Raw genomic sequence first — 57,671 nt, forward strand, 5'->3', positions numbered from 1 at the left:
GGCTACGGCCACCATTCCGCCGCATCACTGACAGCAATGATCTATCTCAACCTCGGCGGAATCGAGGTCAAGCTACCCACACAAAAGTAAGGAGGGGCATAGATGTTCGATTACACTTGGGGCATGGGAATGCAGGGGGGCACGACCAGAGAGGTTCGCGCAGCTGCCGATGCAGCTGCGGCGACGGCGCTGTCCTCGCTTGCAGATGCCCGCCGGGCCGAGAACAGGTGCGCTGCCGCGGTGGTCCGTTCGGTACACGACTTGACCGAACTCAGATTCGCAACGGAGATGGACGTACATCACTTAGGAGAGGACGAAGCCGACATCGCGTTGGCCAGGCGCACGGTCGAATGCGAGGCCGCCGTCGCATTGTCCCTCTCCCGCATGATGACGCGTGACCTGTTGACCGTCGGTGCGCAACTCGCGTGGCGCCTACCTCGGGTCTCCGCAGCCTTCGACGAGGGCGACTTGGACTACCCACGCGCCCGGGCAATCGCACTCACCTTGGAGAAGGCACGCGACACCACGGTCGCGGCGTTGGAGGAGTCCATACTGTCGGCCGCGCTGCGCATGAACACCAGAGCACTCAAGGAGAACATCTGGCGAGCCTGGTTCGAGCACGACGCCGCCGAAGCCTCCGCCGCTCAGAAAGCAACCGAATCCGAGGAGCGCTGCGCCGAGGTGAAGCGAGGCGATGACGGTACGGCCACCCTCATTGCCAAGATGTCCACTCTCGAAGGCGCGGAATGCAACTCAGTTCTGGAAGAATTGATCGGGACAGTGTGCTCCCGTGATCCGCGGACCAAGAAGCAGCTCCGAGGATTCGCACTGCTGGCTCTCTTCCACCGCGAGGACTACATCCTCTGCACCTGCGGTCGAGCAGAGTGCCCTGTCCGCAGCACCGAGCGAGTCCACAAGGATCGTCGCCCCCACCTGCTCCAGATCATGATCGACATCAAGACACTGCTGGGGCTGACCAACGAACCCGCGACCCTCGGAGACGGAACCGTTCTCGACCCTGAAATCGCACGACACATTGCCGGCAGTGCCGAGTGGCAGATCCTACTGACCGAACTTCTCGACGCCGCGCACCACGCGACCACTGCAACCGATCGCACCGCCGAAGCCCGGGTCGAGTCCGACGATGCCTCGCCGCAACACAACACCGACGGCAACGACGGCAACGACGGCAACGACGGGGACCGCGATACCGACGGCCCCGGTGACTCAGGTGGCCCTGGTGTTCCGTCCGACCCTGATGTTCCGTCCGGTCCTGTACCGCGGGTAACTTCGGGCGGCGGCGCGTCGGAAGGTCCGCGCGCTGTGCGGCTGCTGCGCCGTGGCAAGATCCGGTCGGCAGCTCCGCTGCCTTCACGGGAATCCGCTTCCGCCAACAGAACAACGTCGTCGAAGGGCCGACACCGCGACATCGATCTGTCGAAGTGCATACAGGACTTCCTGTCCGCGTCGGCGCAAAATTCATCGTTGACCCGCGGAGTACACCCCGACGGCCATGGCGGTTTCCTCGAGCCGCCACCTGGCGCGCTGACGTACAGGCCGTCGGCCGAGCTTGTCGCACTCACGCGAGCTACGCACTGCACGTGCACATTTCCTGGGTGCAGTGTGCCGTCCGAACGGTGCGAGATCGACCACGTCGTACCGTTCGACCACAACGATCCCATCGCAGGCGGATGGACCGTTCGATCCAACCTGCAGCCTCTGTGCAAATACCACCATCAAGCGAAGACACTGAAGCTGTGGAACGCTGCGGTATTGGCCGGCGACGCGATCTACTGGGTGTCGACGTCGGGCTTGCGCCACATCACACCGTCGACCTTCGGGACAGTCGTGGTGCCCGCGACGTTCCGACATACATCGAAACACCGCATGCGGCCTGAATCGTGGATATGGAACTCGGACCGAGAGAACGGCATGGGCTACGTCGTCGACCCATGCGATCTGGACGACTCGGCGCACCCCATGTCCGCCGACAGAGCAGACGCTGCTGCGGCGCTGGAGCGGGTGCCCTCCGACGCACTGTACGAGCCGACATGGTGGGAGATGCACATCTCCGACACCGATTCGACGTGGTCGAAGGTCGCCAACATGAATTCTCCGATGGCCGACGGCACCATTCGCATACCCTCGCTCGGCGATATCGCGCGGATGACCGACACCCAGGACCGGGAGGATGCCACGTTCATTCGGCGCATGTTCGTCGAGCATCGAACCGTCATCGCAGCCCGAGAAACACGAAACTACCGGGCGCCCTTCTGAATGCTCTGCGCTCGGGACGCTAGATGATCGTGCCGACGTCCTCGGTGACCAATCGGTCGAGGGCGCGTTCTGCGATGGCTGCGATGGTCATCGACGGATTGCAGGCGGCCGCATTGCCGGGGAGAAGCGCCCCGTCGAGAACGTACAGTCCACGCTGCCCGAGGACACGACCTTCGAGATCGCACACCGAACCCATGTTGGCGCCGCCGAGTGGATGCCACGTGGTCGGCACGAGGGCGTTGGTGTCGGTGAGTACACCCGACGGACCGGCCAACCGGTGTGCAGCCGGCCCGATCTTCGACAACTGAATACCCGAGTCACCCTCCCACGGCCACCGCAGTACCGCATCGTCGACGGCACTGTCGTACACGAATCTTCCGCGTCCCTCGCTCACGCCGTACCCGACCATCGTCGTACTTCGGCCGTCCAGTCCGAGCGGCGGGAACGACGCCTGGATGATCGTGAAGGCAGCATTCGGATCGTCCCACTGCAAGCTCCCGTAGACGACGGGTCCTCCCTGCTGCGGTCCGAACCCGTTCACGATGTCGGTCCACACGTAGATGCGGTCTGCGTTGGTACCCCATCCTTCGCCGAGAGCATCCGGCATGTCGGGGATACGCCCCGACGCGGACGCCCGCAGCAGCAACTTGGTGGTGTTGGTGCTTCCCGCGGCCATGACCAGCGTGTCGGTCGTCAGAATCTTGTTCTCGAGCACCACACCCGACAGGTCCGTTCGGTCGACGTAGAGGGTCCACCTGCCGTCGGGCGCCCTCTCCACGTCCCTGACCTCGTGCAGGACTTCCACGGTGACGAGTCCCGTCGCCTCGGCCGCGGCGATGTAGGTGACGTCGACCGAGTTCTTGCCACCGTTGTTCACCCCGAGAGCGCCGTCGCCGTTGGTGTAGGACGGTGCCATTTCTCCGCGCAGTTCTGCGAGGGCGTAGTTCCAGTCGATCGGCATCGGAATCTTCGATACCGGAAATCCCTCACGCTCCGCGTTCCGGGCGAACACTCGCGCTGCCTGGTAGTTGGGACTGTCGATCAGTTCGTCCGGTGCGGTGGCCAGCCCGAGCATGCGTGCCACGCGCGGGTAGTGCACGCGGTCGAGGGTCCTCCAGTCGAGGCCGTCCGGGAAATTGGCGTCGAAGACGTGTTCCGCGGGTTGCAGTGTCATTCCCTGGTAGACGAGTGACCCGCCTCCGACGCCGGCCGCACACAGCGCCGTCATGTTGTCTCCGACGACGGCCTCGAGGAGACCGGCGTACGGATCGAAGGCGACCGGTCTCCCGAAGAACTGCGGGTTGGACCTGTGCCACAGAATGCGTTTGTCCGGGTTGGCCGCGTGCGGGAACGTCTCGGCGTTCGGGCCCGTCGGCCAGCGCATTCCACGCTCGAGGACCGTCACCGGCACACCGGCCTCCGCCAATCGAAGCGAGGCGACGCCGCCGCCGAATCCGGACCCCACGACGACGACGCGGTGGTCCTCTCGAACGAGAGGCACCCGGTTCACCCTCGAGCGGGCACCGGCCCGGCTACCTCCCAGTGCGGCGCCCGCAACAGCGACCCCCGCCCCGGTCAAGAACGTTCTGCGACTCACAGTCGGCAACGAGCCCACCCCCACCCCGTCGGAAACGACAGCCCCTTCGGACCGCGTCGACCCAAAACTAGACACCCCGGCGAAGAAGTGTCAAGGTTTTCTCGGACGCGGTGTCAGGCCAGTCGGTCGAGCGCGGGTTCGAGCCACCTGCCGAGGAACTCACGAAGGGACTCGTCCGTACGCACTGCATCGCTGTCGAAGACGATCACCGACAGGCCGAGGCGCACGGTGATCTCGACGATCTCGTCCAGGTGCCGCTCGTCGACCATGCCGCGATCGACGAGCGAGTCGAAGAACTGCCGCGCAACAGGTTTGGCGCGCGCGATCATCCCGTAGTCGAAGACAGGGTTTCCCTGCTCCGCCACCAGAAGCGCCGCGAGCACGGGATTGGAGCGAAACGCGTCACGTCCCGACACGATCATCTCGGTCGCGAACTCCGCCACGGAGCCGGTGGATTCGAGCCTCGCACGAATGCCGCCCAGAATCTCCAGCACCAGACTGGCCACCGCCTGAGACACGACCTCTTCGCGAGACCCGAAGATGCTGTAGACGGTTTGCCGCGAGACCCCCGCGGCACCGGCGACCGCGGCAACGTTGACCCCCTCGAATCCACCGTCCTCGATCAACCGCAGAGTTGCGTTGAGGACCTTCTGGCGCGACCGCATTCGTCCATTATCTACGTCGTCAGCAGTTTCACGCGGACAGGCGCGGCGGCAGGTGTTCGCGAAGATGATCGACGGCCGCGCGCACCCGTCGTGGAACCTGCGGAGCCGCCGAGTAGACGGCATGAATGTCCGCGTCGGGGGTAGCGATGTCCGGAAGAACCTGCACCAACGAGCCGTCGCGCAGCATCGGACCGACGTGCCACAGCGATCGCATCAGCAGACCGCGTCCCTCCACACACCACGCGGTGGTGACGTCCCCGTCGTTGCTCGTCATGTTCCCGGAGACCCGCAGCGCCGTCTCGTCGGCGCCGACGCCGAATCGCCACAGCACGAAGTCACCCGCGTCCTGCCGCAGCACGATGCAGTTGTGCCGGCGGATCTCCTCGATGGTGCGAGGCGATCCGTGTTCGGCGACGTACCCGGGCGAGGCGACCACGATCCGACGGCTGCGCGCGAGCCGCTTGGCGGTGGACCTCGAATCCTGCAGCGCACCAACCCGGATGGAGAGGTCGTACGGCGTCATCGATGCCGCCGGAGGTGTCGCGGAGAGTTCCACGTCCACCTCGAGTCTCGGGTGCAACGCCACGAACTCCGCCATCAGTGGCGCGATGTGCGCCCGCCCCAACCCGACCGACGAGTGAACCCGAAGTCGACCCCGCAGCTCCGCGTAGTGGCCGCTGATCGATTCCTCCAGCTCGGCCACGTCGGCCGAAATGGCCGCGGCACCGCGTGCGTACCGCTCACCTTCCGGCGTCAACGTGAGCCTGCGGGTACTGCGATGGACCAGGCGGACCGCCAACCTGGATTCGAGCTGAGCGAGTCGTTTGCTGACCGAGGAGACGGACACCCCCAGCTCGCGCCCCACAGCGGTGAGGCTCGCCGATCTGGCCACCACCTCGAAGAATCCGAGATCGTCCTTCTGCATTCGACGCCTTTCTTTCCTACAAGGAAAGAATACTTTGCCAGATGCCCCCTTTCTCCGCGGCTTCTTGCGAATTACTGTCGAACCGAACGGTCACCTACAGACCGACGCCTATAGACCGATACCTACAGACCGACACCAGGAGGACCGCTCGATGGGTTCCACGCACAGAATCGCTGTCATCGCCGGAGACGGAATCGGCAAGGAAGTGGTTCCCGAGGGTCTCGCGGTTCTGCAGGCGGCCGCGTCGACGTTCGACTTCACGCTCGATATCGAGGAGTTCGACTACGCGAGTGCGGAGTACTACACCGCCCACGGAAAGATGCTGCCCGACGGCTGGTTCGATCAACTGAATCGCTTCGACGCCATCTTCTTCGGCGCGGTCGGGTGGCCGGATGTGGTGCCGGATCACGTGTCGTTGTGGGGCAGCCTCCTGCAGTTTCGTCGCACGTTCGATCAGTACGTCAACCTCCGGCCGGTCAAGTCGATGCCGGGCGTGACAAGCCCTCTGGCCGGACGCGAGCCGGGCGAGATCGACTTCTATGTCGTTCGCGAGAACACCGAGGGTGAGTACTCGAGCATCGGCGGCACGATGTTCGAGGGCACGGACCGGGAGACCGTCATCCAGGAAACCGTGATGACCAGGACGGGAGTCGATCGAATCCTGAAGTACGCCTTCGATCTCGCCCAGCAGCGACCTGCGCGCCACCTGACCTCGGCCACGAAGAGCAACGGGATTTCCATCACCATGCCGTACTGGGACGAACGCGTCGAGAAGATGGCCGCCGGGTACGACGACGTCCGAGTGGACAAGTACCACATCGACATTCTGACCGCGAACTTCGTGATGCATCCGGATTGGTTCGACGTGGTCGTCGCCAGCAACCTGTTCGGCGACATCCTGTCCGATCTCGGCCCGGCCTGCACCGGGACGATCGGGATCGCACCCAGCGCGAACATCAACCCGGAGAGGATGTTCCCGAGCCTGTTCGAGCCGGTACACGGTTCCGCACCCGACATCGCCGGGCAGGGCGTCGCCAATCCGATCGGGCAGATCTGGAGCGCGTCGCTGATGCTCGAGCACCTCGGCGAGCCCGAGGCAGGCGCCGCGGTTCTGCGTGCCGTCGAGTCCGTTCTGGCCGACGGCTCCTACGCCACACCGGATCTGGGTGGCACGGGTACCACCGCCGGCCTCGGCGCCGCGGTGAAGGATGCTCTGCTCGCGTCGGACGTCAGCGGCCACTGAGCATGGCACGGATTCTGATCACCACCGACTATCTCGAACCGGGTGACGACGTCGACCGGCTTCTTCGCGGCCGTGGGCACACCACCGTCCACAGCCCGGCACGCGGTGCGCGCCCTCCGGGTGAGATGGCCTCGCTGCTCTCCGTCGCCGACGCCGCCCTCGTGGCGGGAGAACCGATCACGGCCGAGATGATCGATGCAGCACCCGATCTCACCGTCATTGCGCGCAGCGGGGTGGGTTACGACACCATCGACGTGGACGCGGCCTCGCGGCGTGGGGTCGCCGTGTGCAACACACCGGGGGCCAACAGCAACGCCGTCGCCGAGATGGCGTTCATGCTGGTCTCGATGTGCGCTCGACGCGTCGGCGAGACGCTCGCCGGGGTGGCGAGCGGAGGTTGGCCGCGGCACGACACCGTCGAACTACGCGGGTCGACGCTGGGGATCATCGGATTCGGGCCGAGCGGGTCACGTCTGGCCGAGCTCGCCGCGTGTTTCGGAATGAGAGTACTGGTCCACACGTCGTACCCCGACCCCGCGAGGCGGGTGCAGTACTGCGGTCTCGACGAGGTGCTTGCCGAGTCCGATTTCGTGTCGCTGCACGTGCGGCCGACGGCCCGGAACAAGCGCATGATCGGCGTTCGCGAACTGTCGATCATGAAAAGCACTGCTTCGCTGATCAATACGGCCCGAGGTTCCCTGGTCGACGAGGACGCCGTGGCGGACGCGGTGCGCTCGGGCGGTATCGCAGGGGCCGGGCTCGACGTGGTGGACGTCGAGCCGTTGCCGACCGCCAGTGCGCTGCGCGAGCTTCCGAGCGTCGTGGTCACTTCTCACCTCGCCGGCCAGACCGCGCAGGCACGCGCGAGCGCGAGTCGCTCGGCAGCGGAAGACATTCTGCGAGTCCTGGACGGGGGCGAGCCGCTCGGTCGGGTGAACCTGACCTGACTCTGCCTGGCCTGAGACTGCCGGCCCTGACAGTTCAGTGCGAGGTGTAGACCTTCAGCAACACGATGACGGCGGCCAGAGCCGCGGTCACCAGGCCGGCGACGAACACCTTGAACGTGAGGGGTTCGCCGCGTAGTCGCTGAGCGACGATCTGCAGTGTCGCGATGCGAAACACCACGACCCCACCGGCGATGAGCTGCGCCCAGAACGTCGGCAGGATCCACAGCCAGGCGAGGGCGAGGATCGCCGCCGGAACGGTGCCGGACGACGCGATGGGGACGGCGTCTCGGATCTCGTCGATCACCGTCTGCTTCTTCTGGGTGTCGGTCGATCCGTGCACCGACTCGGGAATGTTGCTGCGCGCGACGATCTCGGCGAACACGTGGGCAACGAACGTCGTCGATGCGGTGGCCAGCACGAGGAGGAACGCGTCGCCGTCGTCGATGCTCGCGGGCGACGCCGCGACCACCGCGGTCAGCACGAGGATGTTTCCGTAGACGTACGCCGACAGCCTGGCGGCAGCGCGAGTGGGGGTCAGCGGTCCGCTCGCCCGAGTGGACAGGCGCCGGTACGCAGCCGTCCGAACGATGCGGCTCCGCAGTGTGGCAATCATGTGGAGAAGACTATTGCTGCCCGATCACCTGTCGCAGTTCACCGCGCGTAGTTCGATAGATTTCCGCGAGATCGGCGTCCTCGCCTGCATCGACGCGTGTGGCCCACTCGTCGAACGCGATCCGAAGGGTCATTCCCGCGCTCTCGACCATCAGCCGTGCGAACGTGCGTGATCGCGTGCCGTTCAGGGCGCTCGTCAGCGCGTCGGACAAGCGGCACAGCGCGGTTGCATCCATCGCGATCGCAGTGGCTCGCAACTGCGCGTCTCCGTTGATGAGTCGACGCGCACGCAGCACGCGGCTCGTGGTTTCCTCCGAGGCTCCGACGAGCCGAAGAGCGGCGCGTTCGTAGATCGCTTCCATCCCGGCGAGGTCGATGTCGCGCGCGTCGGTGTGCTCGAGCCACTGCTCGATCTCGGCGTCCAGATCGAGATCCACCGACAGGATCGACTCTTCCTTCGTCTTGAACTGACGAAAGAACGTACTGGGCGACACGCCTGCCGCTTTGGCGATCTCGTCGACGGTCGTCGCGGCCACTCCCCGCTGCTCGAACAAGTCGAGCGCAGCCAGGTTGATGTCCAGCCGGGTCTCGCGCCGCCGTCGTTCCCTTAGATCGAGCACCGGCGGCGCATGATCGGACTGCGCATGATCGGACTGCGCATGATCGGACTGCGCGTGATCGGACTGCGCTGGCGCCCCACCCGCATTGTTCATCTCCGCGTCACCCTTTCTGTTGGCCTCAACATACCAGTCCATTCCAAGTTGACAGTCACTGTCAGTTCGCCGCACACTGTCAACAAGAACGTCGGCCACACTTCGAGGAATCACTGAACATGCAGACAGACGCGATGGATACTTCGCCGAGCAAGAACGAGGCCTCACAGCTGCCGCCGGGCGGGAAGCTGCTCATCGGCGTCCTGGTGGTCGCGGCATTCGTCATGATCCTCAACGAGACGATCATGAGTGTCGCGCTGCCGCGGTTGATGGTGGACCTGAGCATCACCGCAACGACCGCACAATGGCTGACCACCGGCTTCATGCTCACCATGGCCGTCGTCATCCCGACGACCGGATACCTGTTCCAGCGCTTCACGTTGCGTCAGGTGTTCGTCGCCGCGATGACGTTGTTCACCGTCGGCACCCTGCTGGCGGCGTCGGCTCCCGGGTTCGAACTGTTGCTCGCGGGCCGCATCGTCCAGGCCAGCGGCACCGCCCTCATGCTGCCGTTGCTGATGAACACCGTCCTCAACCTCGTTCCGGCCCACGAGCGAGGAAAGATGATGGGCGTCATCTCCATCGTGATCGCCGTGGCTCCTGCCGTCGGCCCGACGATCTCCGGCATCATCCTCGACGCACTCGACTGGCGCTGGATGTTCTGGCTCGTGCTGCCGATCGCGTTGATCGCCTTCGGCATCGGCGTCGGACTGGTCAAGAACGTGACGCCGACCAGCAGGCCATCCTTCGATGGGTTGTCGGTCGTACTGTCCGCGCTGGCATTCGGTGGACTCGTCTACGGGCTGAGCAGCATCGGCCACTCCGCCGAGGGATCGTCGATCCCCGTGTGGATTCCGTTGACCGTCGGAGTGGTTGCGCTGGCGATCTTCGTGATGCGACAGATCGCCCGTCAGGACTCGGAGCGTGCCCTGCTCAACATGCGGCCGTTCTCCACACCGACGTTCACCATCGGACTCGGCATGCTGATGATCAGCATGATGGCCCTGTTCGGTGCCTTGATCCTGCTGCCGATGTACCTGCAGAACATCCTCGGACTCGACACGCTGACCACCGGACTCATGCTTCTGCCCGGCGGTCTGACGATGGGCCTGCTCGCGCCGTTCGTCGGACGCGCATTCGACCGAATCGGCCCGCGGCCCCTCGTCATTCCCGGGGCGATGATCGTCAGCGCCGCTCTCTGGGCGATGACCCTGCTCGACGCCGAGTCCTCGCTCCCGATGGTCGTCGCGATCCACTGTGTTCTGTCGGTCGGTCTCGCCACGATCATGACACCGCTGATGACGTCGTCGCTGGGATCGTTGCCGAAGCACCTCTACTCGCACGGCAGCGCGATCTTCAACACCCTCCAGCAGTTGGCGGGCGCCGCCGGTACGGCACTGTTCGTGACCGTCATGTCCACGACGGCAGCCTCACGCGTTGCCTCCGGAGTCGCGGAGACCGCGGCCAGCCAGGACGGTATCCACACCGCCTTCCTGTGCGGAGGCGTCGTCTCCCTCGTCGCGGTAGCGGCCTCGTTCTTCATCCGCAGGCCTGCAGCCGACCAGCCGGCCGAGCGCGTTCAGCCGGAGGAAGTCAGGACCGCCTAGCGCCCGTACCGTGCCCGGCGGTTGAAGCCGCTGGACAACGGTTACTCCAGTCGGCATGACCAACACCCCTGACCACAGCAACACCCCTGACCACAGCAACACCGATGCCCGCTCCGAGGATTCTCCGAAGGGCGGGCATCCTGGTCCCGTCGACGAAGGCAAGAACGGCGGCATGGCCACCCGCGAGCTCGCTCCGGATCTCGCCGACGGGGATGCAACCGACGGGGACGCAACTGAAGGCAAGTCCTCGGACTGACGCCCGGCGTCGAACTCGCACCACGTGCGGTCCGCGATATCCGGCGTTACGGTGTTGAGCCGAGCCGAGCAGTGAGGACCGTCCGTGGATCTTGCCCAGTACGACGTCTTGAGTTTCGATTGTTACGGCACTCTGATCGATTGGGAAACCGGAATCGCCGCGGTTCTCGCGCCCTGGGCGCGGGATGTCGGGCTGACGATGTCCGACGAGGAACTGTTGCTCGCGTACGCCGCGAACGAGGCGCAGGCCGAGGTGGATTCACCCGGGTCGCTGTATCCCGACATCCTCGCCGACGCGTTCCGTCGCACCGGCGAGGTTCTCGGGGCTCCGGTCTCCGATACGTGGGCGACGCGCCTGGGCAGTTCGGTCCCCGAGTGGCCCGCGTTCGCAGACAGTCACGACGCTCTGGCGGCTCTCGCGTCGAGATACTCGTTGATCATCCTGTCCAACGTTCACCGCGACGGATTCGCCGGAAGCAACGCCCGTCTCGGCGTTCGATTCGACCGGATCATCACCGCGGAGGATGTCGGAGCGTACAAGCCGGCACCCCAGCACTTCGACGCTCTCGACGCCACGCTCGCGGATCTCGGCATCCCGAGGACCCGACTTCTGCACGTCGCGCAGAGCCTGTTCCACGACCACGTCCCTGCTGCGCGCCACGGCCTCGCCTCCGTGTGGATCAACCGTCGACACGCACGACCGGGGTGGGGCGCGACACCCGAGCCGACGGGCGACGTCGGCTACGGTCTCGAGTTTCCGTCCATGGCGGACTTCGCCGCCGCAGCTTTAGAGTCGAACGACTGATGACGGCGGACGCACCGCCGATGCACACTGCTCTCTCGACACCAGCGTGAGGGAGCGTGATGGCAGGGCTGCGGGTAGTGATCGCCGATGACGACGTACTGCTGAGGGAGGGGCTGTCCAGCCTGCTGACTCGGGCCGAGCTCGACGTGGTCGGCACGGCAGGCGACGCCGAGGAACTGCTCGCACTGGTGGACCGTGAGCGTCCGCAGTTGGCGATCGTCGACATCAGAATGCCGCCGACCTACACCGCGGAGGGGCTCGACGCCGCACTCCGCATTCGCAGCGAATTCCCGGGCGTCTCGATGCTTCTGCTCTCCGCTCACGTCGAGGTGGAGCATGCGCTGGAACTGCTCGACGACATGAAGAACGGGTCGGCCCAGGGCATCGGGTATCTGCTCAAGAGTCGCGTCACCGATGTCGACGATTTCGTCGGCGTCGTCGAACGCGTCGCCGCAGGATCGTCCGTGATCGATCCTGCGCTCGTCTACGAGTTGGTTGCGGCGAAACGCCGCGACGATCCGCTGGGCGCGCTGACCGCACGGGAACGTGACGTGCTCACTCACATGGCCGAGGGGCTGTCCAACGCCGGTATCGGCCGTCGCCTGTGGATCACCGAGGGCACCGTCGAGAAGCACGTCCGCAGCATTCTCACCAAGCTGGATCTGGCCGAGACCGCGGACGACCACCGACGCGTGCGCGCCGTGATCATGTATCTCGACACACTGTCGTGAGCAGCGTTCGAATCGACTCGGCCGACAGGTCGAACTTCGGCAGGAACCCGACGGCCGAGCTCGATTCCACGAGGTCCGCGAAGTCGTCTTCGTCGTGCGTGGACACCAGAATGATCGACGGCCGTGATTCGGCGCCCGCCTCGGCGATTGCTTCCACCACGTCGAACCCGCTCTCGTCACCGAGGTCGATGTCGACCAGAACCAGATCCGGGCGTGCGCCCAGGACGATCTCCACCGCCTGCGCGAGCGTCGACGCAGTTCCGACGACCGTGACGTCTGTCGCCTCCAGAATTCGGCGCGCCGACAGGCAGAACGCGTCGCTGTCGTCGACGATGAGGCAGCTGCGGGCGAAGGACTTCACTTCACCCAGGGTGTCAGACGCCGCCTCGGCCGACATGCCCGCTAGCCGGAATACTCGTCCCGCGGGCTACGTCCGATGACTACGTCCGATGACTACGTCCGTTGCACGCAAGGAGCGCCTCGTCACCCTGGTGCTGCGTCCCAGCTCCCCTCCCGTCGCCTGCGGAATCGCCCTCGCCGCGGCGCTCGTTCTGGTCGAGATCGTCGTGGTTCTGATGCTCAAACGGATCGCACCCGAGAACGCCTTCGGCGCGGTCTTCCTGTTCGGTGTGCTGGTCGTCTCCGCCGGTTGGGGATTTCGGTTGTCGATCGCGACCTCGATTGCCAGCGCCGCGGCATACGCGTACATCCACGTCATCGAAAGCAGCGAAAGCCTGGTCCCCGCAGTCGTCGTCTTCCTGGCTCTCGCGCTGCTGACGAACACGCTCGTCGGGCAGTCCCGTTTGCGTGCAGTGGAATCGGCGCGGCAGAACCGCCGAGCCACGGCGTTGGCGCGACAACAAGCGTCGCTTCGACGGGTCGCCACCCTCGTCGCCTCCAGGGCCGAGCCGGACGAGGTCTACGCCGCCGTCACCGCCGAGCTCGCCGGAGGTCTCGGCATCGAGCACGTCTCCGTCGTGCATTTCGACCCCGTGCATTTCGACCCCGTGCAGGCTCGTTCGGGGTTGGACAGCTCGACGCCGGGGACGTACGTGGTGCTCGCGGGGCGTGACACCACCGAAGGACATCGGCTCACTCCCGGTGAAAGGCTCACGCTCGGCGGACACAACGTGTGCACCGCGGTCGCCGCGACGGGCCGACCCGCGACGATCGACTTCACCACCGCAACAGGCGATATCGTCGACCGTCTCCAGGGCCGAGGAATTGCACTCGGCCTGGGCGTACCGATCAGCGTCGACGGAAGAATCTGGGGTGCGATCGTCGTCGGCTCCACCGAGAGCTCGGTCGAGCCCGATCTGCAAGACCGACTGACCGACTTCGCGGACCTCCTCGCCACCGCCGTCTACAACAGCGAGACGCGAGAAGAGCTCACCCGGTCGCGGGCTCGTGTCGTCGCCGCTGCGGACCAGGCCCGACGGAGCATCGAACGAGACCTGCACGACGGCGCGCAACAGAGAATCGTCTCTCTCGGAATGGAATTGAGAACAGCACAGGCCGTCGTTCCCGAGGATCTGCGCGAGCTGAGACAGAGCCTGGACCGCAGTGTCGACACACTCGCGCAGATACACTCCGATCTCCGCGAGCTCTCACGCGGCATACACCCCGCCATCCTCTCGCGCGGCGGACTGGCGCCTGCACTCAAGACGCTTGCTCGTCGCAGCCCGGTACCGGTATCGCTCACGACGGACATTCCGGTTCGCCTGGACGACTCCATCGAAGTGGCAGCGTATTACGTCGTCGCCGAATCACTCACCAACACTGCCAAATACGCCGGCGCCTCACATGTCCAGGTGACTGCGGTCGTCACCGACGGCGACCTGACCCTCACCGTCGCCGACGACGGTCGGGGCGGCGCCGACCCCACCCTCGGATCGGGCCTGATCGGTCTGCACGACAGGGTGGCGGCAGCAGGCGGCACGCTGGCACTGCACAGCCCTCCCGGTGCGGGCACGTCTCTCACGGTCACCATCGCGGCGCCTACCGGCTAGCCGGTATCGCGCCCGGCCGAAATCAGGCACACGGTGTGGACGCCAGCCGCGACGACATCGACGCGCGCGTGGACGAGTGTTCTGGGTACCACCCTTTCGGGGCCCAGCATTTCCATTCGAGGAGCTCACCATGCCGTACATCACCACAACCGACGGAACCGAGATTTACTACACCGAGCAGGGCACCGGTAAGCCGGTGCTGCTCAGCCACGGGTGGCCGCTGTCCTCGGATGCGTGGCAGCTCGAACTCAAGCTGCTCGCCGACGCCGGATACCGCGCCATTGCCCACGATCGCCGCGGCCACGGACGTTCCTCGAAGACCTACACCGGCAACGACATGGACACGTATGCTCGCGACCTCGCCGAACTCGTCGAGGCACTCGATCTGCAGGAGCTCACTCTCATCGGTCACTCCACCGGAGGCGGCGAGGTCGTCCGCTACGCAGCGCAGCACGGCGGAACCCGCGTCGCCCGGGTCATCACGGCGGGTGCCGTACCTCCCATCATGCTGAAGTCCGACGCCAATCCGGAGGGCACCCCGATCGAGGCGCTCGACGACATCCGCAACGGCGTCCTGACCGACCGGTCGCAGTTCTACAAGGATCTCGCCGAGCCGTTCTTCGGGGCCAACCGCGACGGCGCACAGGTGTCGCAGGGAGCGAAGGACGACTTCTGGCGTCAGGGCATGCTGGTGAACCTCGCCGCGGCGTACGACTGCGTCAAGGCGTTCTCCGAGACCGACTTCACCGAGGACCTGAAGGCTCTGACCGTTCCCGTGTTCATCGCTCAGGGCGACGACGATCAGATCGTGCCGATCGCCGCGGCAGCGCTGAAGTCCATCGGCCTCGTCAAGGACGGCACGCTCAAAGTCTATCCCGGTGCACCGCACGGCATCCACGGCGATTACCAGAAGGCCTTGGACGCAGACATTCTCGCTTTCATCGCGAAGTAGCGCGGGCCGTACCTCTCTTCCGTGCGTGTGGAGTCACGACCGTGGTGGTTCCACACGCACGGCACGGAATCTGCCCAATACTGCAAATTACATAGTGCAACATGCAGTCACGGGTGTATCGTCATCGCCACAGTGCGCAGCGTCCGTCGTCGGGATCGGCGCGCCTGCCAAATCGATCTGTGCTCGTGGACTCGTGGACAGTGCCCACGAACCGTCCACGTGAGAACACGTGACGCTTCGGACGGAGCAACTCGATGGTCGGGACATGCACTCCCCTCGTTCGTGCGCGATTGTCGGCTCTCACCGTCCTCGCACTCGGGATGACCGTGCTTCTGGCGTGTAGTTCCACCGCCGGCACGGACTCCGCTTCCAACGCCGACTCCAATGCAGGATCGGAGACGAACGCGAGCGCACTCGCCGAGGCTCCTCCGCAGGTTCCACCCGCGTCGATCGACCGGGCAGCCGTCGACGCCGCCGTCGGACAACTCGACGGGTACGTCGAGGACATGATGGCGCGAACGGGCGCTCCCGGTATCGCCGTCGCGGTCGTCTACCAGGACGAAGTGCTGTATTCGAAAGGTTTCGGTGTACGCAAGGTGGGCGAACCGGACCCGGTGGACACCAACACCATGTTCCAGCTTGCCTCGGTGTCGAAGCCCGTTGCGTCGTCGGTGGTCGCCTCGCTGGTCGGCGAAGGCAAGCTCGACTGGGACGAGCCGATCCGCCGGTTCGAACCGGGTTTCGCGGTGTCGGATCCGTACGTCACCGAGAATGCCAGCTTCACCGACCTGATGTCGCACCGCTCCGGCCTGCCCGATCACGCAGGCGACCTCCTCGAAGACCTCGGCTACAGCTACGACGAGATCATCGCCCGATTGAATCAGGTTCCGTTGGAACCGTTTCGCGACAATTACGACTATACCAACTACGGGTTCTCCGCAGCAGGCGTGGCAGCAGCCAAATCCCAGGGCACCACGTGGGCGGAACTGTCCGAGCAGAAGATCTACGAACCCCTCGGCATGACCAACACGACGTCGAGTCAGCAGGAATGGGTCGACTCGCCCAACCATGCCTTCAATCACGTTCCGACGGAACCGGGTTCGACCACGTGGGAGGCGAAGTACGTCAGCGATCCCGAAGGCCAGGCCCCGGCGGGTGGTGCAGCGTCCTCCGTCGACGACATGGCCCAGTGGATCCGCATGGAACTCGCGGGCGGGGAGTACGACGGCACCACCGTCGTCGAGCCCGAAGCCCTGCAGTTCACCCACCAAGCGCATTCCCTCGCCCACCCCGCGGAGACGCCAGGCGCGCGAGACACTTTCTACGGCATCGGCTTCAATGTCGGCACCGACAGTCAGGGCCGCGTCGAGGTCAGTCATGCAGGGGCGTTCGGACTCGGCGCGAGCACCGACGTCGTGATGCTACCGAGCGAGCAACTCGGCATCGTCGTACTCGCCAACACCGCACCCGTCGGTGTCTCGGAAACCATTGCGGCACAGTTCATGGACTACGCCAAGAACGGTGAACTCACCGTCGACTGGGCGCCGTTCATCGCAGGCCAGTTCGAGAAGATGGTCGAGCACGGCCGTTCCGAGACGGACTACGAGAATCCGCCCGGGTCGGCGACGCCTGCACGGGAGCCGAGCAGTTACGTCGGCACGTACACCAGCCCGTTCTACGGCGCTGCCGAAGTCACTGCCGAAGGCGACGAACTGGTGCTGAAACTCGGCAAGGAACTGCAGTCGAGTTACCCCCTCACCCACTACGACGGCGACACCTACTGGTTCGAGCCCGTCGGCGAGAACGCGTCGGGGCCGACAGGCGCCGAGTTCGCCCTCACCCCCGGAGCGCCGACCACACTCACCGTCGAGTATCTCGATCCTCTCGGACTCGGCACGTTCACCCGCTCCTGACGCGTACACGGCAACCGACTTGTAGACCTCCACGACACGAACGGACCCCAGACGATGCACCGCACTTCAGGCAAACTATTGACCATTCTGTTCACTGCAGGACTGCTCGTCGCGGCATGTTCGTCGGGCAACGACAGTGCTGTGTCCGAGAGTGCTGTGTCCGAGAGTGCTGATTCGTCCTCGGCCCTCGTGCCGTTCGACACTGCGGCGATGGACGCGGTAGTGGACGAGATGGCGAAGGAATACCGCGAGATCGGCATGGTGGTGTTGATCCGGACTCCGAACGGCGAGTACGTGAACACCTGGGGCAGCACGGATGCTGGTACCGCGACGCCACCTACGCTCGACACCAAGGTGCGCGTCGGGTCCAACACCAAGACGTGGACGGGCACCGTCATCCTGCAGATGGTTCAGGAAGGCAAGATCTCCGTCGACGATCCGGTGAGCCAGTATCGCCCCGATGTTCCCAACGGTGAGAACATCACCATCGGACAACTCCTCGACATGCGCAGCGGTCTCTACAGCTACACCCAGACCGTCGAGCTCAACCGAGCGCTCGACGAGGATCCCGAAAAAGTGTGGCAACCAGAGGAACTGGTTGCACTCGGGCTCTCCAACCCGCCGACGTCCGCGCCGGGTACCGAATACAACTACTCCAACACCAACACCGTGCTGCTCGGGCTGATCGCGGAGCAGTTGGACGGAAAGCCGATCGCGCAGATCTACCAGGATCGACTGTTCTCCGCGCTCGAGTTGACGGACACCTCGTTCCCGGCGAACACCGACACCTCCATTCCCGCGCCGTACACCGCCGGATACTCCTACAGCGGAAACCTCGAAACCCTCGGCGAAGGAAAGGAATCGCTGTCGCCCGAACGTATCGCCGCCATCGACGCAGGCTCCGTCACGCCGAGAACGACGACGAACGACAACCCGTCGTGGACGTGGTCGGCCGGACAAGGAATTTCGACGGCGAACGAGATGGCCACGTGGGTGAAGGCTCTCGCCGTGGGCGAACTGCTCGACGCCGACACCCAGCAGCTGCGGATGGACAGCATCACCCCGAGCGACGACACGGGAAACGCGGCGTACGGCTACGGAATCGCACAGATGGGTCCGCTGTACGGGCACATCGGCGAGATGCCGGGATACAACTCCTTCATGGGATACGACCCGGAGAACGACGTCACGTTCGTAGTCTGGGCCAACCTCGCCCCGGCGGTCGACGGCAGCGCACCCGCCGCCAAGGTCGCCCGAGAACTGTTCCCGTTCGTGTACGCGGCGCCGTCCGCCGAAGCCTCGAACGCCGTCGAGGAGCACAGCGACGATGCCGGCGAGTGACAGGCCGGCACATGACAGGCAGGCACGTGACAGCTCGGGCCGATAGTTAGGATCGGGACGTCGGCGCCGATCGGCGATCGGTCTTTCGGCAGGAAGGACCATCGGTGGCGCAGGGCGATCTGAACACAACCTCGTACGTCATCCTCGGATTGCTCGCCACGCGGGATTGGACGGCTTACGACATCTCGGTGCAGTTCGGCCGTGGAGTCGCCGAACTGTGGCCCCGGGCCGACCGCCAGCTGTACAACGCGCCGAAGAAGCTGCTCGAACGGGGCCTCGTCTCGGCATCGACGGATCCGGTGGGCACCGGCCGCAGCCGCACCGTCTACTCGATCACCGACGCAGGCCGCGACGCCCTCGCATCATGGCTCGCGACGGCGTCCAGGCCGTCGGCCATGGAGTTCGAAGGCATGATTCGGGTGCTGTTCGCCGAACAGGGCTCGCTCACCGACCTGCGCAACAACATCACCACGATGCGCGATCAAGCCCAGCAGACCCGTGCACTGTTCCTGGCCCACGCCGAGCGTCTGCACGACGTCGACAACTCGACGTTCCCCGAACGCCAACACCTGATGACGCTGGCCAACCGCTTCATGATCGGCCACTTCACCCACATCTCCGACTGGGCGGAGTGGGCTCTGACCGAAACCGACACGTGGTCGGACACGACGTCTCCGGCCACCACTCACCGCGAACGCAGCCGCGCCATTCTCGAGGAATCTCTGGAGCAGGATCGAACGCCGCCGGACTGAACACTCCGGCCTGCAGGTTTGAGAGCACGCCGGGGTGGAATCCATGCTCGTGAACTCACCCAGCGGCGCAACTACGTGCTGAGCATCCTCGGACTCGTGTTGGCCGCGACGGCGCTGATCGTCCTGGCGCAGGTCGTGTCCGAGAAGTCGTCGATCCCTGCCGCAGCGTTGCTCACCGTGGCAGGTCTTGCGGTGTCGACGTCGTCGCTACCGGACATCGTGTTGGACCCGGAACTCGTGCTGACGCTGGTGATTCCGCCGCTGCTCTACAGTGCAGCGTTGAACTCGTCGCTGGTCGCGATCCGTCGCAACGTGTGGACGATCCTGAGTCTGTCCGTCGCGTTGGTCGTGGTGACGGCCTCCATCGTCGGCGTCGGATTGGCGCTGCTGATACCCGGGGCGACCCTCGCCGCGGGAATGGCCCTGGGAGCTGCCGTCGCACCGCCCGATCCCGTGGCTGCACTCGCGGTCGGCAGGCGAGCCGGCATACCGCCGAAGTTGATCACGCTGATCGAAGGCGAGGGACTGCTCAACGACGCGACCGCGCTGACGATGCTGACCGTCGCGGCCACGGCGATCGCGGCGCAGGACATGACCTTCACGCACGCGGGCGGACTCTTCGTGCTGGCCGCGGTCGGCGGAGTCATCGTCGGGTGCGCGATCGCGCTCGTCATCAGGTTCGTGCAGAAGTTCCTCGGCGATGCGCTTCTGCTCAATGTCGTATCCCTGGCCACACCGTTCGTCGCCTACGTCGCCGCGGAGGAAGTGCACGCGTCGGGAGTGCTCGCTGTCGTCGTCGCTGCTCTCTTCATCGGCCACGACACTCGCCACGCCGTGTCCGGAGCGAGCAGATTGCAGACGGGCGCAATGTGGAGATTGATCGATCTGCTGCTCGAGGGTTTCGTGTTCCTGCTGATCGGCGAACAATTGCCGACGGTGATCGAGGGGCTTGCGGCCTACCCGCTCACCACCGTCGTCGGCGCCGTCGCGGTCACGCTCGCCGGCGTGCTGCTCGTCCGTCCCCTGTGGCTGCTCGGCACCGAGGCAGCGGCACGCATGGCCAACCGGTCTTCCTCTCGGTCTTCGCGGCTGTCGGGACGGGAGGTTGTGGTGATGAGCTGGGCGGGAACTCGCGGAGTGATCACCGTCGCCGCAGTGTTCTCGCTACCGCTGACGACGGAATCGGGTGAGCCGTTCGAGATCCGAAATCTGTTGCTGTTCTGTGCTTTCGTGGTCGTCCTGGTGACCGTGGTGGCACAGGGCACGACGTTCGCCCCTCTCGTGCGACTGCTGAACGTGCGGGCCGACCCCGCCGCCGAATCGAGGTTGCGCAACGAAGCGCGCGTGGGCGTGACGAAAGCGGCCTTACAGCAACTCGATCACATCGCCGACGAGGAGGAGATCGACGACGACGGCCGCGCGCTCATGCGCCGCGAGCTCGAGGAGCGCATCGACCGGTACAACCGCAGGCTCGATCATCTCGACGAGACCGACGACGACGCACCCGTCATCTCCCCCGAGCAGCAGGCCGCGACAACGGTCCGCCGTCGCCTCATCGACGCCCAACGCGAGGAACTGGTGCGCTGGCGTGACTGCGGACGCCTCCCCGACGCCGGAATGCGGAGCCTCGAGCACGAACTCGACCACGAGGAGCATTCCTTCAAACAGCACCCGGACGAGACGGACCAACCGGGCTAGGTTTTCCTCAGCGCAGTTTCCTCAGTGCAGTTTCCTCAGTGCAGTTTCCTCAGTGCGTGGAATCGCGGATGGTGAGCGTCGGCTGGAACTGCACGTGGCGTGGTTCGGCGCGGTGGTCCTGTGCCGATTCCTCCAGCAGATCCACCGCAGCACTGCCGATGTCGCGGCTGGGCTGCCTGATCGAGGACAGCGATACGACGGCCGACGCTGCGAAATCGATGTCGTCGTAGCCGATCACGGCGATGTCGTCGGGGACGACCGAGTTGCCCAGCATCACCAGGCTCTGCAGAACCCCCAGTGCGAGCAGGTCGTTGGCGCAGAATATGGCGTCCGGTCGATCTTTCGGGGCGCGCTCGGCGATCGAGGCCGCAGCCGCTCGGCCTGCCAGGACACTGGGCTCGCGGGTCGGCACGACCTCGATGACGGCGCCCGCCGCCTCCGCGGCCGTGCGTGCGCCTCGCAGTCGATCAGCGACCTGCCTCAGCGAGGTGGGCCCACCGACGTAGGCGATTCTGCGCCGGCCCTGCTCACACAGATGACGGACGGCGAGTTCGCCTCCGGCGATGTCGTCCACCGCGACGGACGAGAACGACGTACCCGTTCCGTCGCGGTCGACCAGTACCACCGGGGTGCCTCGGGACTGGAGGAGTTCGAGTCGCTCGAGATCCTCCCCGACCGGAGACACCAGCAGGCCGTGGACACGTTGCTCGTCGAACGTGTCCAGGTAGAGACGCTCACGTTCCGGATCGTCGTCCGTGGACCCCAGCAGAACGGTGAGCCCTCGGTCGGTGGCACTGGACTCGACGCCTCGTGCGATCTCGGTGAAGAACGGGTTGCCGATGTCGAGCACCACCAGCCCGACGCATCGAGACCGGCCGGCACGCAGCTGCCGGGCAGCGTCGTTGCGGACGAATCCGAGTCGGTCGATCGCGGACATGACACGTTTCACCGTCGCGGGCGCAACCTTGTCGGGTGCATTGAGCACGTTGGACACCGTGCCGACGGACACACCCGCCGCCGCAGCAACCTGCTTCATGCTCTTCGCCACGACTGCAGTCTTACCAGCCGACCACGGTCACCGTGGGCGCGGGACCAACCGCTCGAGCTGAGTGACGTGGCCAGGGCCCAGTTCCTCCAACGCGGTGACACCCAAGAGACGCATGGTGCGTTCGACCTGCTCGGACAGAATGTCCACGGCACGGTTGACCCCGGCTTCGCCGCCCGCCATGAGCCCGTACAGGTAGGCGCGGCCGACGAGCGTGAATCGGGCTCCGAGGGCGATCGACGCCACGATGTCGGCGCCGGACATGATGCCGGTGTCGATCATGACCTCGGTGTCCTTGCCGACCTCGCGGGCCACCTCGGGCAGAAGGTGGAACGGAATCGGAGCACGGTCGAGTTGTCGTCCGCCGTGGTTGGACAGAACGAGACCGTCGACGCCCAGTGCGGTGACGGCCTTGGCGTCGTCGAGCGTCTGGATTCCCTTGACGACGAGCTTGCCCGGCCACTGCTCCTTGATCCACGCCAGGTCCTCGAAGGTGACCGTCGGGTCGAACATCGTGTCGAGCAGTTCCGCCACGGTGCCGGACCAACGGTCGATCGACGCGAACGACAGCGGTTCGGTGGTGAGGAAGTCGATCCACCACTGTGGACGCGGCAGCGCGTTCAACACGGTTCCCGGTGTCAGTGCAGGCGGAATCGTCATGCCGTTGCGCTTGTCTCGCAGCCTCGCTCCCGCCACGGGAACGTCGACGGTGACCAGAAGGGTGTCGTACCCCGCCTTCGCGGCACGGTCGACGAGGCTCATCGACCGCTCGCGGTCCTTCCACATGTACAGCTGAAACCAGTTGCGACCGTGCGGGTTGGCGTCGCGGACGTCCTCGATCGAGGTCGTTCCCATCGTGGACAACGAGAACGGGATGCCCGCGCGAGCTGCCGCATGCGCACCGGCGATCTCCCCCTCGGTCTGCATCATGCGGGTGAAGCCCGTCGGGGCGATACCGAAGGGCTGCGCCACCGGTGCGCCGAGCACGTCCCATCCCGTCGACACCTTGGACACGTCGCGCAGGATGGACGGCGAGAACTCGATGTCCTGGAACGCCTGACGCGCCCGGCTGATCGACAGTTCGGCCTCCGCCGAGCCGTCGGTGTAGTCGAACGCCGCCGTCGGGGTTCGACGCTTGGCGATCCGGCGAAGATCCTCGATGGTCAGGGCGGCGTCGAGCCTGCGCTTCTTGCCGTTCAACTCCGGCTTCTTGAACTGCATCAGGGGCGCGAGATCGCGCACCTTGGGGATTTGCCTCTTGACCATGGTCAATCCTTTGTCGTGTGTGTCATAGAGCTGTGTGTCATAGGGATGCCGCCCGGCGGGAGGACGCAGGTTCGTGACGAACGGGAGGGAAGGTGGTTGCGACCGTGTGCCGCAGCCGTGTCAGATCTCCGGAGATCAACCCGTGGGTCCGTGCCTGTACCAGCACGTTACCCAACGCGGTCGCTTCGACGGGCCCGGCCAGTACGTCGAGTCCGGACCTGTCGGCGAGAATCCGGCACAGCAACGAATTCTGTGCTCCGCCGCCGACGACGTGGATCCGCCGGACGTCGATGCCTGCGAGTTCCGCGGCGTCGTACACCGCCGCGCTGAAGGCGACGGCCAGGGATTCGACGATCGCCCGAACCATCTCCACCCGTGACGACGGAACCGCAAGGCCACGATCGGAGTACCAGGCCGCGATTCGTGTCGGCATGTCGCCGCGAGGAAGGAACATCGGATCTTCGGCGTCGAAGACATGCGTGGGAGCCGGGCAGTGTGCCGCTGCCGCCAACATCTCCGGCAGGTCCACCGCCGCGCCGTCGGCTCGGCTCCATTCGCGCACCGATTCCGACAGCAGCCACAGACCCATCACGTTGTGCAACAACCGGTTGCGGCCGTCCACTCCGGCTTCGTTGGTGAACCCCGCGTCGCGCACTCGGGAATTCACCACCGGCGAGGAGGTCTCGGCGCCGACGAGACCCCAGGTGCCGCAGGAGATGTAGACCGCCGAATCAGGATCCATCGGTACCGCGGCAACGGCGGAGGCGGTGTCGTGGGAACCGACAGCAGTGACCGACACCGACGGATCACCGTCCACCACACCGGGCAGGATGGGCCCGAGAACCTCGCCCGGGTCGACGACATCGGGAAACAGCGACCTGTCGATTCCCAGGAGATCCAGCAGGACATCGTCGAGCACGCCGTCGGTACCGAAAATGCCCGTCGTCGACGCGTTGGTGCGCTCGGCGACCTCGCGGCCGGTGAGCCAGTACGACACGAGATCCGGCACCAGTAGCACGCGGTCCGCTGGTTCGAGCAGACCGTCGGTCCGGTCCACCGCAAGCTGGTACACGGTGGTGAACGGGAGGAACTGCAAACCGTTGCGGGCGAACAACTCCGCGCGGTCGACGACGGATTCCACGAGCTCGACGCCCCGCTGGGATCGTTCGTCCCGGTAGTGGTGCGGCAACCCGACCAGGCGACCTCCGCGCATGAGGCCGTAATCGACGGCCCACGAGTCGACTCCGACGCTCACCAGGTTGTCCGCGTCGCGAGCGGCGTCGGCGAGACCACGCCGAACGTGCCCGAACAATCCGGGCACGTCGGTGTGCAGCGCTGCCCGCGACCCGTTCCAGAGCCGGCAGGGTTCGTTGGGAAACCGGGTGACGACGTCGAGACGCAGCACGTCCCTGCCTGCGGTATCGCTGCCGACGGTGCCGACCACGACGCGACCGCTCGTCGCACCGAGGTCGACGGCCGCGACCTGAGCTGTACTCATGCCCGTCTCATCTCAGGAAGGCGGCGGCGACACCCGCGTCGACGGGCACGTGCAGTCCGGTCGTGTGCGAGAAGTCCGACGTGCACAGTGCGAACGCGGCATTGGCGATGTTCTCCGGCAACACCTCTCGCTTGAGCAGCGTGCGCTGCGCGTAGAACTTGCCGAGGTCGGCCTCGTCGACGCCGTAGACCGCAGCGCGGGACGCTCCCCAGCCGGCGGCGAATATGCCCGATCCCTGCACCACCCCGTCGGGGTTGATGCCGTTGACCTTGACACCGTGTTCGCCGAGTTCGGCGGCGAGCAACCGAACCTGATGTGCCTGATCGGCTTTCGTCGCCGAGTAGGCGATGTTGTTCGGTCCGGCGAACACCGAGTTCTTCGACGAGATGTACAGGATGTCGCCGCCCATCTTCTGGGCGATCAGCGCGGCCGCCGCAGCGCGCGAGACGAGGAACGATCCGCGAGCCATCACGTCGTGCTGCAGATCCCAGTCCGCGACGGTCGTCTCCAGCAGAGGCTTCGACAGCGAGAGGCCTGCGTTGTTGACCACCAGGTCGATACCGCCGAACGCGAGCACCGTCGCGTCGACGGCTGCCTGCACCGCAGCTTCGTCGGTGACGTCGGCCCGAACTCCGATCGCCACGTCCGTCGAGCCGATCTCGGCGGCGACGTCGGATGCTTTCTGCGCGTCGAGGTCGGCGATGACGACGCACGCGCCCTCCGCGGCCAATCGTGTGGCGATCGCCTTGCCGATGCCCGACGCCGCGCCGGTGACCAGGGCGATGCGCGTCGCGAGCGGTTTGGGTTTCGGCATCCGAGCGAGCTTGGCTTCTTCCAGCGCCCAGTACTCGATGTCGAACTTCTCCGACTCGTCGATGGGGCTGTAGGTGGACACCGATTCGGCGCCCCGCATCACGTTGATCGCGTTGACGTAGAACTCGCCTGCCACCCGGGCGGTCTGCTTGGTGGCGCCGTAACTGAACATGCCGACGCCGGGGATCAACACGATGGCCGGATCGGCGCCGCGCATCGCAGGTGAGTCCGCGGTCGCGAAGCGCTCGTAGTAGGCCTGGTAGTCCTTGCGGTACGCCTCGTGCAGTGTCTGCAGGCGTTCGACGGACTGCTCGATCGATGCGTCCGCAGGCAGGTCCAGAACGAGGGGCTTCACCTTGGTCCGCAGGAAGTGGTCGGGGCAGCTGGTGCCGAGCGCGGCCAGACGCGGATGCTCGGCGGCGGCCAGGTAGTCCAGGACCACGTCGGAGTCGGTGAAGTGCCCGACCTTGGGTTCGTCGGTGGATGCCATCCCTCGGATGTACGGGGCCAGGGCTGCTGCCTTGGCGCGTCGCTCGGCCTCCGGCAGGGCCGAGTAGCCGTCGAGCGCGGCGCCGAACGGTTCTGCTCGGCCGTGTTCGGCAAGGTAGGCCTGGGCAGCGCGGATGATCTCGAGCGAGTTCGCCTCCGACTCCTCGGACGTCTCACCCCATGCGGTGATGCCGTGTCCGCCGAGAATGCAGCCGATCGCCTGCGGGTTCTCGGCTTTGATCGCGGAGATGTCGAGTCCGAGCTGGAATCCGGGTCGTCGCCACGGAACCCACACCACCGTGTCGCCGAATATCTTTCGGGTCAGTTCGGGACCGTCCGCGGCGGTCGCGATCGCGATGCCGGAGTCCGGATGCAGGTGGTCGACGTGTGCTGCGTCGACGAGTCCGTGCATCGCCGTGTCGATCGACGGCGCCGCTCCCCCGCGTCCGTGCAGGGTGTAGTCGAACGACGCGACCATCTCGTCCTCGCGGTCCAGTCCCGGGTACACATCGACCAGTGCGCGCAGCCGATCGAGCCGCAGGACGGCCAGGCCGGACTCGGTCAGCGTTCCGAGATCGCCGCCGGATCCCTTCACCCACATGAGTTCGACATCGGCACCGGTCACCGGGTCGGTGTCGGTTCCCTTGGCGGAGGTGTTACCGCCGGCGTAGTTGGTGTTGCTCGGGTCGGACCCGAGACGGTTCGATCGTGCCAACAATGCTGCGACAGTCTCGTTCATCGTGTTCGCTTCCTGCTGTGTCGTCATTGCTCATGCACCCCAGGAGGTCTGGGTGCCGCCGACGCGGTCGGCTTCGATCTGCTGCTGATAACCCGATTCCGCGAAGGCTCGCATCGGGTCGGCCGGTAGACCGCGGCTCTCTCGCCACTCGGCGAGCCGCGGACGCACGTCGGTGTAGAAGGCATCCATGAAGATGCCGTTGGCGCCCAGTACGTCTCCGGCTTCCTGCGCCGTGGTGAGTGCCTCGGTGTCCACGAGAGCCGCGCGCAGCGTCATCTCCTGGACGTTGAGGACCGAGCGGATCTGCCCGGGGATCTTCGCCTCGACGTTGTGACACTGGTCCAGCATGAGCGCGAGGTCCGATTCGGGTGCGAGCCCTCCGCCGCGGATGACCTCGAACAGAATCCTGAACAGCTGGAACGGATCCGCCGCGCCGACGATCAGGTCGTCGTCGGCGTAGAAGCGTGAATTGAAGTCGAAGGAACCGAGTTTGCCGAGGCGCAGAAGCTGCGCGACGATGAACTCGATGTTCGTTCCCGGCGCGTGGTGCCCCGTGTCGAGGCACACTGCCGCGCGCTCACCGAGCGCGACGGTGTGCGCGTAGGACGTGCCCCAGTCCGGCACGTCCGTCACGTAGACGGCAGGCTCGAAGAACTTGTACTCGAGCACCAACCGCTGGCCCTCGCCGACGTGCTGGTAGATCGCGGCCAGCGATTCCGCGAGACGGTCCTGCCGACCGCGAATATCGCCCTGACCCGGGTAGTTGGTGCCGTCGGCCAGCCAGACCTTCAGATCCTGCGAGCCGATCTCGGTCATGACCTCGAGGCACCGCAGATGGTGATCGATCGCCTTCTGTCGCACGGCCTTGTCGGTGTGCGTGAGACTGCCGAACTTGTAGTCGTCGTCCTGGAAGGTATTGGAGTTCACCGTTCCCAGACGAACACCGAGATCGGCGGCGTAGGACTTCAGTGTTGTGAAGCTGTCGACGTTGTCCCACGGGATGTGAAGCGCGACAACGGGAGCCAATCCGGTGAGCCGATGCACGGTGGCTGCGTCGGCGATCTTCTCCTCGATCGTGCGGGGTGTGCCGGGGGTGCCGAACACCTTGAAGCGGGTTCCGGAGTTTCCGAACGCCCACGACGGGAGTTCGATGGCGAGGGCGTCGAGGATCGCGTCGGGACTGACGGTATGTGTGGTCACAGTGCAGGCTCTCGGGTCTGGGTGACTCCGTCTCGGGAGTCGGGGAGTTCAGGGGACACGACCGCACCGTATCGCTCGGTCTCGATCTCCGGCAGGGACTTTCCACGCGTGTTCGGTGCGAAGATCGCACCGATCGCGAGGGCGACGGTGAGCAGGCCGATGAGCAGCAGGCCGACGGTGGTGAGTCCGGTGGCGGCGAGCAGGGTCGGGAAGAAGTAACTCAGCAGGCCGGTGGCGGTGCGGACGACGAAGAACATGAAGCCCTGGGCGCTGGCGCGGTACGGCGTCGCGAACAGCTCGCTCGCCCAGAGGCTGTAGAACGCCTGGGCACCGATGCCGCTGGAGATACCCCAGGTGATGGCGAAGATCAGCAGCGTCGGGAGTCCGTTGTCGGTGAAGAACACCAGGATTGCCCAGGCCGCGATGCCGAGCAGAGCCCCGATGGAGTAGAGCAGCTTCTGGGACACGCGATCGGCGAACTTCATGAAGCCGAAGTACGTGGCGAGCACGGTGCAGCCCCACACCAGAACCTGCAGGAGGTTCTGTTCGACGGCGCTCTCGACGCCTGCGCTCTCGTACACACGCGGCATGAAGATGCCTGCCTGTCCCGCGACGGTGTTCCAGAAGCCGTAGATCCCGATGAGGACCAGCAGCGCGGTGATGTTCACTTTCTTGGTGAACAGGCCCTTCAATCCGGCTGCGCCGAAGGTCTTCTCGCGTGCAGCCGCCCCTGCGGTGTCGCCCGTTTCGTTCTTCCAGATCACCGACTCGGGCAAGCCCTGGCGAATCCACCACACCACCGCGGCCACGACGAAGAGGTGCAGGAAGATGATGCGAGAGCCGAGTAGATCCAGGGGCGCGAGCAACGCAGCGAGTGCGAATCCGACGAACGGCCCGACCGACCACGCCAATTGCGCGGTTCCGACGTGTCGTGCCCGCTCACGCGACGGCGCCTGTTCGGCAATGTACGTCCACGATGCGGGTACACCTGCTCCGACGGCGATGCCGGTGATCACGAACGCAGTCAGCAACATAGCGAAGTTCATCGCGAACGCTGCGATCAGCACACCGACCATGTAGACCATCAGGTCGTAGGTGTAGATCGCTTTGCGGCCGAACCTGTCGCACAGCGGACCGCCGATGCCGGCGCCGATCGCCGCACCGAATGCATTGGCGCTGAACGCGGCCAGCAGCCCGACGGCGAGGTTGCTGATGCCGAACTCGTTCTGCCACAACGTCAACGACGTGGCGATGGCGATGATCGATCCGGCTTCGATGTAGTTGCTCATCGCGACCGATATGGTCGCTCGCCACCCGGTGGTGGACTTGGCGCCGATCTTCATGAGGGCTCCATGTAGTGAGGGGGTCGGTGTGAGGGGGGTCGGTGTGAGGGTGATCAGGGGAGATGGAAGTAGTGGTGCAGAAACTCGAGAGGCGCGTCGGGGCGGGCCGCGGGTTCGAAGTACTGGGCCATGGTGGCCTGCCAGCGTGCGTCGACGTCGGTCGCGCTCATGGCCGTGGTCATCGCCGCGGGGTCGTCCGACTCGACGTAGCCGACGACGAGACCGTCCTCGGGTCGAAGGAACAGCGAGTAGTTCTTCCACCCCGTCTCGCGCAGAGCATCGAGCATCTCCGGCCAGACGGTCTCGTGCGCGGCCAGGTAGTCCTGCACCCGCTCGGGGCGCAGTTTCAACAGGAAGCACAGCTTCTTCGTGTCGGACAGAACCGATGCCATGGAGGACCTTCTCGACGATCAGAGTGTGGGGGCCACCATCGACTGTTGCAGATTCGACGGGATTGAAACGTTTCAATCGATGGCTTGGATCACATTAGGGCTCTCCAGTGCGCCGCGTCAACCCCTTGGTCTTCCGGAGCCGGGCTCGTCACTCGGACTCGCGCAGCACCTTGCTCAGACGCGCTGCCTGCACCGACAGGTGATGCCGCTCGGCGAGGTTCGACGCTGCTTGCGCTGCCTCGTCGTACAGCCGCGCGGCAGAGACCAGGTCACCCGCCTTTTCGTGGAGGTACGCCGAAGCAGCGGCGAAGCGGGGCACGCTCGGATCCACTGCGCCGAGCGCCGCGAGACCCGAGGCCGCGCCGTCGGCCTCCCCCACGGCGATCGCCCGATTGAGCTGCACGACGGGGCTCGCGGTGATGGCGAGAAGTTCGTCGTACCAGCTCACGATCTGCACCCAGTCGGTCTCGTCGACGCTTCTGGCGTCGGCGTGCAGTGCGGCGATCGCCGCGTGCACTTGGAACTCGCCCAGTCGGTCGCGTCCCAACGCGGCCTGCAGGATGTCGACGCCTTCGCCGATCAGCGTGGTGTCCCACTGCGATCGGTCCTGCTCGGCCAGGGGGACGACGCTGCCGTCGGGCCGTGTCCTGGCACTCCGGCGGGCATGATGCAGCAACATCAGCGCGAGTAGTCCCGACGTCTCCTCGTCGGAGGTCGACGTGGCCAACTGCCGGGTCAGTCGGATCGCCTCGGCCGCGAGGTCGACGTCGCCGGTGTACCCCTCGTTGAAGATCAGGTAGAGCACCCGGCGAACCGTCGACAGATCTCCGTTCTCCGTGAATCGCACGTGCCCGACGGTTTTCTTCGCGCGGCTGATGCGCTGACCCATCGTCTTCTCCGGGACGAGGTATGCGTCGGCGATCTGCTCGGTGGTCAGGCCACCGACCGCGCGCAACGTCAACGCGACCGCCGCCGACGGCGTCAACGACGGATGAGCGCACAGGAAGAGCAGCTGCAGGGTGTCGTCGACGTTCTGGGTGTCCCCCGGTGGCGGCTCGGCCCAGGTCCGCAGCTCCCGTGTTCGACGGGCTTCGTCGGCTCGATGCCCGTCGAGAAACTTCCGCCAGGCGACGGTGACGAGCCACCCCTTGGGGTCCGACGGCATCCTCGTCGGCCAGGACGTCGTGGCCTGGATCAACGCTTCCTGCACAGCGTCCTCGGCTGTCGTGAAATCGAGTCCGCGACGAGTGAGGACGCCGATCACAGCGGGAGTCAACTGCCGGACCAAGACGTCGTCCATCCCGGGCCGATCCGCAGACGTGCCGGACCCGAGGTGCATATCAGTCTTCGATGGTGGTGGGCGTGCTCATCAGCGGGCGGACTTCGAGCCACTCGTGAATCGGCTCACCGCCTGCACCGGGTGCGGCGGACAGTTCGGCCGCGAGCTCCAGCGCGCGGTCGTAGGAGTCGACGTCGATGACCATCCATCCGGCGATGAGATCCTTCGTCTCGGCGAACGGGCCGTCGGTGACCGGCGGCTTTCCCTGGCCGTCGTACCGGACCCACGCACCGGCCTGCTTCAGCGCCTGACTGTCGACGAACTCGCCGGTCTGCTGCAGCTTGGCAGCGAAGTCGTCCATGTACTTCAGGTGGGCCTGCACCTCGTCCTGCGTCCATTCGTTCATGGGGACGTCGTTGACTGCCTCGGGAGCGCCGCGGTAATGCTTGAGAAACAGGTACTTGGCCATGATGATCTCCTAGTCTCTGTGCAGCCCCTTCGGCTGCATCCAACCCTGGGACGGAACCGGGTGAGCGTTTTCGACATCGTCCCCGAAGATATTTCTCCGATTCGGCAAAAGAGTAGGTGTTACCTCTATTCACAGCTACTATGTGCTCCCATGAAGATGCGGTACGACGTCGCCGGTAGCGGGCCCACTCTCGTCCTCGTTCACGGAGTGGTTCACCGGAGGCAGGCGTGGGATCCGATCCTCGATCTACTCACGCCCTATCGCCGGGTGGTCACCGTCGACCTGCTCGGTCACGGCGAGTCCCCCGCACTCGAGGCGAACGTAAGCGATCCGCTCGGCTACGTCGTCGATGCCCTCGACGATCTGCTCGGAGACTTCGAGACTCCGGACGCGAAGCCTCACATCGGTGGTAACTCGCTGGGGGGCTGGCTGGCGATCGCCATGGCGTGCCGCGGGCGGGTGGCGTCGGCGACCGCGCTGTCTCCCGCCGGGTTCTTCGTGAACGACCTCGATCGACGCCGGGCGATCGGCACGTTCCGCGTTCTGAGGACCCTGGCCCGCGGAATGGGCGAGCATGCGCCTCGCCTGCTCTCCTACAAAGCCGTGCGCTACCCGGCCATCTATGCGTTCTTCGCCCACCCCAGCCGTGTGCCGTACGCCGACGCCGTGGTGGACACCGCGTCCCTGGTCTCCAACACCTTCGTCGACGAAGGATTGGACGCAGTGTTCGAACTTCCCGTCGCGGCCGAGCCGCAGGTTCCCATCACCATCGCCTGGGGCCGACGCGACCTCACCCTGCCGATCTACGAGCGTGCAGTCGCGAAGCGGAACCTGCCGCACGCCACGTTCATCACCGTGCCGGGCGTCGGCCACGTCCCGATGAGTGACAATCCAGAGCTCATCGCGTCGATCCTGTTGGCGGGAAGCGAAACTCGCACGGCCTAGTCGAGAGCGCAGCGGGCGCCCTCCGGTGGGGATCTCAGGTCCACGAGGTACTCGGCCACGACCGTGTCGACGCAGTCGTTCGCTCCGGAGAACGCGACGGTGTGCTGGTCTCCGTCGACGGAGAGCAGTGACCCACCCAGCGTCTCGGCAAGGCTGACACCACCCGCGTAGGGCGTGGACGGGTCGCCGGTGATGGAGATGGTCAACGTGTCGGGCAGACCGTCGATATCGGTTGCGTACGGGAATCCCAGAGTGGGTTCGACGGGCCAGGATTCACACGGGTCGCGTGCGCCTTCCGGCCCCAGACCGGAGTCGGTGAACGGCGCGATGCCCTGAATTCGCTCCTTGAGCTCGACCTCCTGTTCGGCAGTGTTGCGCTGCTCGTCGTTGCAGTTGATCGCGTACAGCGCCTCGGCGAAATTCGGGTAGGCGCCGTCGACGTCACGCCCACCGAACACGTCACTGATCTTCAGCAACGTCTCCGCCTGCCCCACCTGTAGTTCCGCGATGCCCTTGGTGATGACCGGCCAGACGGTCGAGTCGTACAGCCCGGCGATCACGGCCCCGTAGGCGGCGTCGAAGTCCATCTTCCTGCCGTCCGGGGTCACGATCGGATCGTCGATCAGCGGGCGGACGATGTCCTGGAAATTCTCGACGGACCTCGCCGGATCCTGCCCGAGAGGGCAGTCGGGCTCGGTGGCGCAGTCCGCAGCCATGGCGTCGAATGCCTCCTGGAACGCCGTGAACTGATCGATCCGACGGTCCGCTGTGCTCTGCAGTGGATCGATGGCACCGTCGAGCACCATGGCTCGAACGTTCTGCGGGAACATCTCTCCGTAGACCGCGCCCAGGCGAGTGCCGTAACTCTGCCCGAGGTAACTGAGCCGGTCGTCGCCCAGCACTTCGCGCAGCACATCCATGTCCCGGGCTGCGTCACGAGTTCCGACGTTCGCCAGAACGTCCTCGCCGCCGGACCGCTCGGCACATTGCCGAACCAGCTCGCGTGCCCCGTCTTCCGACAGCGACCTCGCTCCCGTCAGAACTGTCGTGTACGCCTCGCCTGCTTCGTTCTCGGCGTCGGTGAAGCAGTCGATGGCCGGCGTCGACGCCGCGACGCCGCGCGGATCGAATCCGACGATGTCGAACTTCTCGGTCAACGGACTGTCCGCCAGCGTTGTCGCCGCGGCTGCGGCCATGCTCATGCCAGGGCCTCCGGGGCCGCCCGAGTTGAGCAGCAACGACCCGATGGGCTCGCCTTTCGCGGGGACTTTCAGCAACGCGATCTGCGCCGTCCGTCCGTCGGGATCGTCGTAGTCGAGCGGGACGTCCACGCGCGCGCACCGAAACGTCGGATCGCTGACGAACGCTGCCTCGTCGGTCGACGTCGTGCCGTACCCCTCGCACGGCTCGAACGTCACCGCCTGATCGTAGAAGCGATCCAGATCTGCAGTCGTGTTCGGCTCCGGCTCGGCCTGGCTGCATGCCCCGAGGACGAGAACTGTTGCGGCCAGGACGCTTACGCTCCGGCGCGGTCGGTAACGATAGTTCACGGGTGGCTCACTCCCTGTGTGTTCGGAAAGGTGTCGTTCACGAGACGCTTCGTGGAGCGTCGGAAAGCCCAGACGGTGACCAGGATCGCGAGGGCGAACAGCGGGGTGCCCATGGAGATCTTCGCGAAGGCCAACCATCCGGTGGCGTCGGTGTCGTAGAGCTGATCCTGCACGATGTAGCGGGCACCGAACAGCAGCGCGAAGGCGCCGGTCGCGATGTCGTGCGCACGCAGAGTGGAGCTATCCGATCGCCACGGGTACTTGTTGCCGTGCAGCGCGTTCCACAGGAGTCCGGTCAGTGGTCGACGCGCGAGCAGGGATGCCACCATCAGCGCACCCATGACCAGGCTGGTCCAGATTCCGATCAGGAAGTACCCGCCGGCCGAGCCCGTCCACGCGGCAACGGCACCGGCCGTCACGACGCCGATCAGTCCGCCGCTCGCCTGGACGATCGGTTCACCGCGCACCATTCTCAGCGCTGTCAGCACGACGGCGATGGCGACGGCGATTCCGATGGCAATCGGAAGCGAGGCCACCGCGTTGGCGGTCACGAAGGCGACCACAGGGACCGCCGTGTAGATCATTCCGCTCACGCCGCCGAGGTTGTCCAGCAGGAGTTGGGTGGCGTCGGCTTTCTTCTCGTCTCGAATCGGTGTGGGGTCCGGAGTCGTCATCGTCTCCTCCTCGTGTCGAAGTCGTCGCTCTGTCGTCTGTTCCCAGAGTCGTCGACACGCACGCTCCACAACAGTGCAGACGGGAATCGAAACCGCGCTACTTCGTCACGGGTCGGGCATGACAGATGTCAGGCAGGCGCCGGCTCAGACGGCTTCGACCTCGGGCCGGGCGGGTACCGACGCGACGCGCTCGGCCGTCAGGACGGTTCCCACCGTCGCGGCGATGACCAGTCCGATGGCAGTCAGCCGGATCGCCCCTGCGGCTTGGTGCAGCAGCAGCCATCCCGCCAGTGTCGCGAAGATCGGTTCCAGGGCCAGTAGGACGCCGAAGACGTTGCGCGGAACGATTCGCAGCGCAGCAAGTTCGAGGGTGTACGGAACGACCGACGACAACAGCGCCACCACCGTTGCGAGGGCCAGGGTTTCGGGGTCCGCGAAGGCGGTGAGCCCTTGCATCATCCCGACGGGAAGGACGCAGACCGCGGCGATCACCATTGCCGCAGCCAGGCCTCCTGTGCCGGGAACCGTTGCCGCTACCCGTGCATTGGTCAGGATGTAGAGGACCCAGAACGACGCGGCGAACAGCGCGAACATGATGCCGACAGGATCGAGACTTGTTGCGTGAACCGCGGATTCGACGCCCAACAGCACCATTCCGACCAGCGCGAGGCACGCCCACCCGACGTCGGCGCGCCGACGTGACAGGACGGCGGCCAGAACGAGTGGACCGAGAAACTCGATCGATACGGCCACGCCGAGGGGGATTCGATCGATCGCGGCATAGAAGCATCCGTTCATGGCGGCCAATGCGAATCCCAGCGCAGCCATGCTCTTCCACTGCTCCCTCGACCATCCGCGTACCCGTGGACGCACCAGCAGGAGCAGCAGAGCGGCTGCGATGGCCAACCGGGCTGCAGTGACGGCCCACGACCCGGCGACAGGAAATATCTGAACGGCAAGAGCCGCGCCGAACTGCAGGGACAGACACGACCCGACCATCATCGCTACTGCTGATCCCGTGCCGGGTGTCCGGGAGGTTGCCGTCATGACAGTGAATGCTTCTCGCGTAACTCACGTAAGTCCAGCGAATCATTTTGTAGAATAACGGTCATTATTGCTTACCTATGACGGGAACCCGATGCTCAACGTCCCTCGCCTGCGGATCCTCCTCGAATTGCAGCGGCGCGGCACGCTCGCCGAGGTAGCCCGTGTGATGTCCTACACGCCGTCGGCGGTGTCGCAGCAGCTGTCGCTGCTCGAGAAGGAGTCCGGCGTTCGGCTGCTGGAACCGGTGGGGCGAGGGGTGACACTGACCGACGCCGCCATCGGACTCGCCGCTCACGCCGAGATCGTCCTTCGCCAACTGGAGGAAGCCGAGGCGGATCTCGCGTCGGCTCAGTCCGCAGTTCAGGGAACACTGCGGGTCGCGTCGTTTCAGACGGTCGTGTTCGCGATCGTGCCTGCAGTGCTGGACCTGCTGGCTGCCGAGGAACCGTCGTTGACCGTCGAGTTCGACCAACTTCAGGTCGTCGCTGCCTACGACGGCCTGTTGTCGCACTCCTTCGACCTGATTCTCGGTGAGGAATACCCCGGTATGCCCGAGCCGGTCCGAGCCAACATCGACCGGGCGGATCTCGCCGTCGACCCACTGCTGCTCGCCGTCCCGTCCGAGGCCGCGTGGTTGCCGTCCGCGCGTACCGACCTGGCAGGCCTGTTCGACGTGCCCTGGGCGATGGACCCGCCGGACAGTGCGACAGGAACGTGGGCCCGGTCGGTGTGCCGTGCCGCAGGATTCGAGCCCCGAGTCCGCTTCGTCAGCCCGGACCCCCTGATGCACGCCCATCTGGTGCGCACCGGCCACGCCGCGGCGTTCATTCCCGCACTGATCGCCGCGAACCAGTCCGACGGACTCGATCTCCGCGCACTGCCGGGGCGTCCGGACCGCACCATCTACACCGCAGTTCGTGCCGGACGCGGCGGGCACCCCGCGATCCGGGCGTTCCGAGCAGCGCTCGCGTCGACGGCGGCAGCTCGAACCTCCGAGTGGAACACCGCCGACGGACTTCGCATACAGAATGGACTGGTGACACCCGAAACAAGCCTTGCCCCCTAGTCGAAGCCCGTCAATCCCGGAGGAGTGTGGACCATGGCACCGAGGACGCGCGAAGAGCTGGCGGACGACGCGGTTGCCCTGGCACGGCGTTGGGTGACTCTCTCCGCCGACCGTCCCGCCGATCGTGCCGCCGTGCGTCTCGCGGGCCTGCTGCGCGACGAGCGTGGTCTGGAATTCGCCGTGGGGTTCATCGACGGCGTCGTACGGCCGGAGGACGTGCGGGTCGCCGCCAGGAACTGGGCGCATCTGACGGACGGTGATCTGCCGCAGTTCCTGGGCGTGCATCTGCGTGTCGCCCTTCGTCTCGGCAACGTGGCCGCGAGGGTCGCACCGGCATTGGTCGTGCCCATCGCGAAGAAGGCGTTGCGAGCGATGGTCGGCCACCTCGTGCTCGACGCCTCGCCGCGCGCACTCTCTCGCGGTCTCGCTCGCATCCGCCGGAACGGAATGCGTCCGGGCATCAATCTGCTCGGCGAGGCCGTGATGGGGTCGGCCGGGGCTCGGGCACGTCTCGACGGAACCACGGCGTTACTGGCGCGATCGGATGTCGACTACGTGTCCGTCAAGGTGTCGGCGGTCGTTGCGCCGCACTCGCCCTGGGCGTTCGAGGAGGCCGTCGCACACACCGTCGACGAGCTCGCACCGCTGTACTCGGCGGCCGCGCAGTCCGGCACACCCAAGTTCATCAACCTGGACATGGAGGAATACCACGATCTCGATCTGACGATCGCGGTGTTCACGACCCTGCTGGACCGACCTGAACTTCTGTCGCTCGAGGCGGGAATCGTGTTGCAGGCGTACCTTCCTGACTCGTTGTCCGCGATGATGCGGTTGCAGGACTGGGCCGCCCGGCGTACTGCACGCGGAGGTGCAGCGGTCAAAGTCCGCGTCGTCAAGGGCGCGAATCTTCCGCTCGAGCGAGTCGAATCCGCTCTGCACGGATGGCCCCTGGCCACGTGGTCGTCCAAACAGGACACCGACACCAACTACAAGCGCATCCTCGACCACGCGCTCGAACCCGATCGAATCCGCAACGTGCACATCGGCGTTGCCGGGCACAACCTCTTCGACCTCGCCTGGGCACGGTGTCTCGCCGAACAGCGCGGCATCGAGTCCGGATACGAATTCGAGATGCTGCTGGGCATGGCGTCGGCGACGGCGCAGGTGATCGCCGAGGACACCGGAGGGATGCTTCTCTACACCCCCGTTGTCGGCGCCGACGAGTTCGACGTCGCGATCGCCTACCTCGTCCGCCGACTGGAAGAAGGAGCATCGCCGGAGAACTTCATGCCCTCGATGTTCGAACTGACCACCGAGAGCGGGCAACCGACCCCGCAGTTCACGATGCAGGAGAATCGATTCCGTGCTTCCGTGACCGCCCTGGACGACTCCGTCCCCGCGCCGCGACGGAGCCAGAACCGCACCACCGACAGCCCCGACTACACCGACTGCACCGACTACACCGATGTCGCAGTACCTTTCGCCAACACCCCCGACACGGATCCCTCCTCGGCCGCCAACAGAGGGTGGGGCCGCGGCATTCTCGAGCGCGCCGAGGCGTCGGGCATCGGGGAAGACCTCGTCGTCGAGTACACCGTCGACGATCCCGTCCGCCTCGACGAGCTGATTCAGCAGACGTGCGACGCAGGGGTGGGCTGGGGTTCGCTCCCGTCGACCGAGCGAGCACGCATCCTGAGGTCCGCGGCGCGCGAGCTGTCTCGCGCACGTGCGGACCTGCTCGAAGTCATGGCCGCGGAGTGCGGCAAGACCCTGGAGGAGGGCGACCCCGAGGTCAGCGAGGCCATCGACTTCGCCGGATATTACGCCGAACTCGCCGAGGAGCTTGCGCACGTGGACGCCGCACTCCATCGGCCGAGGCGCCTGACCGTCGTCGCACCACCGTGGAACTTCCCGGTGGCGATACCGGCGGGATCGACCCTGGCCGCGCTTGCCGCGGGTTCTGCCGTCGTGATCAAGCCTGCGCCGCAGGCGAAACGCTGCGGTTCGGTGATGGTCGACGCTCTGTGGCGGGCGGGCGTGCCGCGAGATGTGTTGCGCCTCGTCCACGTCGACGAGGCGTCCCTCGCCGGCACCCTCGTCGCGGATCCGCGGGTCGATCAGGTGATCCTCACCGGCGGCTACGAGACGGCGGAGCTGTTCCACCGGCTACGCCCCGGCATTCGGCTGTTCGCGGAGACGAGCGGTAAGAACGCCATGGTCGTCACACCCTCTGCCGATCTCGACCTGGCGGTGAAGGACCTCGCGAAGTCTGCCTTCGGCCACGCGGGCCAGAAGTGCTCCGCAGCGTCCCTGGCGATTCTGGTCGGATCCGTCGGCACATCGGACCGTTTCCTGGGCCAGCTGGTCGACGCCGTCCGGTCCATGAAGGTCGCGTACCCGACGGACCCGGAATCGCGAATCGGTCCACTCGTCGAACCCGCGAGCGGCAAGGTTCTCCGGGGTCTCACCCACCTCGACCCCGGTGAGTCGTGGTTGCTCGAACCCCGCGCACTGGACGACGAGAGCCGGCTGTGGTCGCCGGGAATCCGCGTCGGCGTTTCTCTTGGTTCCGAGTTCCACCGGACCGAGTACTTCGGTCCGATCCTCGGCATCATCACCGTCGCTACCCTTGCCGAGGCGATCGAGGTACAGAACGACGTCGACTACGGGCTCACCGCTGGCCTTCACTCCCTCGACGACGCGGAACAGGCGCAGTGGATTCAAGACGTCGCCGCAGGCAATCTCTACGTGGGCCGAGGAATCACCGGAGCCGTCGTGCGACGGCAGCCCTTCGGCGGGTGGAAGAAATCGACGGTCGGCACCGGGAGCAAGGCAGGCGGACCGAACTACCTCGTCGGCCTGTCCGACTGGTCGCCCCTCCCCTCGTCCGGCACGACCGTCGACTGTGTGGTCGACGCGTGGGCGGAGAGCTTCCTGCGCGAGACCGCAGCGGTCGGCGACGACCTCGACTTTCTACGGCGCTCTCTGGCAAGCGATCTCGTGGCGTGGGACACGGAGTTCGGCGTCACCCGTGACGTATCGCATCTCGGGGTGGAGGCGAACGTGCTGCGCTACCTTCCTACCCCGGTGACCGTGCGAGCGGAGGCCGACGCTCGCCCCGTGGAGGTTCTGCGCGTCGTCGCCGCCGGGTTGCGAGCCCGTTCCCCTCTTCGCCTGTCCGTGCACGCGTCCGTCGCTCTCGGGGAGGGCGTGCTCGGGTTCCTGACAACCAAGGGCCTGACGGTCGACACCGAAACAGACTGGGCGCGTCCGGTTTCGCGCGGCGGGACGGACAGAACCCGCGTCGTCGGGTCCGGAACCGACGTGCCCACCGGGCCGTCTGCCGCAGTGTGGTCGGGCGCCGTGACCGAAGCGGGTCGCGTCGAGATGCTGCCGTTCCTGCGTGAGCAGGCCCTCAGCATCACCCACCACCGGTTCGGTACCTACCGCGAGATGCCTCGGGTGGACGCTCTGCTGAACATCACGCCAGGCGGCGGCCGTTTCGATTCGCCGTGAACGGCTACTCACACCGCATGCGCCTGAACCTTCGTCGCGGGATGCCCGTCGTCGAACTCCCCATGTCCGTTCCGCCTGCCGCGGCATGGGAGGTTCTGGTGGACCTGACGGCGTGGCCGGTGTGGGGTCCGACGGTGGCCGGCGCCGAACTGGACCGCCCCGGTCCGCTTGCCCTGGGTTCCCGAGGCCGGGTGTTCACCCCGGTCGGGGTGCCTCTGCCGTTTCGCATCACCGAGTTCGAGGACGGTCGTCTCTGGGCGTGGCGGGTGGCGGGTGTTCCGGCGACTCGACACGAGGTGATCCCCGACGGCGAGGGCTGCGTGGTGAGCTTCGGCGTACCGATCTGGGCGCCCGCGTATCTGACGATCATGGCCGTTGCGCTCCCCCGGATCGAGCGATTGGCCGCGGAACGCGCGCACTGATCGCGGGACGTTGTGTAGTCCGTCACGCCCGGTCCTAGGTTTGATCGAGTCCAGAAAGCCCACGCTGGATCGATAAGCTCGAGCTATCGAGATCTGAGCAATCATCGATTGGCCCGATCAATCCAAGATCATTAGGGTCGTCAACCGACACCAACGCACCCGAATACGAATGAGGCCGTACATGTCGCTCATCAACAAGAAGATCAAGCCGTTCACCGCTGAGGCCTTCAAAGACGGTGCCTTCGTTACCGTTTCCGACGAGGACATCAAGGACAAGTGGGCGGTCTTCTACTTCTACCCCGCCGACTTCACATTCGTCTGCCCCACCGAGCTCGGCGACCTCGCCGATCACTACGAAGAGCTGCAGCGTCTCGGCGTCGAGGTGTTCTCGGTCTCGACCGACACCCACTTCACCCACAAGGCGTGGCACGCGTCGTCCGACACGATCGGCAAGATCAAGTACACGATGATCGGTGACCCGACACTGAAGATCAGCACCGACTTCGAGGTTCTCCGCGAGAACCAGGGCCTCGCCGACCGCGGCACCTTCCTGGTCGACCCGGACGGCGTCGTGCAGTTCACCGAGGTGACCGCAGAAGGCATCGGCCGCAACGCATCCGAGCTTCTCCGCAAGGTCAAGGCCGCACAGTACGTGCGCAGCCACCCGGGTGAGGTCTGCCCGGCGAAGTGGGAAGAGGGCGAAGACACCCTCGCACCGTCGCTGGAGCTCGTCGGCAAGATCTGATTCGTTCGGATCGGTGCGCGGCGGCACAGGAGCGTAATGCCCTGTGCCGCCGGTGCATCCCCCACGTTCGGATCACTCGGCCCGAGCTGAGAATCCACGACCATCCCTTCCGATCTCAGGAGAAAACCTCATGCTCGACGCCGCACTTGCCAATCAACTGAAGTCCCTGCTCGAGAACGTGACGCAGCCGATCGAGCTCGTGTCCTCTCTTGGCGACGCACCCAAGTCCGTCGAGCTCGGCGAACTCCTCGACCAGATCGCCGGCCTGTCGGACTCGGTCACCCACTCCCGCACCGGTACCGACCCACGCAAGCCGTCGTTCGCCATCCGCCGGATCGGCACCGACATCGAGGTTCAGTTCGCCGGTATCCCGCTCGGACACGAGTTCACCTCGCTCGTGCTCGCGCTGTTGCAGGTCGGTGGCCACCCCTCCAAGGAAGACGCCGCGCTGCTCGCCCAGGTCCGCGACCTCGAAGGCGACTTCTACTTCGAAACCTACTTCTCCCTCTCCTGCCAGAACTGCCCGGACGTGGTGCAGGCGTTGAACGTGATGTCGGTGCTCAACGCCAACGTCAAGCACATCGCCATCGACGGTGCGCTGTTCCAGGACGAGGTCGACGACCGCGGCATCATGGCCGTTCCGTCGGTGTTCCTCAACGGTGAGCCCTTCGGGTCCGGCCGCATGACCCTCGAACAGATCGTCGGCAAGCTCGACACCGGTTCCGCGGAACGCACCGCGACGGCGATTTCCGAGAAGGACCCGTTCGACGTGCTCGTCGTCGGAGGCGGCCCTGCGGGTGCAACCGCAGCACTCTACGCTGCGCGCAAGGGAATTCGCACCGGCGTCGTCGCCGAGCGCTTCGGTGGTCAGACGCTGGACACCATGGGTATCGAGAACTTCGCGTCCGTTGCGTACACCGAAGGACCGAAGTTCGCCGCCGAGCTGGAGAACCACGTTCGCCAGTACGACGTCGACATCATGAACGTCCAGAACGCCACCAAGTTGACCCCCGCCGCCACCCCGCAGGGACTCGTCGAGGTCGAACTCGCCAGCGGCGCACGACTTCTCTCCCGTAGCGTGATCCTGTCCACCGGCGCACGGTGGCGCTCGATGAACGTTCCCGGCGAGAGCGAGTACCGCAACAAGGGCGTCACGTACTGCCCGCACTGCGACGGCCCGCTGTTCAAGGGCAAGCGCGTCGCCGTCATCGGTGGCGGCAACTCCGGTGTCGAAGCAGCCATCGACCTGGCCGGCATCGTCGCGCACGTGACCATCGTGGAGTTCGACTCGCACCTGCGCGCCGACGACGTGCTGCAGCGCAAGCTCCGCAGCCTCCCCAACGTCGACATCCTGGTCAGCACCCTGAGCACCCAGGTCATCGGCGACGGTTCCAAGGTCACCGGGCTGGCGTACAACGACCGAACGAACGACACCGCGCACACCGTCGACCTCGACGGAGTGTTCGTTCAGATCGGCCTGCTGCCCAACACCGAGTTCCTCTCCGACACCGTCGATCTCACCCCGCGCGGGGAGATCATCGTCGACGATCACGCACGGACCTCGGTACCGGGCGTCTTCGCAGCAGGTGATTGCACCACCGCGCCGTTCAAGCAGATCATCGTCGCGGCAGGATCGGGCGCGACGGCAGCGCTCAGCGCGTTCGATCACTTGATCCGCACCAGCACCCCGGCCGAGGAAGCAGTCTCGGTCTGACGCTCCCGGGTACGCTCGGGCGATGCTGACCGCCGAACTCGCCCAGCGCGTGGTCGACCAAGTGCGTCCAGTGGTCGCACACAACGTCAACATCATGGATGCCCACGGCATCATCATCGCGTCCGTCGACCCAGCGCGCCTGGGCACGCTGCACGACGGGGCAGTGCGGGCGCTCGAGCGTGGGGACGTCGTCCGGATCGACGCCGACGGTGCCGATCCGGACATGCGCGAGGGTGTGAACGTTCCGTTCTACCTGGGCGACGACGGGGCGGAACCCGGCGCGGTGAAGAACGAAGCAGCGGATAGCGAGGCGGTGGGGGTCGTCGGAATCACCGGCGACCCCGCCGTCGTCGAGCCGCTCGCCCGCATCCTCGTGCTCACCGTGTCGCTTCTGCTGAAGCAGGAGCAGCACCTCGACGACGCGCGGTGGAGGGAATCGTCGCTGCGCGATCTACTGAACGCGATGATCGTCGACTCCCACGTGTCCGAGGCTCGCGTCGTGGCCAGGCTTCGCGACGTGGGCAGACCGATCCGGCCGCCGTGGTCGATCGTGACTGCTCGCGGTACGTCGCCCGGCCCGGCTGCGCTCGGTCGGTTCCGCAACAGCGTGGTGGGCATCGGCAACGTCGTCGCGTGGGAGCGCGACACCACGCTGTGGCTCCTCGTCGGTTCGTCCGACGCCAGCACCCGCGCGGTCGTCGTCGATCGACTGCGCGCGGCTGGCGCCTCCGTCGTCGCCGGGCGTGTGGGAGCGTCCACACCCGAACTGGTCGTCGACGTGCAGCAGATGGACGTTCTGCTCCGGCATCACCTTCCGGACGGCGTCGTCCACGAGCTCTCCGCACTCGACATCGACATCCTCGTCGGCCGTCAGCCCGAGGCCATCGCGCTGGACTCTGCGAGGCGAATCCTCGGACCCCTGTCGGACGCGTTGCGCGAGACCGCGGCAGTCCTGATCGAGAACAATCTGTCGATCGTGACGACGGCTTCTGCTCTGCACACCCACCGGAACACCGTCGTGCAACGGTTGAACCGCATCGAGCAACTGACGGGGCTGGACCTGCGGGTCTTCGACGACGCCGTGGCCATGAAGCTGGCCCTTGCGTCGGCCCGACGAGTCGATGCGGACGAGCTTGTCCGATGAGTGTGCGCCGCGCACCGATATCGGCGCCGATTCCGACCGAACAATGTGCACGAAGCCCATACCCCGACCGGAGTCGGTGACTTAACCTACTGTCATGGAACAGCACAGAACCGACGCGCGACGCACCACGATCGTCGTTGCCCCGGACTCGTTCAAGGGCTCCGGCACGGCTGCCGAGGTGGCGTCGGCGATGGCCGCCGGCTTCCGGGACGTACTGGGACCGGACGCGAGGATCGTCGAATGCCCGATGGCCGACGGCGGGGAGGGGACGCTGGATGCGCTCGCGGCATCTCTCGACGCGCGCATCAGCGAGATCGACACCGTCGACGCGATCGGACGACCCCGAACCGCGCGGATCGCAGTGTCCGCCGACGGCAGGACCGGCGTCATCGAAGCTGCTGAAGCCAACGGTCTCCCCCATGTCTCCGACGCCCCGCTGCAGCCTCTGCGAGCGGACAGTCACGGGGTGGGCGTGCTCGCCCGGCAACTTCTCGACGACGGTGTCTCCGAGATCCTGCTGTGCATCGGCGGGAGCGCGAGCAACGATGGCGGTACCGGTTTCCTGTCCGCCCTCGGCGCACGGTTTCTCGACGGCGCGGGCAGCGTCGTCGAGCCGGGTGCCGCCGGTCTGGCCGATATCGACAGCATCGACGTCAGCGGCCTGCATCCGCGCGCGGGCGAGGTGACTGTTCGGATCGCCGTCGACGTCGACAATCCGTTGCTCGGGAACAGCGGTGCCGCAGCGGTGTTCGGGCCGCAGAAGGGCGCAACCCCGACGGACGTGGAGACCATCGACTCCGGTTTGGCGCATCTCGCCGACGTGCTGAAATCCGCCACCGGGACCGACGTCACCACGACCGAGGGCATGGGCGCGGCGGGCGGGTTGCCTGCGTCTCTTGCGGCCTACCTCGATGTGCAGCTGATGCCCGGATCGGACATGGTCATGAGTGCTATCGGGTTCGAGGAACTGTGCTCCGACGCATCCATGATCGTGACCGGCGAGGGATCCTTCGATTCGCAGTCGTTGCGAGGCAAGGTCGTTGCCGGTGTGCGACGGGCCGCGCCTCCCACCTGCCCCGTCGTCGTCATCGCCGGACGGGTCGTCCTGACGCCCGAGGAGATACGCGACGCGGGGATCGCCGCGGCCTTCTCCATCGCGGCGGGTCCGTCCACCCTCGCGGACATGTCCTCGCGGACAGGGGAACTGGTACACGACACGGCCGCGCACGTCGCAGGCCTGTACAAGACGCTCGCGCAGCACGCGGCGGTGTGAAGGAGAACGATGTCGCTCGATCCGCATTCCGCCGTCACGCGCTACCGTTCGTTGCCGCCGAGCCTGCCTCAGCCCGTCGCCGAGCAGTGGGATTGGCAGCTGCGTGGGTCGTGCAGATACGAGGACCCTGTGCTGTTCTACCCGCCGACCAGCGCGCGGGGTAGATCGCTCGCGGCCATGGAAGCTCGGGCCAAAGCCATCTGCACCGACTGCCCGGTGATGCGCACCTGCAGGGACTACGCACTGGAAGCCGCCGAGCCGCACGGCATCTGGGGTGCCACCACATCGAAGGAACGGGCCCTGGCCGGTGCCTCGTTCGACATCGGGCCGGCACCGACACCACCGGCACCGGCACCGACACCACAGCCCCCGGAACCCCCGGCAGTGGAGAAGATCGACGAGACCGAGCAGCCGCCGCGCCGTATGCACCGCATCGGACCACCACAGCGGCCCTACCGGCGCATTCCTCGACCGGACTCGGCCCAGCCCGTCACCCCGGACCGGCCGCCGACGAAATTCTGATCGGCTCAGTTGAACGGTGTTCCGCCGGTGACGGCAATGGTCTCGCCGGTGATGTAGCTCGACTCGTTCGACGCGAGGAACACGTAGGCGGGAGCAAGCTCGGCCGGCTGTCCCGGCCTGCCGAGCGGAACCGTCTCACCGAACTGTTCGTACTTGCCCGCCGGCATCGTCGCCGGTATCAGCGGAGTCCAGATGGGTCCGGGTGCAACGGCGTTGACGCGGATTCCCCGCGACGCGAGGTCACCGGACAAGCCCTTCGTGAAGGCGACGATTCCAGCCTTGGTGGTCGCGTAGTCGAGCAGCTCCGGAGACGGGTTCGACGCCTGGATCGAGGTGGTGTTGATGATGGTCGCTCCGGCGGTCATGATCTCGACGGCACGTTTGCTGATCCAGAACAGCGCGTACAGATTGGTCTTGAGCACACGGTCGAACTGCTCGGAGCTGATCTCGGCGATCCCGCCCATCCTGGCCATCTGGAACGCCGCGTTGTTGACGACGATGTCCAGGCCACCGAGTGCGTCGACCGCGGAATCGACCAATCGGATGCATTCCGACTCGTCGGTGAGATCGCAGGCGACTGCAACGCCGGATCGTCCTGCCGACTCGATCAGATCCACCGTCACCTGCGCATCGGCGGCCTCGGCGGGCAGGTGGCCGATCACCACGTCGGCGCCTTCGCGTGCGAACGCCAGGGCGACCGCGCGGCCGATGCCGGAGTCACCTCCGGTCACGAGAGCCTTACGTCCGTCCAGACGTCCGGCACCGCGGTACGAGGCTTCACCGTGGTCCGGTGCCGACACCAGATCCGCAGTCAGGCCGGGGTGCTCTATCTCGTCCTGGTCCGCTCGCTCCGGCATCGGGAACGACGTGGTCGGGTCCTGTTTGGTGAACTGGTCTGCCATCGGTGTCCTTTCGTCGGGAGAACTGGTTACCCGTCGATGGGACCGGCAACCGTCGCCGGCGACACCGATGCAGGTGTCACTGTTCGAGACCGGTACGTCAGATCCCTGCGACGCCCGCGAGTTGACCGATGCCGTAGGTGACGACCATGGCCAGCGCACCCCCGAGCACGATCCGCGTCACTGCCGGTCGAGCAGGTGAATCCCCGAGCCGCGCACTGATCGTTCCCGTCGCGGCCAGTGCAATCAGGACGACGACGAAGGTCACCGGGATACGAACCGACGCCGGTAGCAGAACGATGGCAAGCAGCGGGAGAAGCGCTCCACTGACGAACGCCACCGCGGACGACGCCGCCGCCTGCCACGGGTTGGTCAGAGCGTCCGGATCGATTCCCAGTTCTGCGTCGACGTGCGCTGCGAAGGGGTCACTTGCGGTCAATTCCTCGGCGACGGTCATGGCTGTCGCCGGCGACAGCCCTTTGGCCTCGTACAGGGCGGCGAGCTCTGCCAGTTCTTGCTCGGGCTCGTCCTCGAGCTCACGGCGTTCCTTGTCCAGCAGCGATCGCTCGGTGTCGCGTTGCGTGCTCACGGAAACGTACTCACCGAGCGCCATCGACACCGCGCCGGCGACCAGACCCGCAACGCCCGCGGTGAGCACAGGCCCACGCTCGACGGTGGCAGCCGCGACACCCACGACGAGTCCGGCGGTCGACACGATGCCGTCGTTGGCTCCCAGAACTCCGGCACGCAGCCAGTTCAGGCGCCCACCGATGTCTCTGTGCGGTTCTGCCTCGTGTGTCCCGGGAACAGTGTCCGGCATGCTCGCCTCCTGTGAGCCGTGATCACGATCGATCGGGATCACCCGTCATCGGACTGGTCCATACTGCGCCTGCGCCGAAGCGTCTGCCTCTTCCCACGCCGCAGGGCACCGTGTTCGATACGTCGCAGTCTCCATGTCCGTACCCGTCGTTGTCTCAATCGAGATCCCAGACCGCCGGCTGCCCTGTTGCATACAATCGCGCTTCGTCCATCAGTTTCTGCGCGGGCGGTGTGAGGTGGGTTTTCCGGCAGACGGCGGCAACGTGCAGGTACGACTCCGGGACGATCCGGTGAATTCTGGCGCCCGCCTGCCGCGCCGACGGCGCCCACGACGACGGCATGACCGCCTGACCGAATCCACTGAGCACCATCGGCAGGATCGACGTTCGATGTGCAACCTCGGCGGCGATGGTGGCGTCGACGCCACTCGCGAGAACCTCGTCGACGAGTGTCCGCATCAACGAACCGTGCTGGGACACGATCAGTCTCAGTCCGGACAGTTCGGACCGTTCTATGACCGGGCCGTCCGGCGTGCTCGCGCCGGCGCCCGAGATGAGGATCAACGGTTGGCTTTCCAGTGCCACGACCTCCAGCTCGGGGGCACGGACGTCACTGGGCGAACCCAGAATTCCCACTTCGCACGCGCCGGTTCGCACTGCGTGCAAAACCTCGTCCGGGGTGAAGGCAGCCTCGGCGTTCACGGTGACGGACGGATACGACGTGCTGAACCGAGTCAGGATGGTCGTCAACGGCTCGATACCCGGTGAGGGCATCGTGATCAGATCTACACGTCCACGACGCAAACCCTTCAACTCCTCGACCGAGGCGGCCGCGTCGTCGAGGTCTCGCAGCACCACCCGCGCGGGGCCGATCAAGGTCTCGCCCGCATCGCTCAGGACCAAGCGTCGTCCGATGCGGTGGAAAAGCGGAACACCCAGCTCCCGCTCCAACGATGCGATCGACTGAGACAGAGACGGCTGCGCAATGAGAAGCGCCTCGGCTGCCCGGTTGATGCCCCCTTCGTCGACGACGGCCAGAAAGTACCTCAGATGCCGCGCGTCCATCCGTCGAACCTCCTCGGGTGTGATGACGCTCCGTGAAGCCGGTGCCCGAGCACGCACTCTACCTGCGAAAATCCGACTCGATTAGGAAAAACCGATAAGCCGGATCGGCTTTTGGTCTTGGACGCCGATTGCCCTGTCACCCCTTAATGGTTCAAGACAGAATGTGACCTGCACAACAACGGAGGAACTCATGGCAATCGAACCCACCACGTACAAGATCGCGTCCATCCCGGCCGACGGTGTCGGTCGCGAGGTGGTCGAGGCGGGCCGGCGCGTGTTGGACGTTCTGGCCGCGCAGTCCGGCGGCAAGTTCGCCTTCCAGTGGGACGAGTTCCCCTGGGGCTGCGGCTACTACGCCGAAACAGGCAAGATGATGGCCGACGACGGACTGGACACTCTGAAGGGCTACGACGCCATCTACTTCGGTGCTGTCGGCTGGGAAAACGTTCCGGATCACATCAGCCTGTGGGGTCTGCGGCTCAACATCACGCAGAACTTCGACCAATGGGCCAACGTTCGCCCGGTGAAGTTCCTCCCCGGCGTCCAGTCGCCGCTTCGGAAGGCCGACGACACCGAACTCGACTGGGTCGTCGTCCGCGAGAACAGTGAAGGCGAGTACGCAGGCCTCGGAGGGCGCAACCTGAGCGGCCGCGGACCCGGGAACGAAGTCGCACTGCAGACCGCGCTGTTCACCGAGAAGGGATGCGAGCGCATCATGCGCTTCGCGTTCGACCTCGCCCGCACACGTACCGTGAAGAAAGTCTCCAGCGTCACCAAATCCAACGCTCAGCAGTACGGAATGGTGCTGTGGGACGACGTCTTCAAGCGCGTCGCACTCGACTACCCGGACGTCACGACCGAAAGCGTGCTCGTCGACGCCATGAGCGCAAAGTTCATCCTGCATCCGGAGGACCTGTCCGTCGTCGTGGCCTCCAACCTCAACGCCGACATCCTCTCCGACCTCGGGTCGGCTCTCGCGGGAAGTCTCGGCGTCGCCGCGAGCGCGAACCTCAATCCCGAGCGCCGCTTCCCGAGCATGTTCGAACCCGTTCACGGCTCGGCCCCCGACATCGCAGGCAAGGGGATCAGTAACCCGATCGGCGCCATCGCCAGCGCAGCGTTGATGCTCGATCACTTCGGGCTGCACGAGGAGGCACGCCGCGTCGAAGCTGCGATCGAAAGGGCGACCGGTGGCGGCGCACTGACGCGCGACATCGGCGGTACCTCGGACACCCACGAGGTCACCGAGGCCATCGTCCATGCACTGCAGAACGCCCTGACACCCGCCTGATCCACCGCGTCACCCACGTCGGTCGGTAACTCTCGACCACCAACGAAGAAAAATGCGAACTCTCACCCGAGGTGAATCTCATGGGAACAACAAGCAGCACAGCGAGTTACCAACCGACCACGGTGAAGAAACCCTGGTACAAACAGCTCTACTTCTGGGTCATCGTCGCCATCGTCGCCGGCATCGGTGTCGGATGGCTCTGGCCTAGCACCGGCGAAGCGATGGAACCGATCGGAACCACCTTCATCACCGCGATGAAGATGCTCATCGGGCCGATCGTGTTCCTGACCATCGTCGGCGGCATCGCCTCGGTCGCAGACCTCAAGAAGGTCGGCCTGACCGGCATCAAGGCTCTGACCTATTTCCAAGTCGGCACCATCATCGCGATGCTCACCGGCTTGGTGGCCATCAACATCTTCCGACTGGGTGACGGGGTCAACGCGGACGCAGCATCCCTCGAAACCACCGACTCGGCAAACAGTTTCATCAAGGCAGGCGAGGAGAAGGAATGGTGGGAATTCATCACCCACCTCGTCCCGGACAGTGTCGTCGGCCCCTTCGTCGAGGGCGACATCCTTCAGGTCATCTTCCTTGCCGTCATCTTCGGCGTCGCTATCAATGCGGTGGGCCAGATCTCGGATCCGATCCGAGATGCCGTCGAGCGACTCACTGCGGTCGTGTTCAAGGTCCTGAGCTTCATCATGAAGCTCGCCCCACTGGGAGCCTTCGGAGCCATGGCATTCGCCATCGGCAAGTACGGCGTGTCCACGCTCACCAGCCTCGGCAGCCTCATCCTTCTGTTCTACGCCACCTCGGCACTGTTCGTCATCGTCGTACTCGGGTCGGTCATGGCGTACCTGCGGCTCAACATCTTCCGAATGTTGGGCTTCTTCAAAGAAGAACTCCTGCTGATCCTCGGCACATCAACCGCCGAACCCGCTTTGCCGGGGTTGATGCGCAAACTCGAATACGCAGGCGTCAAGAAGACCACCGTCGGCCTCGTCGTCCCCACCGGCTACAGCTTCAACCTCGACGGCGCCGCGATCTATCTCTCCCTCGCTGCGCTCTACATCGCGCAGGCCACCAACACCGACCTGACGATCGCCCAGCAGCTCGGACTCCTCGGCGTCATGCTTCTCACCTCCAAGGGAGCGGCAGGAGTGGCCGGCGGCGGATTCATCGCCCTGACAGCGACATTGAGCACACTGGGCACCATCCCCGCCGCAGGCATCATGCTCATCTTCGGCATCGACAAGTTCATGTCCGAATGCCGCGCACTGGTCAATTTCATCGGCAACGCCGTCGCCACCCTGTTCGTCGCCAAATGGAACCATGAACTCGACGTCGACCGCGCCCGCCGCGTCTTCGCCGGCGAAGTACTTCCCCCTCCCGAGGGCGACACCGAGAACGACTTCGACATGGAAGTCCTCGAACACCAGCCGCAACCCGTCACCGCGCGCTCCTCGGCAGTTCACGAACAACTGCAGCCCGCGACACAGTCGAGCAGCTCGAGTCACAGCTAGGGCGCCACTACGACCGAGTGCTACGAATTGCCCGATACTTCACGAATTCGCGGATTAGCGCCGAATCGACGAAGTATCGGGCAATTCGTGTCTCCAGACCACACTCTGTGCAGCGTCAGCCGACCGTCACGTATCCGATGACCATGTCGGTGAGCATTTTTCGAAGACGCTCCCGGTTCTCGGGCGCGACGGGGTCGAACTGGAACAGCCAGTCGAAGGTGTACTGGTTGGAGACGCGGAAGAAGCTGAAGCTGGTGATGGTGAAGTGGAGGTCGACGGCGTCGATACCGTCTTTGAAGACTTTCGCCTCACGGCCGCGGTGGAGGATGTCGGACAGTAGATCCAGTGCCGGGCCGGCGAGTTCGCTGCGCTCCCCGGATTGTCCCAGGTAGAAGGCTTTGAGCGTGTTCTCGCTCGCCATCAGACGGACGAAGTCGGGGTTCCGCTCGTGGTAGTCGAAGGTCAGCTCGACGACGCGCCGGAGTGCGTCCACGGGATCGAGTTCGTCGACGTGAACCCGCTGCTCCTCGGCGCGAATGTTGACGATCGCGCTCTCGAGCACCGATCGATAGAGACCTTTCTTGTCGCCGAAGTAGTAGTAGATCATCTTCTTCGTCGTCTTCGTCCGTAGCGCGATGTCGTCCATTCGGGCGCCGGTGAAGCCCTTGGCCGCGAACTCCGCCATGGCCTCCGTCAAGATGTTGCCCCGAACATCCCCGCCGCGTGCACCTCGGCGGCCCTGAACCTCGGACGCTGTCGACATCGTGTCGAACCCCCTGGCTGTCTCCACTCGTTCCCTACGCCTGTTCGGCGACTTACACCAGACAGTGAACCACGGTACAGGCCGATCCGGTGGACGAAGACGTCGATCGCGGGGCCGGAAGGCCGGTACACGCCCATTCTTTTTGGCATCCGTCGATTCAACTGGGGCATCGACGCCGGTAGAGCGGCACGAACAGCTGTCTCCACCGGTCAGCGCGTGGACATTGTCTGCCGGCGATCTATGGACGTGTCGACGATCACGTTGTACGGTTCGCCTAGTTCACCAAAAAGTGAAACCCTGTTCATGCAGACGAAGTAGTCGCTGCCGATCGCGCAATCGGGAGCAGATGCACCACCGAGCGGTGCAGGCACGCCGGAATGCCTGCGCCCACCAGTCCTCGTCGAGCCCGCACCGTGTCGGCAACCCCAGTCGTCGTTCGGTCACAACGATCCAGCCCTGAATTCGATCCCTCACCGAAGGATGAATGGCCATGACAGCATCCGAAATACAGACAAGCGCAGCGCCCGCAGGCGTTCCGACTCCTGCCGCACCGCCGGTTCGAGTACCGACCCGCAGGCCGTGGCCTCGTCGCGACTCGCTCGTCACCGGCACCAAAGCCGTCGTCGGCATCCTCGGGCTGTTGGGCCTGTGGGAACTGGCAGTGGCGATAACCCGACCTCCTGAATACATTCTGGTCGGACCCGTCGCGGCGTTCGCCGAACTGTTCTCCCGCTTCGACTATTTCGCGACGAACGCCTGGGTGACGATCGGCGAGGCGCTGGCTGGATTCGTCGGCGGCACGTTGCTCGGCATCGTGTGCGGGGGCCTGCTGCACTATTCACCGACGATCCGCACGTTTCTCTATCCGGCCCTCGTCACGATCGACACGATTCCCAAGGTCGCCCTGGCACCTCTGTTCATCGTGTGGTTCGGCTTCGGCTTCGAGTCGAAAGCGTTCGTCGCCATGGCAATTGCATTCTTCCCACTGGTCATCAACACGTTCGACGGTCTCAGCACCGTTCCGCACGAGCTGAAGGAACTGGCGCGGATCAACAAGGCGTCGACATGGAAGCGTCTGACGAAAATCGAGTTCATCTACGCACTTCCGTCGATCTTCTCCGGTGCCAAGATCTCGATCTCCCTTGCTGTGGGCGGCGCCGTCGTCGGTGAGTTCATCGCCGGGTCGAAGGGCCTCGGATACGTGATCATGCTCGCCAACAGTCAGGTGGATCTGGCCGCCATGTTCGCGGCGTTCTTCGTACTCGCCGCCATCGCGTTGGTTCTGTTCTTCGTCGTCGACTTCGCCGGCAAGAAGCTCATGCCCTGGAAGTCCCACGCGAAATGACCGATCGAACTGGAGACCAGAATGCGTAGGACACGCACTGCGGCGTTGATGATCGCCGCCGCCCTCGTCGCACCGTTGACCGCCTGTAGCGCAACAGGATCCGGCGAGAAGATGTCGCTGATGGTCGACGTCGGGTACCTGCCCAAGCACGCACCCTTCTTCGCGGCCGTTGATCGTGGATTCTTCGAGGAGGAAGGCCTCGACGTCACCGTGATGCCCGGATCCGGGTCGGGTAACACCGTCGCCGCCGTGGATACCGGCAAGGTCGACGCCGGGTGGGCCGATTTCGGTGTCACCGTCCTCAACCAGGGTCGCGGCGCTCAGGTGACGCAGGTGGACCTGCTGCAGGCCCGGTCGGCCTATGCGGTGGTTGCCTTGTCCGACGGCGACATCCACAGTTGGGAAGACCTGCCGGGCAGAACCATTGCAACCGAGGGTGCAGGCGCGATGACAGCCATGTGGCCGTACGCTCTGAGCAAGTTGGGCCTCTCCGCCGACGACGTGAACGTGATCCACGCGGCCAGCAGCGCCAAGATTCCCGGGCTCGTCTCGGGCCAGTGGGACGCCAATTTGGCTCTCTCGGTATCCGACGGTCCGGCTATCGATGCCCTCGGCAAGGAGCCGGTGGTGTTGAAGTGGTCCGACCTCGGCATCGATCTGTACGGCAACGGAATCGTCTTCTCCAACGAGCAACTGCAGAACAACCCGGAGCGCGTCGTCAAGTTCAACCGGGCGCTGCAGAAGGCATACCTGTGGTCCTGCGAGAACCCGGAGGGCGCTGCCGACTCGTTCCACAAGGAGGTGCAGGGGTACGAGACCAGCACCGTCGTTCTTGCCCTGGACGAACAGTGCGCGCTGAACAATCGCCTCGGCGAGGAGTCGGAGCCCTTCGGCCTCATGACCGACGACGGCGTCCAACAGATGATCGACGTCTCCCGAGAGTTTCTCGGTCTCGATCCGAACTCGACGCTGACGCCCGCACAGGTCTACAGCAACGACTACATCGACCCACTACCCACTTCCGACGAGATCTCCGCACCATGACCGCCTACCTGACCGGGAGAGAACAATGAACAAGGCAGTTGAAGTCAACAATGTAGGGGTCTCGTTCCGATCGCGCGACGGAGACACCAACGCGGTCCTCGACGGCGTGAACTTCGACGTCGAGCACGGCCAGTTCGTCTCGATCGTCGGCCAGTCCGGCAGCGGCAAGACGACCCTTCTGAAAACCATCTCCGGGCTCCAGGCGGCGACGAAGGGCGAGGTGCTCATCAAGGGCGATCCGATCGCCGCGGGTGTCGAAGAGATCGGCATGGTCTTCCAGAGCCCGGTCCTGCTGCCGTGGCGCAACAACCTCGACAATGTCCTGCTGCCGCTGGAGTTCAGAGGCACTCGCGACAACGCATCGAAGGCCAGGGCACTCGAACTCCTGGACATGGTGGGGCTGAAGGACAAAGCCAAGCGCTACTCCTACGAGTTGTCGGGCGGTATGCAGCAGCGAGTCGCCATCTGTCGGGCTTTGGTGTCGGACCCGGAGCTGCTCTTGATGGACGAACCGTTCGGTGCACTCGACGCGATGACCCGCGACACCATGAACTTCGAGATCCAGCGCATCTGGCAGAAGACGGGATGCAGCGTCGTCTTCGTCACCCACAGCATCTCCGAGGCCGTCTGGCTGGGTGACCGCGTCGTGGTCGTCGGAGACCGCCCGGGCCGGATCATCGCCGACATCACGATCGACTTGCCCCGCCCCCGCGACAAAGAGCACCGCTATTCACCCACGTTCGCCGACTACGTCACCGAAGTCGAGTCGCACATCGGGGTCACTGCCGGAATCAGCTGACCTCGACTAGTTTTCAACGACAGGAGTATTCATGTTGCGTCTATCCGCACATCTCGACACGCTGGCCGACGAGTTCGGCCTGCACCCCCGGAAGAGTCTGCTGTTCTCGGCCATTCGGTTGGACTCCCATCCGCTCGTCACGCCACTGATCGCATCCCGCGACGGTGAGGACGCCATCCTCCTCGTCCGCCAGCAGGAACAGGGCAACGTCCTCTCGGCCGGCGTCGCCCCCGAGCGCATCCGCTTCTACGCACCGTGGGTCACCATCGATCCACGTCCCATCGCCGATGTCACCGTCGCGCAGAGTCTTACCTCCCTGGTGAAGAACCTTGCCGACGACGACGCCGTGCATCTCGACGCCGACGTGGTCTACAGCCACCAGTTGACGCTCTCGGACAGCCTGACGGTCACCACCGAACCTCTCGCTCCGAGTCCTGTTCGTGTTCACGCGATCTCGACGTCGGAGATCGTCGATCGGTTCACCGACTGGCGTCGACGTGGGGCCGACGTCGCCACCGCGCTGATTTCCGACGTGCCGCACCTGCAGGGTCTGACCGAGGATTTCGGTGCCGCGGACACTCGTTTCAGGGGCTTGGAATCCATTGCCGCCGAACGCAGTGTCGACGGTCTGGTCGTGCTCGCGCCGCCGAACTTCTCCGAGATCACCGGCAGGTCGGCACGCGGTGACATCGCAGTGTGGTCACCGGGGAGCGACCGGGTGTTCGTGATCACCACCGCCGACGGAAGCGAGTACGGCGACGCGGTCGGCCACTATGCCTCTCTCGCCGAGGCCGTCGCGGCACTGGTGCCCGGGAAGCGGATCGGTATCGAGGAAGAATTCATGTCCGTCGGGATCGCCGGACAGCTCGTGGCCGCCGGGTTGAATCCGGTCTCCGCGTCGATCGATCTGGCGCACTGGCGCGACATCCGCGATCACGAAGACCTACCGTTCCAGGTCATCGCGGCCAGGACGAGCGTGTACGCGATCGAGGAGGCGCTGGCCTGGGCCGAACAGGAAATCGACGCAGGCAACGAGTTCACCGAACTGGACATCTACGGCCGCTACGTCGACTTCATCGACAAGTTCACGACCGAGAATGCCATCGGGTTCGTCGTCGAGCCGTATTTCACCAACCTGCACTCGTCGAACCGCATGCTGTTCCCTGGCCCACCCGTCGACTTCCCGATCAACGGGGACACCACGTGCATTCAGCTCGACGCCGGTGTGCAGGTGACCATCGACGGCGTCGTCGTCGCGACGTCCGACATGGCGCGTTCGCTGCCCCGCACTCCTGCAGCCAAGGAGGCGTACGAGTTCTTCTTCACCGTCGTGCGGGAGGGCATCATCGGTCAACTTCGTCCCGGCGTCGTCTGCGAGGACGTACACGAAGGAACACTGCAGTTCCTGGCCCCGCACCTCCCCCGCATGATCGAGATCGGAATGCTGGGCGAGGACACCGATTTCGACACCATCTATCGTCGCCGCAACGTCGGCCATCTCATGGGCAAACAGGAGTCCTTCGCCAACGAGCTGCGTCCCGGGTACAAGCACGCCTTGGACGTCGGATCGTACGGCGCCGCCGAGATCCCCTGGCGGTACGGAGATGTGGCAATCGGAACCGAAGATCTCTGGTTCATCGGCCGGAGCCGAACCTACAACCTCACTCGACGCGACAGGACCACGGCATGACCGACACCAGCACCATCGATCCCCGGCAGCGTCTCGCAGAACGGAACCTGAGCTTGCCCGAGCTCGGCGCCCCGGCGTACTCGTACGACGCCTGGACGCAGCACCGCGACGTGCTGTACCTGTCGGGACAGATCTCGCGGACCCCGAGCGGAGAGGTCCTCAGCGGCAAGGCAGGGGTGGACGCCACCACCGAGGACGCCGCGGCCGCCGCCGAGGTCGCCGCTCTCAATCTGCTGGCCAG

At 65.4% G+C, this 57,671-nt stretch carries 51 protein-coding genes (1 of these 51 running past the window's edge); 29 read left to right on the forward strand and 22 right to left on the reverse strand.

Annotated elements, in window-relative coordinates; all coding sequences use genetic code 11:
• Positions 1 to 102: 102 nt before the first annotated feature.
• Complete coding sequence (locus tag CH292_RS04710) at positions 103 to 2,277, forward strand: HNH endonuclease signature motif containing protein (protein ID WP_094654097.1); 2,175 nt, start codon at positions 103 to 105, stop codon at positions 2,275 to 2,277.
• 19 nt (positions 2,278 to 2,296) lie between these two features.
• Here CH292_RS04710 and CH292_RS04715 read toward each other — a convergent pair whose 3' ends face one another.
• From CH292_RS04715 to CH292_RS04725, 3 genes are all read right to left on the reverse strand, one after another.
• A complete protein-coding gene (locus CH292_RS04715) occupies positions 2,297 to 3,883 on the reverse strand; it encodes a GMC oxidoreductase (protein WP_179277906.1) in 1,587 nt (528 codons plus the stop codon).
• Between the two features lie 104 nt (positions 3,884 to 3,987).
• Complete coding sequence (locus tag CH292_RS04720; RefSeq protein ID WP_033189243.1) at positions 3,988 to 4,539, reverse strand: TetR/AcrR family transcriptional regulator; 552 nt, start codon at positions 4,537 to 4,539, stop codon at positions 3,988 to 3,990.
• A 28-nt stretch (positions 4,540 to 4,567) separates the two neighbouring features.
• Positions 4,568 to 5,464 carry a LysR family transcriptional regulator gene (locus CH292_RS04725; protein ID WP_094654099.1) on the reverse strand — a complete coding sequence of 299 codons (897 nt, stop codon included), beginning with the start codon at positions 5,462 to 5,464 and terminating at the stop codon, positions 4,568 to 4,570.
• Positions 5,465 to 5,615: 151 nt separating this feature from the next.
• On the opposite strand from CH292_RS04725, the gene CH292_RS04730 reads away from it, so the two are divergent.
• The gene (locus CH292_RS04730) at positions 5,616 to 6,707 is read left to right on the forward strand and encodes a tartrate dehydrogenase (protein ID WP_019663715.1); all 1,092 of its coding nucleotides are present in this window, start codon (positions 5,616 to 5,618) and stop codon (positions 6,705 to 6,707) included.
• Positions 6,708 to 6,709: 2 nt separating this feature from the next.
• A complete protein-coding gene (locus CH292_RS04735; protein WP_019663716.1) occupies positions 6,710 to 7,654 on the forward strand; it encodes a phosphoglycerate dehydrogenase in 945 nt (314 codons plus the stop codon).
• A 34-nt stretch (positions 7,655 to 7,688) separates the two neighbouring features.
• Here the strand turns inward: CH292_RS04735 and CH292_RS04740 are convergent, their stop codons facing one another.
• Positions 7,689 to 8,267 carry a hypothetical protein gene (locus tag CH292_RS04740; RefSeq protein ID WP_019663717.1) on the reverse strand — a complete coding sequence of 193 codons (579 nt, stop codon included), beginning with the start codon at positions 8,265 to 8,267 and terminating at the stop codon, positions 7,689 to 7,691.
• A 10-nt stretch (positions 8,268 to 8,277) separates the two neighbouring features.
• Positions 8,278 to 8,979, reverse strand: coding sequence for a TetR/AcrR family transcriptional regulator (locus CH292_RS04745; RefSeq protein WP_230594270.1), 702 nt, complete (start codon positions 8,977 to 8,979; stop codon positions 8,278 to 8,280).
• Between the two features lie 119 nt (positions 8,980 to 9,098).
• Here CH292_RS04745 and CH292_RS04755 point away from each other — a divergent pair, with 119 nt between their 5' ends.
• From CH292_RS04755 to CH292_RS04770, 4 genes are all read left to right on the forward strand, one after another.
• On the forward strand, positions 9,099 to 10,586 hold the full coding sequence (locus tag CH292_RS04755; protein ID WP_019663719.1) for an MDR family MFS transporter: 1,488 nt from the start codon (positions 9,099 to 9,101) through the stop codon (positions 10,584 to 10,586).
• 55 nt (positions 10,587 to 10,641) lie between these two features.
• Positions 10,642 to 10,842: a hypothetical protein gene (locus CH292_RS04760; protein ID WP_094654100.1), complete on the forward strand. Its 201-nt coding sequence runs from the start codon at positions 10,642 to 10,644 to the stop codon at positions 10,840 to 10,842.
• An 84-nt stretch (positions 10,843 to 10,926) separates the two neighbouring features.
• Entirely contained in the window at positions 10,927 to 11,646 is a 720-nt protein-coding gene (locus CH292_RS04765; protein ID WP_094654101.1) for a haloacid dehalogenase type II, read from the forward strand.
• 59 nt (positions 11,647 to 11,705) lie between these two features.
• Entirely contained in the window at positions 11,706 to 12,377 is a 672-nt protein-coding gene (locus CH292_RS04770; protein WP_019663722.1) for a response regulator transcription factor, read from the forward strand.
• On the opposite strand, the gene CH292_RS04775 is transcribed toward CH292_RS04770, so the two are convergent.
• Positions 12,352 to 12,738, reverse strand: a complete 387-nt coding sequence (locus CH292_RS04775) for a response regulator transcription factor (RefSeq protein ID WP_256977920.1) — start codon at positions 12,736 to 12,738, stop codon at positions 12,352 to 12,354. The two genes, CH292_RS04770 and CH292_RS04775, sit on opposite strands and share 26 nt — an antisense overlap.
• Positions 12,739 to 12,826: 88 nt before the next feature.
• Here CH292_RS04775 and CH292_RS04780 point away from each other — a divergent pair, with 88 nt between their 5' ends.
• The 6 genes from CH292_RS04780 (at position 12,827) to CH292_RS04805 (ending at position 21,042) form a co-directional block, all read left to right on the forward strand.
• The gene (locus CH292_RS04780; protein ID WP_094654103.1) at positions 12,827 to 14,386 is read left to right on the forward strand and encodes a GAF domain-containing sensor histidine kinase; all 1,560 of its coding nucleotides are present in this window, start codon (positions 12,827 to 12,829) and stop codon (positions 14,384 to 14,386) included.
• Between the two features lie 130 nt (positions 14,387 to 14,516).
• A complete protein-coding gene (locus tag CH292_RS04785; RefSeq protein ID WP_019663725.1) occupies positions 14,517 to 15,338 on the forward strand; it encodes an alpha/beta fold hydrolase in 822 nt (273 codons plus the stop codon).
• Positions 15,339 to 15,592: 254 nt separating this feature from the next.
• Entirely contained in the window at positions 15,593 to 17,251 is a 1,659-nt protein-coding gene (locus CH292_RS04790; RefSeq protein ID WP_094654104.1) for a serine hydrolase, read from the forward strand.
• A 54-nt stretch (positions 17,252 to 17,305) separates the two neighbouring features.
• The gene (locus CH292_RS04795) at positions 17,306 to 18,592 is read left to right on the forward strand and encodes a serine hydrolase (RefSeq protein ID WP_094654105.1); all 1,287 of its coding nucleotides are present in this window, start codon (positions 17,306 to 17,308) and stop codon (positions 18,590 to 18,592) included.
• Positions 18,593 to 18,696: 104 nt separating this feature from the next.
• Positions 18,697 to 19,344: a PadR family transcriptional regulator gene (locus tag CH292_RS04800; protein ID WP_094654106.1), complete on the forward strand. Its 648-nt coding sequence runs from the start codon at positions 18,697 to 18,699 to the stop codon at positions 19,342 to 19,344.
• Positions 19,345 to 19,362: 18 nt separating this feature from the next.
• On the forward strand, positions 19,363 to 21,042 hold the full coding sequence (locus CH292_RS04805; protein WP_094654107.1) for a Na+/H+ antiporter: 1,680 nt from the start codon (positions 19,363 to 19,365) through the stop codon (positions 21,040 to 21,042).
• Between the two features lie 49 nt (positions 21,043 to 21,091).
• On the opposite strand, the gene CH292_RS04810 is transcribed toward CH292_RS04805, so the two are convergent.
• The 9 genes from CH292_RS04810 to CH292_RS04850 all read right to left on the reverse strand — a co-directional run bounded on the left by CH292_RS04810 (position 21,092) and on the right by CH292_RS04850 (position 31,575).
• Positions 21,092 to 22,078 carry a LacI family DNA-binding transcriptional regulator gene (locus CH292_RS04810; RefSeq protein WP_179275357.1) on the reverse strand — a complete coding sequence of 329 codons (987 nt, stop codon included), beginning with the start codon at positions 22,076 to 22,078 and terminating at the stop codon, positions 21,092 to 21,094.
• A 39-nt stretch (positions 22,079 to 22,117) separates the two neighbouring features.
• Positions 22,118 to 23,353 carry an alpha-hydroxy acid oxidase gene (locus CH292_RS04815; protein ID WP_033189226.1) on the reverse strand — a complete coding sequence of 412 codons (1,236 nt, stop codon included), beginning with the start codon at positions 23,351 to 23,353 and terminating at the stop codon, positions 22,118 to 22,120.
• Positions 23,354 to 23,390: 37 nt separating this feature from the next.
• A complete protein-coding gene (locus CH292_RS04820; RefSeq protein WP_094654108.1) occupies positions 23,391 to 24,851 on the reverse strand; it encodes a rhamnulokinase family protein in 1,461 nt (486 codons plus the stop codon).
• A gap of 7 nt (positions 24,852 to 24,858) precedes the next feature.
• Entirely contained in the window at positions 24,859 to 26,919 is a 2,061-nt protein-coding gene (locus tag CH292_RS04825; RefSeq protein ID WP_094654109.1) for a bifunctional aldolase/short-chain dehydrogenase, read from the reverse strand.
• A gap of 3 nt (positions 26,920 to 26,922) precedes the next feature.
• Positions 26,923 to 28,092, reverse strand: a complete 1,170-nt coding sequence (gene rhaI / locus CH292_RS04830) for an L-rhamnose isomerase (RefSeq protein WP_094654110.1) — start codon at positions 28,090 to 28,092, stop codon at positions 26,923 to 26,925.
• Positions 28,089 to 29,435 (reverse strand): MFS transporter, encoded by a 1,347-nt coding sequence (locus CH292_RS04835; RefSeq protein WP_019663735.1) that lies wholly within the window; start codon positions 29,433 to 29,435, stop codon positions 28,089 to 28,091. The genes rhaI and CH292_RS04835 overlap by 4 nt, the downstream gene beginning before the upstream one ends.
• Before the next feature lie 53 nt (positions 29,436 to 29,488).
• Positions 29,489 to 29,827, reverse strand: coding sequence for an L-rhamnose mutarotase (locus CH292_RS04840; protein WP_019663736.1), 339 nt, complete (start codon positions 29,825 to 29,827; stop codon positions 29,489 to 29,491).
• Positions 29,828 to 29,975: 148 nt separating this feature from the next.
• A complete protein-coding gene (locus tag CH292_RS04845) occupies positions 29,976 to 31,127 on the reverse strand; it encodes an RNA polymerase sigma factor (RefSeq protein ID WP_179277907.1) in 1,152 nt (383 codons plus the stop codon).
• A 40-nt stretch (positions 31,128 to 31,167) separates the two neighbouring features.
• Positions 31,168 to 31,575 (reverse strand): YciI family protein, encoded by a 408-nt coding sequence (locus CH292_RS04850; protein WP_094654112.1) that lies wholly within the window; start codon positions 31,573 to 31,575, stop codon positions 31,168 to 31,170.
• Between the two features lie 150 nt (positions 31,576 to 31,725).
• Between CH292_RS04850 and CH292_RS04855 the strand changes: the two genes are divergently transcribed.
• On the forward strand, positions 31,726 to 32,520 hold the full coding sequence (locus CH292_RS04855) for an alpha/beta fold hydrolase (RefSeq protein ID WP_094654113.1): 795 nt from the start codon (positions 31,726 to 31,728) through the stop codon (positions 32,518 to 32,520).
• Here the strand turns inward: CH292_RS04855 and CH292_RS04860 are convergent.
• From CH292_RS04860 to CH292_RS04870, 3 genes are all read right to left on the reverse strand, one after another.
• Positions 32,517 to 34,070, reverse strand: coding sequence for an alpha/beta fold hydrolase (locus CH292_RS04860; protein WP_094654114.1), 1,554 nt, complete (start codon positions 34,068 to 34,070; stop codon positions 32,517 to 32,519). The genes CH292_RS04855 and CH292_RS04860 overlap by 4 nt on opposite strands.
• Positions 34,067 to 34,744 carry a DUF3159 domain-containing protein gene (locus tag CH292_RS04865; protein WP_249277109.1) on the reverse strand — a complete coding sequence of 226 codons (678 nt, stop codon included), beginning with the start codon at positions 34,742 to 34,744 and terminating at the stop codon, positions 34,067 to 34,069. The genes CH292_RS04860 and CH292_RS04865 overlap by 4 nt, the downstream gene beginning before the upstream one ends.
• Positions 34,745 to 34,888: 144 nt before the next feature.
• Entirely contained in the window at positions 34,889 to 35,791 is a 903-nt protein-coding gene (locus tag CH292_RS04870; RefSeq protein WP_230594266.1) for a DMT family transporter, read from the reverse strand.
• Between the two features lie 91 nt (positions 35,792 to 35,882).
• Here CH292_RS04870 and CH292_RS04875 point away from each other — a divergent pair, with 91 nt between their 5' ends.
• The 8 genes from CH292_RS04875 to CH292_RS04910 all read left to right on the forward strand — a co-directional run bounded on the left by CH292_RS04875 (position 35,883) and on the right by CH292_RS04910 (position 46,193).
• Positions 35,883 to 36,857: a LysR family transcriptional regulator gene (locus tag CH292_RS04875; RefSeq protein WP_094654116.1), complete on the forward strand. Its 975-nt coding sequence runs from the start codon at positions 35,883 to 35,885 to the stop codon at positions 36,855 to 36,857.
• Between the two features lie 33 nt (positions 36,858 to 36,890).
• The gene (locus CH292_RS04880) at positions 36,891 to 40,373 is read left to right on the forward strand and encodes a bifunctional proline dehydrogenase/L-glutamate gamma-semialdehyde dehydrogenase (RefSeq protein WP_256977921.1); all 3,483 of its coding nucleotides are present in this window, start codon (positions 36,891 to 36,893) and stop codon (positions 40,371 to 40,373) included.
• 17 nt (positions 40,374 to 40,390) lie between these two features.
• Positions 40,391 to 40,795: an SRPBCC family protein gene (locus CH292_RS04885; protein ID WP_019663745.1), complete on the forward strand. Its 405-nt coding sequence runs from the start codon at positions 40,391 to 40,393 to the stop codon at positions 40,793 to 40,795.
• 181 nt (positions 40,796 to 40,976) lie between these two features.
• A complete protein-coding gene (gene ahpC, locus CH292_RS04890; protein WP_019663746.1) occupies positions 40,977 to 41,540 on the forward strand; it encodes an alkyl hydroperoxide reductase subunit C in 564 nt (187 codons plus the stop codon).
• 130 nt (positions 41,541 to 41,670) lie between these two features.
• Entirely contained in the window at positions 41,671 to 43,254 is a 1,584-nt protein-coding gene (gene ahpF / locus CH292_RS04895; RefSeq protein WP_094654118.1) for an alkyl hydroperoxide reductase subunit F, read from the forward strand.
• 22 nt (positions 43,255 to 43,276) lie between these two features.
• Entirely contained in the window at positions 43,277 to 44,398 is a 1,122-nt protein-coding gene (locus CH292_RS04900; RefSeq protein ID WP_094654119.1) for a sugar diacid recognition domain-containing protein, read from the forward strand.
• A 94-nt stretch (positions 44,399 to 44,492) separates the two neighbouring features.
• Positions 44,493 to 45,671 carry a glycerate kinase gene (locus tag CH292_RS04905; RefSeq protein WP_094654120.1) on the forward strand — a complete coding sequence of 393 codons (1,179 nt, stop codon included), beginning with the start codon at positions 44,493 to 44,495 and terminating at the stop codon, positions 45,669 to 45,671.
• 9 nt (positions 45,672 to 45,680) lie between these two features.
• A complete protein-coding gene (locus tag CH292_RS04910) occupies positions 45,681 to 46,193 on the forward strand; it encodes a WhiB family transcriptional regulator (protein ID WP_094654121.1) in 513 nt (170 codons plus the stop codon).
• 5 nt (positions 46,194 to 46,198) lie between these two features.
• Here the strand turns inward: CH292_RS04910 and CH292_RS04915 are convergent, their stop codons facing one another.
• The 3 genes from CH292_RS04915 to CH292_RS04925 form a co-directional block, all read right to left on the reverse strand.
• Complete coding sequence (locus tag CH292_RS04915) at positions 46,199 to 47,095, reverse strand: glucose 1-dehydrogenase (RefSeq protein ID WP_037108194.1); 897 nt, start codon at positions 47,093 to 47,095, stop codon at positions 46,199 to 46,201.
• 97 nt (positions 47,096 to 47,192) lie between these two features.
• The gene (locus tag CH292_RS04920; RefSeq protein ID WP_037108763.1) at positions 47,193 to 47,912 is read right to left on the reverse strand and encodes a VIT family protein; all 720 of its coding nucleotides are present in this window, start codon (positions 47,910 to 47,912) and stop codon (positions 47,193 to 47,195) included.
• Between the two features lie 154 nt (positions 47,913 to 48,066).
• Positions 48,067 to 48,975 carry a LysR family transcriptional regulator gene (locus CH292_RS04925; RefSeq protein ID WP_094654122.1) on the reverse strand — a complete coding sequence of 303 codons (909 nt, stop codon included), beginning with the start codon at positions 48,973 to 48,975 and terminating at the stop codon, positions 48,067 to 48,069.
• Between the two features lie 190 nt (positions 48,976 to 49,165).
• Between CH292_RS04925 and CH292_RS04930 the strand changes: the two genes are divergently transcribed.
• Together CH292_RS04930 and dctA are read left to right on the forward strand one after the other, a co-directional pair.
• Complete coding sequence (locus CH292_RS04930; RefSeq protein ID WP_094628329.1) at positions 49,166 to 50,266, forward strand: tartrate dehydrogenase; 1,101 nt, start codon at positions 49,166 to 49,168, stop codon at positions 50,264 to 50,266.
• Between the two features lie 80 nt (positions 50,267 to 50,346).
• Entirely contained in the window at positions 50,347 to 51,789 is a 1,443-nt protein-coding gene (gene dctA, locus CH292_RS04935; protein WP_020111918.1) for a C4-dicarboxylate transporter DctA, read from the forward strand.
• 115 nt (positions 51,790 to 51,904) lie between these two features.
• On the opposite strand, the gene CH292_RS04940 is transcribed toward dctA, so the two are convergent.
• Complete coding sequence (locus CH292_RS04940) at positions 51,905 to 52,552, reverse strand: TetR family transcriptional regulator (protein WP_019663760.1); 648 nt, start codon at positions 52,550 to 52,552, stop codon at positions 51,905 to 51,907.
• Positions 52,553 to 53,042: 490 nt separating this feature from the next.
• Here CH292_RS04940 and CH292_RS04945 point away from each other — a divergent pair, with 490 nt between their 5' ends.
• The 5 genes in view from CH292_RS04945 to CH292_RS04965 are tightly spaced (at most 31 nt apart) and all read left to right on the forward strand, a layout consistent with a single transcriptional unit that may run on beyond the window.
• A complete protein-coding gene (locus CH292_RS04945; RefSeq protein ID WP_231383853.1) occupies positions 53,043 to 53,897 on the forward strand; it encodes an ABC transporter permease in 855 nt (284 codons plus the stop codon).
• Positions 53,898 to 53,918: 21 nt separating this feature from the next.
• Positions 53,919 to 54,941 carry an ABC transporter substrate-binding protein gene (locus CH292_RS04950; RefSeq protein ID WP_020111919.1) on the forward strand — a complete coding sequence of 341 codons (1,023 nt, stop codon included), beginning with the start codon at positions 53,919 to 53,921 and terminating at the stop codon, positions 54,939 to 54,941.
• 25 nt (positions 54,942 to 54,966) lie between these two features.
• A complete protein-coding gene (locus CH292_RS04955) occupies positions 54,967 to 55,740 on the forward strand; it encodes an ABC transporter ATP-binding protein (RefSeq protein ID WP_019663763.1) in 774 nt (257 codons plus the stop codon).
• A gap of 31 nt (positions 55,741 to 55,771) precedes the next feature.
• Positions 55,772 to 57,430, forward strand: a complete 1,659-nt coding sequence (locus CH292_RS04960) for a M24 family metallopeptidase (RefSeq protein WP_020111920.1) — start codon at positions 55,772 to 55,774, stop codon at positions 57,428 to 57,430.
• Positions 57,427 to 57,671, forward strand: the 5' portion of a protein-coding gene (locus CH292_RS04965; RefSeq protein WP_019663765.1) for a RidA family protein. Its footprint extends 232 nt past the window's final position; 245 of the gene's 477 nt are visible here — the first part of the coding sequence; the start codon lies at positions 57,427 to 57,429; its stop codon lies beyond the right edge, outside the window. Before CH292_RS04960 ends, CH292_RS04965 begins: the two co-directional genes overlap by 4 nt.

Source organism: Rhodococcus sp. 14-2470-1a, assembly GCF_002259425.1.
Lineage (GTDB): Bacteria > Actinomycetota > Actinomycetes > Mycobacteriales > Mycobacteriaceae > Rhodococcoides > Rhodococcoides fascians_E.

What these genes read in the sequence shown, in the direction of transcription:
- CH292_RS04820 (WP_094654108.1), bottom strand. Translation starts at nt 24,851, where the DNA reads ATGAGTACAGCTCAGGTCGCGGCCGTCGACCTCGGTGCGACGAGCGGT.
- CH292_RS04785 (WP_019663725.1), top strand. Translation starts at nt 14,517, where the DNA reads ATGCCGTACATCACCACAACCGACGGAACCGAGATTTACTACACCGAG.
- CH292_RS04710 (WP_094654097.1), top strand. Translation starts at nt 103, where the DNA reads ATGTTCGATTACACTTGGGGCATGGGAATGCAGGGGGGCACGACCAGA.
- CH292_RS04925 (WP_094654122.1), bottom strand. Translation starts at nt 48,975, where the DNA reads ATGGACGCGCGGCATCTGAGGTACTTTCTGGCCGTCGTCGACGAAGGG.
- CH292_RS04770 (WP_019663722.1), top strand. Translation starts at nt 11,706, where the DNA reads ATGGCAGGGCTGCGGGTAGTGATCGCCGATGACGACGTACTGCTGAGG.
- dctA (WP_020111918.1), top strand. Translation starts at nt 50,347, where the DNA reads ATGGGAACAACAAGCAGCACAGCGAGTTACCAACCGACCACGGTGAAG.
- CH292_RS04780 (WP_094654103.1), top strand. Translation starts at nt 12,827, where the DNA reads ATGACTACGTCCGTTGCACGCAAGGAGCGCCTCGTCACCCTGGTGCTG.
- CH292_RS04840 (WP_019663736.1), bottom strand. Translation starts at nt 29,827, where the DNA reads ATGGCATCGGTTCTGTCCGACACGAAGAAGCTGTGCTTCCTGTTGAAA.
- CH292_RS04810 (WP_179275357.1), bottom strand. Translation starts at nt 22,078, where the DNA reads ATGAAGCAGGTTGCTGCGGCGGCGGGTGTGTCCGTCGGCACGGTGTCC.
- CH292_RS04880 (WP_256977921.1), top strand. Translation starts at nt 36,891, where the DNA reads ATGGCACCGAGGACGCGCGAAGAGCTGGCGGACGACGCGGTTGCCCTG.
- CH292_RS04955 (WP_019663763.1), top strand. Translation starts at nt 54,967, where the DNA reads ATGAACAAGGCAGTTGAAGTCAACAATGTAGGGGTCTCGTTCCGATCG.
- CH292_RS04740 (WP_019663717.1), bottom strand. Translation starts at nt 8,267, where the DNA reads ATGATTGCCACACTGCGGAGCCGCATCGTTCGGACGGCTGCGTACCGG.
- CH292_RS04870 (WP_230594266.1), bottom strand. Translation starts at nt 35,791, where the DNA reads ATGACGGCAACCTCCCGGACACCCGGCACGGGATCAGCAGTAGCGATG.
- CH292_RS04865 (WP_249277109.1), bottom strand. Translation starts at nt 34,744, where the DNA reads ATGACGACTCCGGACCCCACACCGATTCGAGACGAGAAGAAAGCCGAC.
- CH292_RS04725 (WP_094654099.1), bottom strand. Translation starts at nt 5,464, where the DNA reads ATGCAGAAGGACGATCTCGGATTCTTCGAGGTGGTGGCCAGATCGGCG.
- CH292_RS04720 (WP_033189243.1), bottom strand. Translation starts at nt 4,539, where the DNA reads ATGCGGTCGCGCCAGAAGGTCCTCAACGCAACTCTGCGGTTGATCGAG.
- CH292_RS04795 (WP_094654105.1), top strand. Translation starts at nt 17,306, where the DNA reads ATGCACCGCACTTCAGGCAAACTATTGACCATTCTGTTCACTGCAGGA.
- ahpF (WP_094654118.1), top strand. Translation starts at nt 41,671, where the DNA reads ATGCTCGACGCCGCACTTGCCAATCAACTGAAGTCCCTGCTCGAGAAC.
- CH292_RS04835 (WP_019663735.1), bottom strand. Translation starts at nt 29,435, where the DNA reads ATGAAGATCGGCGCCAAGTCCACCACCGGGTGGCGAGCGACCATATCG.
- CH292_RS04825 (WP_094654109.1), bottom strand. Translation starts at nt 26,919, where the DNA reads ATGACGACACAGCAGGAAGCGAACACGATGAACGAGACTGTCGCAGCA.
- CH292_RS04755 (WP_019663719.1), top strand. Translation starts at nt 9,099, where the DNA reads ATGCAGACAGACGCGATGGATACTTCGCCGAGCAAGAACGAGGCCTCA.
- CH292_RS04905 (WP_094654120.1), top strand. Translation starts at nt 44,493, where the DNA reads ATGGAACAGCACAGAACCGACGCGCGACGCACCACGATCGTCGTTGCC.
- CH292_RS04945 (WP_231383853.1), top strand. Translation starts at nt 53,043, where the DNA reads ATGACAGCATCCGAAATACAGACAAGCGCAGCGCCCGCAGGCGTTCCG.
- CH292_RS04900 (WP_094654119.1), top strand. Translation starts at nt 43,277, where the DNA reads ATGCTGACCGCCGAACTCGCCCAGCGCGTGGTCGACCAAGTGCGTCCA.
- CH292_RS04920 (WP_037108763.1), bottom strand. Translation starts at nt 47,912, where the DNA reads ATGCCGGACACTGTTCCCGGGACACACGAGGCAGAACCGCACAGAGAC.
- CH292_RS04950 (WP_020111919.1), top strand. Translation starts at nt 53,919, where the DNA reads ATGCGTAGGACACGCACTGCGGCGTTGATGATCGCCGCCGCCCTCGTC.
- CH292_RS04815 (WP_033189226.1), bottom strand. Translation starts at nt 23,353, where the DNA reads ATGGTCAAGAGGCAAATCCCCAAGGTGCGCGATCTCGCGCCCCTGATG.
- CH292_RS04790 (WP_094654104.1), top strand. Translation starts at nt 15,593, where the DNA reads ATGGTCGGGACATGCACTCCCCTCGTTCGTGCGCGATTGTCGGCTCTC.
- CH292_RS04745 (WP_230594270.1), bottom strand. Translation starts at nt 8,979, where the DNA reads ATGAACAATGCGGGTGGGGCGCCAGCGCAGTCCGATCACGCGCAGTCC.
- CH292_RS04960 (WP_020111920.1), top strand. Translation starts at nt 55,772, where the DNA reads ATGTTGCGTCTATCCGCACATCTCGACACGCTGGCCGACGAGTTCGGC.
- CH292_RS04735 (WP_019663716.1), top strand. Translation starts at nt 6,710, where the DNA reads ATGGCACGGATTCTGATCACCACCGACTATCTCGAACCGGGTGACGAC.
- CH292_RS04845 (WP_179277907.1), bottom strand. Translation starts at nt 31,127, where the DNA reads ATGGACGACGTCTTGGTCCGGCAGTTGACTCCCGCTGTGATCGGCGTC.
- CH292_RS04930 (WP_094628329.1), top strand. Translation starts at nt 49,166, where the DNA reads ATGGCAATCGAACCCACCACGTACAAGATCGCGTCCATCCCGGCCGAC.
- CH292_RS04915 (WP_037108194.1), bottom strand. Translation starts at nt 47,095, where the DNA reads ATGGCAGACCAGTTCACCAAACAGGACCCGACCACGTCGTTCCCGATG.
- CH292_RS04885 (WP_019663745.1), top strand. Translation starts at nt 40,391, where the DNA reads ATGCGCCTGAACCTTCGTCGCGGGATGCCCGTCGTCGAACTCCCCATG.
- CH292_RS04940 (WP_019663760.1), bottom strand. Translation starts at nt 52,552, where the DNA reads ATGTCGACAGCGTCCGAGGTTCAGGGCCGCCGAGGTGCACGCGGCGGG.
- CH292_RS04910 (WP_094654121.1), top strand. Translation starts at nt 45,681, where the DNA reads ATGTCGCTCGATCCGCATTCCGCCGTCACGCGCTACCGTTCGTTGCCG.
- CH292_RS04875 (WP_094654116.1), top strand. Translation starts at nt 35,883, where the DNA reads ATGCTCAACGTCCCTCGCCTGCGGATCCTCCTCGAATTGCAGCGGCGC.
- CH292_RS04730 (WP_019663715.1), top strand. Translation starts at nt 5,616, where the DNA reads ATGGGTTCCACGCACAGAATCGCTGTCATCGCCGGAGACGGAATCGGC.
- CH292_RS04760 (WP_094654100.1), top strand. Translation starts at nt 10,642, where the DNA reads ATGACCAACACCCCTGACCACAGCAACACCCCTGACCACAGCAACACC.
- ahpC (WP_019663746.1), top strand. Translation starts at nt 40,977, where the DNA reads ATGTCGCTCATCAACAAGAAGATCAAGCCGTTCACCGCTGAGGCCTTC.
- CH292_RS04850 (WP_094654112.1), bottom strand. Translation starts at nt 31,575, where the DNA reads ATGGCCAAGTACCTGTTTCTCAAGCATTACCGCGGCGCTCCCGAGGCA.
- CH292_RS04855 (WP_094654113.1), top strand. Translation starts at nt 31,726, where the DNA reads ATGAAGATGCGGTACGACGTCGCCGGTAGCGGGCCCACTCTCGTCCTC.